General features: G+C 40.5%; 53 protein-coding genes, 1 tRNA gene and 2 rRNA genes (2 of these 56 running past the window's edge). 34 read left to right on the top strand and 22 right to left on the bottom strand.

The window, feature by feature from the left end:
- The 4 genes from TOL2_RS17005 to TOL2_RS25640 form a co-directional block, all read right to left on the bottom strand.
- Window positions 1-547 (bottom strand): 23S ribosomal RNA (locus tag TOL2_RS17005); it reaches 2449 nt to the left of the window's first position.
- A gap of 307 nt (window positions 548-854) precedes the next feature.
- A 16S ribosomal RNA gene (locus tag TOL2_RS17010) occupies window positions 855-2414 on the bottom strand.
- The 16S and 23S rRNA genes sit together here, the layout of an rRNA operon.
- A gap of 481 nt (window positions 2415-2895) precedes the next feature.
- Window positions 2896-3417 carry a hypothetical protein gene (locus TOL2_RS25635; RefSeq protein WP_232507962.1) on the bottom strand — a complete coding sequence of 174 codons (522 nt, stop codon included), beginning with the start codon at window positions 3415-3417 and terminating at the stop codon, window positions 2896-2898.
- 181 nt (window positions 3418-3598) lie between these two features.
- The gene (locus tag TOL2_RS25640; RefSeq protein ID WP_014958530.1) at window positions 3599-4318 is read right to left on the bottom strand and encodes a hypothetical protein; all 720 of its coding nucleotides are present in this window, start codon (window positions 4316-4318) and stop codon (window positions 3599-3601) included.
- A gap of 487 nt (window positions 4319-4805) precedes the next feature.
- On the opposite strand from TOL2_RS25640, the gene TOL2_RS17020 reads away from it, so the two are divergent.
- From TOL2_RS17020 to TOL2_RS17035, 4 genes are all read left to right on the top strand, one after another.
- Window positions 4806-5468 carry a flagellar brake domain-containing protein gene (locus tag TOL2_RS17020; RefSeq protein ID WP_014958531.1) on the top strand — a complete coding sequence of 221 codons (663 nt, stop codon included), beginning with the start codon at window positions 4806-4808 and terminating at the stop codon, window positions 5466-5468.
- Between the two features lie 422 nt (window positions 5469-5890).
- On the top strand, window positions 5891-6160 hold the full coding sequence (locus tag TOL2_RS17025; protein WP_014958532.1) for a ComEA family DNA-binding protein: 270 nt from the start codon (window positions 5891-5893) through the stop codon (window positions 6158-6160).
- A gap of 488 nt (window positions 6161-6648) precedes the next feature.
- Window positions 6649-7494 (top strand): DUF2760 domain-containing protein, encoded by an 846-nt coding sequence (locus TOL2_RS17030; RefSeq protein WP_232507963.1) that lies wholly within the window; start codon window positions 6649-6651, stop codon window positions 7492-7494.
- A gap of 169 nt (window positions 7495-7663) precedes the next feature.
- Complete coding sequence (locus TOL2_RS17035; RefSeq protein ID WP_014958534.1) at window positions 7664-7858, top strand: hypothetical protein; 195 nt, start codon at window positions 7664-7666, stop codon at window positions 7856-7858.
- Window positions 7859-8137: 279 nt separating this feature from the next.
- Here TOL2_RS17035 and TOL2_RS17045 read toward each other — a convergent pair whose 3' ends face one another.
- On the bottom strand, window positions 8138-9964 hold the full coding sequence (locus TOL2_RS17045) for a GGDEF domain-containing protein (RefSeq protein WP_014958535.1): 1827 nt from the start codon (window positions 9962-9964) through the stop codon (window positions 8138-8140).
- 318 nt (window positions 9965-10282) lie between these two features.
- On the opposite strand from TOL2_RS17045, the gene phnG reads away from it, so the two are divergent.
- The 11 genes from phnG to TOL2_RS17100 all read left to right on the top strand — a co-directional run bounded on the left by phnG (window position 10283) and on the right by TOL2_RS17100 (window position 20474).
- Window positions 10283-10729, top strand: coding sequence for a phosphonate C-P lyase system protein PhnG (gene phnG, locus TOL2_RS17050; protein WP_014958536.1), 447 nt, complete (start codon window positions 10283-10285; stop codon window positions 10727-10729).
- Between the two features lie 12 nt (window positions 10730-10741).
- Entirely contained in the window at window positions 10742-11320 is a 579-nt protein-coding gene (gene phnH / locus TOL2_RS17055; RefSeq protein ID WP_014958537.1) for a phosphonate C-P lyase system protein PhnH, read from the top strand.
- On the top strand, window positions 11320-12471 hold the full coding sequence (locus TOL2_RS17060; RefSeq protein ID WP_014958538.1) for a carbon-phosphorus lyase complex subunit PhnI: 1152 nt from the start codon (window positions 11320-11322) through the stop codon (window positions 12469-12471). The genes phnH and TOL2_RS17060 overlap by 1 nt, the downstream gene beginning before the upstream one ends.
- Window positions 12468-13307, top strand: coding sequence for an alpha-D-ribose 1-methylphosphonate 5-phosphate C-P-lyase PhnJ (locus tag TOL2_RS17065; RefSeq protein WP_014958539.1), 840 nt, complete (start codon window positions 12468-12470; stop codon window positions 13305-13307). The genes TOL2_RS17060 and TOL2_RS17065 overlap by 4 nt, the downstream gene beginning before the upstream one ends.
- Entirely contained in the window at window positions 13304-14095 is a 792-nt protein-coding gene (gene phnK / locus TOL2_RS17070; protein WP_014958540.1) for a phosphonate C-P lyase system protein PhnK, read from the top strand. Before TOL2_RS17065 ends, phnK begins: the two co-directional genes overlap by 4 nt.
- A 156-nt stretch (window positions 14096-14251) precedes the next feature.
- Complete coding sequence (gene phnL, locus TOL2_RS17075) at window positions 14252-14953, top strand: phosphonate C-P lyase system protein PhnL (protein ID WP_014958541.1); 702 nt, start codon at window positions 14252-14254, stop codon at window positions 14951-14953.
- 5 nt (window positions 14954-14958) lie between these two features.
- On the top strand, window positions 14959-16116 hold the full coding sequence (locus TOL2_RS17080; RefSeq protein ID WP_014958542.1) for an alpha-D-ribose 1-methylphosphonate 5-triphosphate diphosphatase: 1158 nt from the start codon (window positions 14959-14961) through the stop codon (window positions 16114-16116).
- A 25-nt stretch (window positions 16117-16141) separates the two neighbouring features.
- Window positions 16142-16960: a phosphonate ABC transporter ATP-binding protein gene (gene phnC / locus TOL2_RS17085; RefSeq protein WP_014958543.1), complete on the top strand. Its 819-nt coding sequence runs from the start codon at window positions 16142-16144 to the stop codon at window positions 16958-16960.
- A 31-nt stretch (window positions 16961-16991) separates the two neighbouring features.
- Window positions 16992-17879: a phosphonate ABC transporter substrate-binding protein gene (phnD, locus tag TOL2_RS17090; RefSeq protein ID WP_014958544.1), complete on the top strand. Its 888-nt coding sequence runs from the start codon at window positions 16992-16994 to the stop codon at window positions 17877-17879.
- A 1-nt stretch (window position 17880) separates the two neighbouring features.
- Window positions 17881-19449, top strand: a complete 1569-nt coding sequence (gene phnE / locus TOL2_RS17095; RefSeq protein ID WP_014958545.1) for a phosphonate ABC transporter, permease protein PhnE — start codon at window positions 17881-17883, stop codon at window positions 19447-19449.
- A gap of 107 nt (window positions 19450-19556) precedes the next feature.
- Window positions 19557-20474 (top strand): sugar phosphate isomerase/epimerase family protein, encoded by a 918-nt coding sequence (locus tag TOL2_RS17100; protein ID WP_014958546.1) that lies wholly within the window; start codon window positions 19557-19559, stop codon window positions 20472-20474.
- Window positions 20475-20532: 58 nt separating this feature from the next.
- Here the strand turns inward: TOL2_RS17100 and TOL2_RS17105 are convergent, their stop codons facing one another.
- Genes TOL2_RS17105 through TOL2_RS17120 form a run of 4 tightly spaced genes read right to left on the bottom strand, consistent with a single transcriptional unit; the run spans window position 20533 to window position 26438 of the window.
- On the bottom strand, window positions 20533-22434 hold the full coding sequence (locus TOL2_RS17105) for a methyl-accepting chemotaxis protein (RefSeq protein WP_014958547.1): 1902 nt from the start codon (window positions 22432-22434) through the stop codon (window positions 20533-20535).
- Window positions 22435-22470: 36 nt separating this feature from the next.
- The gene (locus TOL2_RS17110) at window positions 22471-22884 is read right to left on the bottom strand and encodes a TraR/DksA family transcriptional regulator (protein ID WP_014958548.1); all 414 of its coding nucleotides are present in this window, start codon (window positions 22882-22884) and stop codon (window positions 22471-22473) included.
- A gap of 35 nt (window positions 22885-22919) precedes the next feature.
- Window positions 22920-23942, bottom strand: a complete 1023-nt coding sequence (locus TOL2_RS17115; RefSeq protein ID WP_014958549.1) for an MJ1255/VC2487 family glycosyltransferase — start codon at window positions 23940-23942, stop codon at window positions 22920-22922.
- 12 nt (window positions 23943-23954) lie between these two features.
- Window positions 23955-26438, bottom strand: a complete 2484-nt coding sequence (locus TOL2_RS17120) for a glycosyltransferase (RefSeq protein ID WP_014958550.1) — start codon at window positions 26436-26438, stop codon at window positions 23955-23957.
- A 261-nt stretch (window positions 26439-26699) separates the two neighbouring features.
- Between TOL2_RS17120 and TOL2_RS17125 the strand changes: the two genes are divergently transcribed.
- The 3 genes from TOL2_RS17125 (at window position 26700) to TOL2_RS17135 (ending at window position 31666) form a co-directional block, all read left to right on the top strand.
- Window positions 26700-29018 (top strand): bifunctional diguanylate cyclase/phosphodiesterase, encoded by a 2319-nt coding sequence (locus tag TOL2_RS17125; protein ID WP_014958551.1) that lies wholly within the window; start codon window positions 26700-26702, stop codon window positions 29016-29018.
- Window positions 29015-29923 carry a phosphate/phosphite/phosphonate ABC transporter substrate-binding protein gene (locus TOL2_RS17130; protein WP_014958552.1) on the top strand — a complete coding sequence of 303 codons (909 nt, stop codon included), beginning with the start codon at window positions 29015-29017 and terminating at the stop codon, window positions 29921-29923. The genes TOL2_RS17125 and TOL2_RS17130 overlap by 4 nt, the downstream gene beginning before the upstream one ends.
- 192 nt (window positions 29924-30115) lie before the next feature.
- Window positions 30116-31666, top strand: coding sequence for an ATP-binding protein (locus TOL2_RS17135; RefSeq protein WP_014958553.1), 1551 nt, complete (start codon window positions 30116-30118; stop codon window positions 31664-31666).
- Window positions 31667-31739: 73 nt separating this feature from the next.
- On the opposite strand, the gene TOL2_RS17140 is transcribed toward TOL2_RS17135, so the two are convergent.
- The 6 genes from TOL2_RS17140 to pstC all read right to left on the bottom strand — a co-directional run bounded on the left by TOL2_RS17140 (window position 31740) and on the right by pstC (window position 39095).
- A complete protein-coding gene (locus TOL2_RS17140; RefSeq protein ID WP_014958554.1) occupies window positions 31740-33050 on the bottom strand; it encodes an ATP-binding protein in 1311 nt (436 codons plus the stop codon).
- 294 nt (window positions 33051-33344) lie between these two features.
- A complete protein-coding gene (gene phoU, locus TOL2_RS17145; RefSeq protein ID WP_014958555.1) occupies window positions 33345-34016 on the bottom strand; it encodes a phosphate signaling complex protein PhoU in 672 nt (223 codons plus the stop codon).
- Between the two features lie 14 nt (window positions 34017-34030).
- Window positions 34031-34852, bottom strand: coding sequence for a phosphate ABC transporter ATP-binding protein PstB (gene pstB, locus TOL2_RS17150; RefSeq protein ID WP_051012576.1), 822 nt, complete (start codon window positions 34850-34852; stop codon window positions 34031-34033).
- A gap of 250 nt (window positions 34853-35102) precedes the next feature.
- Complete coding sequence (locus TOL2_RS17155) at window positions 35103-36158, bottom strand: PstS family phosphate ABC transporter substrate-binding protein (protein WP_014958557.1); 1056 nt, start codon at window positions 36156-36158, stop codon at window positions 35103-35105.
- A gap of 149 nt (window positions 36159-36307) precedes the next feature.
- Entirely contained in the window at window positions 36308-37603 is a 1296-nt protein-coding gene (gene pstA / locus TOL2_RS17160; protein ID WP_014958558.1) for a phosphate ABC transporter permease PstA, read from the bottom strand.
- Between the two features lie 103 nt (window positions 37604-37706).
- Complete coding sequence (gene pstC / locus TOL2_RS17165) at window positions 37707-39095, bottom strand: phosphate ABC transporter permease subunit PstC (RefSeq protein WP_014958559.1); 1389 nt, start codon at window positions 39093-39095, stop codon at window positions 37707-37709.
- Between the two features lie 297 nt (window positions 39096-39392).
- On the opposite strand from pstC, the gene TOL2_RS17170 reads away from it, so the two are divergent.
- On the top strand, window positions 39393-39770 hold the full coding sequence (locus TOL2_RS17170; protein ID WP_041279594.1) for a PH domain-containing protein: 378 nt from the start codon (window positions 39393-39395) through the stop codon (window positions 39768-39770).
- Window positions 39771-40136: 366 nt separating this feature from the next.
- Here TOL2_RS17170 and TOL2_RS17175 read toward each other — a convergent pair.
- The 4 genes from TOL2_RS17175 to TOL2_RS25650 all read right to left on the bottom strand — a co-directional run bounded on the left by TOL2_RS17175 (window position 40137) and on the right by TOL2_RS25650 (window position 41432).
- Window positions 40137-40213: transfer RNA gene (locus TOL2_RS17175), tRNA-Arg, on the bottom strand.
- An 81-nt stretch (window positions 40214-40294) separates the two neighbouring features.
- Window positions 40295-40705 (bottom strand): hypothetical protein, encoded by a 411-nt coding sequence (locus TOL2_RS17180; protein WP_014958560.1) that lies wholly within the window; start codon window positions 40703-40705, stop codon window positions 40295-40297.
- 8 nt (window positions 40706-40713) lie between these two features.
- Complete coding sequence (locus TOL2_RS25645; RefSeq protein WP_014958561.1) at window positions 40714-41001, bottom strand: NAD(P)-dependent oxidoreductase; 288 nt, start codon at window positions 40999-41001, stop codon at window positions 40714-40716.
- Window positions 41001-41432: a Rossmann-fold NAD(P)-binding domain-containing protein gene (locus tag TOL2_RS25650; protein WP_014958562.1), complete on the bottom strand. Its 432-nt coding sequence runs from the start codon at window positions 41430-41432 to the stop codon at window positions 41001-41003. The genes TOL2_RS25645 and TOL2_RS25650 overlap by 1 nt, the downstream gene beginning before the upstream one ends.
- Before the next feature lie 298 nt (window positions 41433-41730).
- On the opposite strand from TOL2_RS25650, the gene TOL2_RS17190 reads away from it, so the two are divergent.
- The 5 genes from TOL2_RS17190 (at window position 41731) to TOL2_RS17210 (ending at window position 46184) form a co-directional block, all read left to right on the top strand.
- A complete protein-coding gene (locus TOL2_RS17190; protein WP_014958563.1) occupies window positions 41731-42327 on the top strand; it encodes a helix-turn-helix domain-containing protein in 597 nt (198 codons plus the stop codon).
- A gap of 72 nt (window positions 42328-42399) precedes the next feature.
- Window positions 42400-43263: an isocitrate lyase/PEP mutase family protein gene (locus tag TOL2_RS17195; RefSeq protein ID WP_014958564.1), complete on the top strand. Its 864-nt coding sequence runs from the start codon at window positions 42400-42402 to the stop codon at window positions 43261-43263.
- Between the two features lie 32 nt (window positions 43264-43295).
- A complete protein-coding gene (locus TOL2_RS17200; RefSeq protein ID WP_014958565.1) occupies window positions 43296-44408 on the top strand; it encodes a 2-methylaconitate cis-trans isomerase PrpF family protein in 1113 nt (370 codons plus the stop codon).
- Window positions 44409-44428: 20 nt separating this feature from the next.
- Window positions 44429-45694: a 3-isopropylmalate dehydratase large subunit gene (leuC, locus tag TOL2_RS17205; protein ID WP_014958566.1), complete on the top strand. Its 1266-nt coding sequence runs from the start codon at window positions 44429-44431 to the stop codon at window positions 45692-45694.
- Window positions 45687-46184 carry a 3-isopropylmalate dehydratase small subunit gene (locus TOL2_RS17210; protein ID WP_014958567.1) on the top strand — a complete coding sequence of 166 codons (498 nt, stop codon included), beginning with the start codon at window positions 45687-45689 and terminating at the stop codon, window positions 46182-46184. The genes leuC and TOL2_RS17210 overlap by 8 nt, the downstream gene beginning before the upstream one ends.
- A 128-nt stretch (window positions 46185-46312) precedes the next feature.
- On the opposite strand, the gene TOL2_RS17215 is transcribed toward TOL2_RS17210, so the two are convergent.
- Entirely contained in the window at window positions 46313-46735 is a 423-nt protein-coding gene (locus tag TOL2_RS17215) for a VOC family protein (protein WP_014958568.1), read from the bottom strand.
- A gap of 582 nt (window positions 46736-47317) precedes the next feature.
- On the opposite strand from TOL2_RS17215, the gene TOL2_RS25020 reads away from it, so the two are divergent.
- From TOL2_RS25020 to TOL2_RS17230, 3 genes are all read left to right on the top strand, one after another.
- Window positions 47318-48202 carry a hypothetical protein gene (locus TOL2_RS25020; protein WP_014958569.1) on the top strand — a complete coding sequence of 295 codons (885 nt, stop codon included), beginning with the start codon at window positions 47318-47320 and terminating at the stop codon, window positions 48200-48202.
- Window positions 48203-48301: 99 nt separating this feature from the next.
- The gene (locus TOL2_RS17225; protein ID WP_014958570.1) at window positions 48302-48529 is read left to right on the top strand and encodes a sigma factor; all 228 of its coding nucleotides are present in this window, start codon (window positions 48302-48304) and stop codon (window positions 48527-48529) included.
- Window positions 48530-48567: 38 nt separating this feature from the next.
- Complete coding sequence (locus TOL2_RS17230; protein WP_232507964.1) at window positions 48568-48870, top strand: glycogen-binding domain-containing protein; 303 nt, start codon at window positions 48568-48570, stop codon at window positions 48868-48870.
- A 14-nt stretch (window positions 48871-48884) separates the two neighbouring features.
- Here the strand turns inward: TOL2_RS17230 and TOL2_RS17235 are convergent, their stop codons facing one another.
- Both TOL2_RS17235 and TOL2_RS17240 read right to left on the bottom strand, forming a co-directional pair.
- The gene (locus TOL2_RS17235) at window positions 48885-49073 is read right to left on the bottom strand and encodes a hypothetical protein (RefSeq protein WP_014958572.1); all 189 of its coding nucleotides are present in this window, start codon (window positions 49071-49073) and stop codon (window positions 48885-48887) included.
- 12 nt (window positions 49074-49085) lie between these two features.
- Complete coding sequence (locus TOL2_RS17240) at window positions 49086-49751, bottom strand: DUF3047 domain-containing protein (RefSeq protein WP_014958573.1); 666 nt, start codon at window positions 49749-49751, stop codon at window positions 49086-49088.
- A 157-nt stretch (window positions 49752-49908) separates the two neighbouring features.
- Here TOL2_RS17240 and TOL2_RS17245 point away from each other — a divergent pair, with 157 nt between their 5' ends.
- From TOL2_RS17245 to TOL2_RS17275, 7 genes are all read left to right on the top strand, one after another.
- Window positions 49909-50301, top strand: coding sequence for a NifB/NifX family molybdenum-iron cluster-binding protein (locus TOL2_RS17245; RefSeq protein WP_014958574.1), 393 nt, complete (start codon window positions 49909-49911; stop codon window positions 50299-50301).
- Between the two features lie 12 nt (window positions 50302-50313).
- A complete protein-coding gene (locus TOL2_RS17250) occupies window positions 50314-50871 on the top strand; it encodes a 1-acyl-sn-glycerol-3-phosphate acyltransferase (RefSeq protein ID WP_014958575.1) in 558 nt (185 codons plus the stop codon).
- 185 nt (window positions 50872-51056) lie between these two features.
- Window positions 51057-52187 (top strand): class II glutamine amidotransferase domain-containing protein, encoded by a 1131-nt coding sequence (locus TOL2_RS17255; protein ID WP_014958576.1) that lies wholly within the window; start codon window positions 51057-51059, stop codon window positions 52185-52187.
- Complete coding sequence (locus tag TOL2_RS17260) at window positions 52151-53785, top strand: glutamate synthase-related protein (protein ID WP_014958577.1); 1635 nt, start codon at window positions 52151-52153, stop codon at window positions 53783-53785. Before TOL2_RS17255 ends, TOL2_RS17260 begins: the two co-directional genes overlap by 37 nt.
- A gap of 13 nt (window positions 53786-53798) precedes the next feature.
- Window positions 53799-56129 (top strand): FAD-dependent oxidoreductase, encoded by a 2331-nt coding sequence (locus TOL2_RS17265; protein ID WP_014958578.1) that lies wholly within the window; start codon window positions 53799-53801, stop codon window positions 56127-56129.
- 67 nt (window positions 56130-56196) lie between these two features.
- On the top strand, window positions 56197-56925 hold the full coding sequence (locus TOL2_RS17270) for a GAF and ANTAR domain-containing protein (RefSeq protein ID WP_014958579.1): 729 nt from the start codon (window positions 56197-56199) through the stop codon (window positions 56923-56925).
- Between the two features lie 519 nt (window positions 56926-57444).
- Window positions 57445-57671, top strand: partial view of a hydrogenase iron-sulfur subunit gene (locus TOL2_RS17275; protein ID WP_014958580.1) — the 5' portion only. It continues 178 nt past the right edge of the window; 227 of the gene's 405 nt are visible here — the first part of the coding sequence; its start codon is at window positions 57445-57447; its stop codon lies beyond the right edge, outside the window.

Here is a 57671-nt window from a genome sequence, read left to right on the forward strand (position 1 = left end):
GGTACTGGTACGCTATCGGTTGTCAAGTCGTATTTAGCCTTACGAGATGGTCCTCGCAAATTCCCACAGAATTCCTCGTGTTCCGCAGTACTTGGGAATAAAATAAGAGAGATCGATCGGTTTCGCTTACAGGACTGTCACCTGCTATGGTCAAGCTTTCCAGCTTGTTCAACTACCAATTGATTTTTTGACTCTCCGAACCTTCCGAAACAGATTCAAATTATATCCCACGACCCCGTGCATGCAACGCTTTCGGGCTTGACACATACACGGTTTGGGCTGGTTCCCGTTCGCTCGCCGCTACTTGGGAAATCGTTATTACTTTCTTTTCCTGGGGGTACTAAGATGTTTCAGTTCTCCCCGTTACCCTCCTTACACTATGTATTCATGCAAGGATGACACAATATTAATCGTGCCGGGTTGCCCCATTCAGAAATCTCCGGATCAAAGGGTGTTTAGCCCCTCCCCGAAGCTTATCGCAGCTTTCCACGTCTTTCTTCTTCACTTGACACCAAGGCATCCACCGTTTGCTCTTAGTAGCTTAGCCACTATTTAATACCACAAATAAGTTTAAACGCTTTGATGCGAACATATTAACTTGCGTTAATATCAGCTCGACTTGATTCAACAATCAAGTTCCGCTGTTTATATAATCAGTTAATAAAGTGTCTTGTAAAACACCTGATTTATTAACTGCGCATTTTTGATATTTACTACAACAAATTGTCAAAGATCATTGAACGATCACGGCTACTTTATATTCACCGTCTTGATCCCTCAAAATTGGCCAGTGATGTCTCTTAAAGCTATAAGGTATCCTTGTGAGATGCCCTATATATAATTTCTTTCCTTTGAAAGGAGGTGATCCAGCCGCTGATTCCTCAACGGCTACCTTGTTACGACTTCACCCCAATTATCAACCATACCTTAGGCGCCTGCTTCTATAAATAGTTAGCCCAACGACGTCGGGTATAATCAACTCTCATGGTGTGACGGGCGGTGTGTACAAGGCCCGGGAACATATTCACCGCGGCATGCTGATCCGCGATTACTAGCGATTCCAACTTCATGGAGTCGAGTTGCAGACTCCAATCCGGACTGAGATAAACTTTAGGGATTCGCTTACCGTTGCCGGCTTGCTGCCCTCTGTATTTACCATTGTAGCACGTGTGTAGCCCTGGACATAAGGGCCATGAGGACTTGACGTCATCCCCGCCTTCCTCCCGGTTAACCCGGGCAGTCTCGCTAGAGTTCCCACCATTATGTGCTGGCAACTAACGATAAGGGTTGCGCTCGTTGCTGGACTTAACCAAACATCTCACGACACGAGCTGACGACAGCCATGCAGCACCTGTCTCTGTGCTCCCGAAGGCACTATCTAATCTCTTAGATATTCACAGGATGTCAAACCCAGGTAAGGTTCTTCGCGTTGCGTCGAATTAAACCACATGCTCCACCGCTTGTGCGGGCCCCCGTCAATTCCTTTGAGTTTTAGTCTTGCGACCGTACTCCCCAGGCGGTACACTTAATGCGTTAGCTTGGGCACAGCAGATTTTAATATCCGCCACACCTAGTGTACATCGTTTACTGCGTGGACTACCAGGGTATCTAATCCTGTTCGCTACCCACGCCTTCGCGCCTCAGCGTCAGTATCGGTCCAGAAAGCTGCCTTCGCCATCGGTGTTCCTCCTGATATCTACGAATTTCACCTCTACACCAGGAATTCCGCTTTCCTCTCCCGTACTCAAGTCTTGCTGTTTCAAATGCACGTCCAGGGTTGAGCCCTGGGCTTTCACATCTGACCGACAAGACCGCCTACGCGCCCTTTACGCCCAATAATTCCGAATAACGCTTGCACCCCCCGTATTACCGCGGCTGCTGGCACGGAGTTAGCCGGTGCTTCCTCTACAGGTACCGTCAATAGAATCTCCTATTAGAAAACTCTAATTTCTTCCCTGTCGACAGAGCTTTACGACCCAAGGGCCTTCTTCACTCACGCGGCGTTGCTGCGTCAGGGTTTCCCCCATTGCGCAAAATTCCTCACTGCTGCCTCCCGTAGGAGTCTGGACCGTGTACCAGTTCCAGTGTGGCTGATCATCCTCTCAGACCAGCTAACCATCGCAGTCTTGGTAGGCCTTTACCCCACCAACAAACTAATGGTCCGCAAACTCATCTCCAAACAATTGCTTTCAAGAAGAGGCAATCTTTCATTAATTAACTTATGTCAATCAACTTCATCCGGTATTAGCTGTCCTTTCGGGCAGTTATCCCGGGCTTGAAGGTAGATTATCTACGTGTTACTCACCCGTGCGCCACTCTACTCAGGATTGCAAGCAATCCCTTTCTCGTTCGACTTGCATGTGTTAAGCACGCCGCCAGCGTTCATTCTGAGCCAGGATCAAACTCTCCAGTTATAATCCTTGATACTTCTAAACTCTTTAAGGTCTTGTTTTAAGACCCGCTTTAAAATTTCTCACTGACCAATTTTCAAAGATCAAAAAAAACTTCCCTCACAAACAACTGAAACAGACTACATGATTCTTTGATTGGTGTCAACTATTTTTTTAAAAAAAGCATCTTTTTTTTAGAGAATCATTTAACATTTACAAACTGTTTTTTTAAAAATACCAAAATCTGTTTGAGATGAGATTATGGGTCGTAACTATGACTATAAATAATTTGTGTAAAAAATTACAACAGACTGTCTATTTTTAATGGTTTCACATAGTCTGCCAACAAGCTCTACAGGCAGTTTGTTGTTAATCAAGACCACTTAATGACAACATGCGCATCTATTATATATAACTCGATGATCCAGTTTTTAAAAATTGACATAGAATTGCAATGTCAGTTATTATCTCCATATTAACGACAAGCCTTATATTTGAGAGATGGTTATGGTTCATGTCTCCCCCATGGCCTTAGATTCATATGTTTGGTTGAATCGTTTGATTTGACAAAATGCTCTTTTAAAAATACCGAGATTTTTTTAAAGTAAGATTCTGGGTTGTCGCTATATATAATTTCTTCAACAAAGGATAAGATGCTGTCAATCTTGATGATTTCACATAGGCTGCCAACAGTCTTTGCGGGCAGTTTGTTGTTTATTGAGGCCATCTGGTCAGGATGAAGCAGGAGACAGTGATCAACCAGCAGGCTCAAGGTCAAACTTCTGTAAGACCCATCTTCACCCGGTTGTTTGGTCAGCTTTCCCCATCCTTCATTCTCCTTATGGTCTTGAATAAAAACCTCTACTAACCATCGGAGAGTATAGACTTCTGTTATATCAATATTTTGCCATGTTAAATCCGTAGCAACAAGATATCGATATTCCTTTTCTCCTTTATATTTCAACGCAATAACAAATCTTCTTTTGTCGTGGGCACAGACATACATTCTGGCACAGCTAATATACACTTTAACCTCCTTACCACCGCGTACACATAATGTTTGTTCAACCGGCTGACAATGTTCAAAATATTCTTTCACTGATTTTTTTTTTATTTTTGATCAAGATGTTTTGATTGTTTCTTAATTGGCTGACTATTTGAGATGTCCCTGTAATTTCTGATGCCTTGTCCATAAAAATGGCATTGCCCTATAGGGCATCAGCAACAACTGCTTCTATCTTTATAGCCGGATGTTTTTTTACAAATGTCTCCAGCAGTTCATTGGCAATCATCGTAATGGTAGGGTATGCTTCGGATCTTGCAGGTTCTTTGGGACGTTCTGATTTTGGGACTCCAGCTTTTTTTAGCCTTTTATCCTCTTTGGACCACTTACTTATCTCAGGATCAGGAATATGAAAAGCGTAGCCTATTGGAACCGTTATTTTGGGGGTTATCAAAGTCAAAAACACCAGACCTTGGCCCATGCAAAATCCACCTGTCGATTTGTCTTTTATTTTATGGACACCAAAGATTTTAGTCGTACATTTGCTGCGTTTTTTGTCTGAATCATCAATACTTATAACCCCTTTCGTAATGCCATAAGTTTGAAAAACAATACTGAGGCTGAAATGGAATAGATGTTCCCAAGCAATTTTAGAATTCCGAAACATCCAGGAAAGAGCATTCTTTTTATACTGTCCCACACTAATACGAGAGAAGGCCGACCAATTAATGCTGTTTGTCAAAATTATTCCGGTAATGCAGAAGCCCAGCCAAAGCTTTTGAGTTCTACTTAACGACATTCCAGGAGAATGTTGGATTAATGCAGCATTTAATAAATCGGTATAATTCTCAACAAATGGCAACATCTTTTTTATTAACATTTCCGCCTCATCATACATAATCAGTGAAGCGGTTGCATATATCAAATCATCTCTTGTGTTTAAATGATTTTTATTTTATTTTGTCCATTGAGGCTGGCCATCCGATGGGTGAGATACTTCCTGTAAGGTTGTATTATAACATCGACTTGACCAGCCTTTTCATTTTTAATCTGGATTTACCATTCCAAATAAAAAAACTGGATCATCGAGTATAAGCATGTTGCCAAGTCATATCCGAAATAACAAGATACCTATATTTTTTTTCACCTGCACATTTCAATGCAATTATAAATCTTTTTTTCTTGTGGGACATAGATAAAACAGATGCTCGCAGGCTATTTGGAATGCTTGAATATCCAGGAAAGTGAATTCTTTTTATACTGCCCGCACTGATACGGGAAAAGCTTTCCAGTTGATGCGGTTGGTTAAAATTATTGAAGTTTTAGGGCTTGACAAAAACAATATGAATCAATACTTAATTTTATTGCAATATGCATTGCAATTATTTTATACGCACTTGGAGGAGCATTAGATGCGGGAATTGGAAGGGATCTTAGAACTAAACAAATCTCAAGGTTTTTATATTGGTATCGGCACGGAAATTTACCTTGAAATAGAAGGTGTTACTTTTTCTGTCACAAGCATCTTTATTGGTTTGCTTAAAGATGAATTCATGATCGTTACCCTTCCTAAAAGATATAAAAGTGTTAAAAACAAATTATTTCCTACTAATAAAATGGTTGTTAAATATCTATATGACGGGTCAGTATATGCATTTCAAACCAGCATAATAGAGGTGTTCACCAACCCCATCAGAATGTTAGCCATTGAATACCCCAAAGTGGTTCAACAAAGAGAACTAAGGCTTGTTAAACGAAATAAAGTTGTAATTCCCGGCAGAATTGAAGCAAAAAAAACTGAATTTTCCATGGTTGTGTATGATATTACCAAAAAAGGCTGCAGTTTTAAATACCTTGACCAAAAAAGCCATATTAATTCATTAAGAGGGGGTGATCTTTTAAGAATTTACTGTCAATTTCCAGGAGTCGCCAAAGAAGTCGGTGTTATGGCAAGTGTTAGAAATATTAGAAGGGATAAGGATATTCTTTCCGTAGGAGTCGAGTTTCAGAATATTACTAAAACATTTTTAACGTCCTTAAGAAACCTTTTATATTCCATTGAAGACTTCTCTTGAATTTGTGTAAACTCTATGAAAGTATTTTGGAATATGGGTAATAATTTCAGCATATTTTAAATTTTTTTGTAAAAAAATTGCCAAAATTGAAATAAATTATAGTTATCGTGAATTGAGATAAACAACATAACGATAACTTACTCTATGTGTCAGGCATATCACAAAAGAGCAGCGCCCCAATAAAATTGTTTGTTTTTTTTTAAATTGTTTGTTTTTTTTTGCAAAACTAGGGGTTTTCCCCAATTGATTCTTTGCCTTTGATTTAATATAGTTCTGTCCATTGTATGGAATGTGCAATTTCCAATCATGTAGATAGATATTTGATCATTGTGTTTTTTCCAAAATTTTATGGTGCAACAAGATTTTTATTGGAATCAGGGGATCCGGTTTTTTAAAAAAACATTTAAACGAGGATGTCAAAAATGAAAAAAACTTCCATTATACTATTGATAAGTCTATTGTTTATCAGTTTCTGTCAACCTGTTTTTGCCGCTTCTGAAAAGATAAATATAAATGAAGCAACCAAAAGTGAGCTTGTCGTACTCAAATATGTTGGTGATAAAATTGCAGATAGGATTATTGACTATCGCAAAGCACACCCATTTGAAAAGTCTGAGGATATTATGAAGGTAAAAGGGATAGGTCTAAAAATTTTTGATGCCAATAAGGATCTGATCATAGTAAAAGATTAATATGGATAAAAATTTAATACGGTTTTAAGGACTTAATAAGGTTCCCCTGATCTTTAATCTTTCAAAACCCCAATCCACCATCAAAGAAACAAAAACCTCTTTTCGCCTGACAAATCAAGCAGATAGAGTATTTTGTACAAAAGAAAACCATCATATACGAAGTCAAAATATACTATGGCACAAGGCCCAATGCCTTTCAAGTCTGAAGAAAAAAAACACCAGCGAAATGACAGTTAGAAGGTTTTCTGAGCTCCTTCAGAATAAATTCATGCTCAAGATATCCACCCCAAATTTATGTAGATATCAAACACCACAGAATAGTTGCGCCCCCAAAATGGCATTCCTTGAGTGTTTGATACAAGGAAAAACAAATTCTATTGAAACAGTTGCCTAACTTAAAAAAAAATCCCCAATTTGCTCTGGACAGGTCTATTAAAAGATAGACAGTGAATTCGGGAAAAAGCATTTGCTTGATATAGTCTATTTTTGTGTTATTATCTGAATCATCTTGTAGAGTACAGAGTGTTTTTTTTTGTATTAATGGATTTTTTGGAAGGGAGACCTTGGATTTGGAAGTTTCTAAAGTATATTCAAAAAGATTATTTGGTGTTATTACCCTGTTGGCTTTATTGATCAGTGCAGGCATAAATATCGGATTATATTTCGGCATGAGATGGCTGACCCTTAAATTTTCTCAAAATACAGAAAATGAAATTATTACCAAGACTATATCCGAGATTGTTAATAATGTAGAATTTATATTCCATAATTTTTATTTGTGGGTAATACCGACCGTAATAGGGTTTTTTTTGCTGCTGGGTTGTGTGCTATGGCTCATTTTAAGAAATTCAGTGTCAAAGGCGTTTAATGGATTTTATATTACAAAGGATGAAATACCCTCTAAAGGAAAATCCAAAAAAGATTTTGTTGATCAGAAGACAGCTGTGGAGAGGAAGCAGCGTCTGTTTTTACACAGCCTGTCTGTTCTTCAAAAAGATGGGCGACTTTTGGATTTTTTTGACGAAGATTTAAGCTTATATGATGATGAACAAATTGGTGCAGCGGTAAGAAGTATTCAGGAGGACTGTAAAAAGACAATCAAAAAATATATTGATCCAAAGCCGGTAATAGACAATGAAGAAGGTAGTAAGGTATCTATTGAACCTGGATTTGATATTGATTCAATTAAGTTAGTTGGGAATGTGGCAGGCGACCCTCCCTTTGAAGGGGTGTTAAAACATCGTGGATGGAAAGCTGGGAAAAAAGAGATCCCCAAACTTTCAGATATTCAGGATTCAACCATTATTATTCCCGCTGAAGTTGAAATAAAATAAACTTATTTCATTGTACAGACCGCATCAAAATCAAGCCTTTTAAGCATAACTTTTTTGACAGTTTTTAAATTGATGATGGATCGGATCAACTTCAATTTGCAATATTTTTCCTAATCCATTAGTAACAGCGTCTCAAAAGGAATGTTTGGTTTTCAACGGTGATCAAAAGATGGCTGGAAGAATCCAAAGAAAAAACATGCTGAAACCAGGACTTGATTTGAATGAAACAGCACAATTTATTGTTGTGACAATTAGCGGTTGCTCAGCTTTATATGCTTCAACCCATGATCCAAGAATCTGGAACTTTATATTAGCACAACTTAATTGGTTTATGAATGGACTAAAAAAAACAAGAAAAGATTAAAGCCATGAAAACAAACCCGGATTTCATTTCGCCTTGTGGTCTTTATTAATGCGATGAATTTCCCTGCCAATATATTGATAATTTTTCAATGGCTGTTGGAAAAAAAGTAATTTTACGATCTGTCCCTTATAGACGAAAATTCGGCACTAAAAAATGGGTTCACGATGAAGAGGCCCGCTATTTTTGTCCTGATTGCGGCAATAAAGTTTTCCGGGGAGTTGTAAAATGCAATCAATGCAAATCTAAACTGGATCTGGATTAATACTTTGCATATTGATGTTATTTGACAAGAATGGATGATATGACTTCAAAGGGAGCGGTCTGATTTTGAGGATAAGGCATCCCCATTGTTGAGTTGCAAATGCCTGTTTCGGATTGTTTTGCCTCTTTTTTCAAACGGGCAATCATATTACCGGCCGCTTCAATTGAACAGGTTCTATCTACTCCTCCCGGAAGTTCAAGCACGGCAATACTAACTGTCATCAATGGTATCTGTCTTATTTTATCTTCCCTGTCCCTGGCAACCATGAATCCTTGTTCAACAGTTTCACGATCATAAAAACTTTCTGCATTTTTCTTAAACTGGCTGGCCAGCCTCTCCATTTCAAGCAATATATCCTTATTTTCAGAATGTTTTACCCCAAGAAAAAAATCATCACCGCCCACATGACCGACAAAACGATTTTCAGAAAACCCTGCTTTTTTTAACATATCCGCGAACATTAAAATCATGCGATCACCATTTCTAAATCCATACCTGTCATTAAATGGCTTGAAATTATCAAAATCAAAATAAATCAAATGATAGGTAGCTGAAAAATCGGCCAGGGTTTTACTGAAATATTCATGAATCATGGTGTTACCCGGCAATTTAGTCAAAGGATTCTGGTTTCTTGCAAGGGTAAGATTTTTTTCATTGATAATCTTTAACAATGAATTTGTACTCAAAATTCCAATATATTTCATATTTTCAACCATAATCAAGCCTTCATTATTGTTGAAGTGCGAATAGGTTTCAATAAGATTTTCAACAGATGAGTGAACGTCTGAAATGGGAATTTTTTTAACAAACCTTGAGATATCTTTTCCAAAAGATGGATTTTCCAGAAGCTGCCGTCCGAATTTTGAAAAAATATACTCTTTAAAAGCAGTCTCCCTTATAATGCCCACAGGCTCATCATGCTGATTTATAACGGGAAAAAAACTGATTTTATCTTCATTCCTGAATTTTTCAAAGATACTGATGATACTGCAATCCGAATATACCGGTGTTGCATGGGTGATCTGATTTGAAATAAGAGACTGGTCCTTAACCACGCCATTTCGCCGCTCATTTTGGGTTATGTGCCCTATTTTCATATACCTTTTTTTTAGTTGATTCAGATCCAGCTGAGGTTTCTGGACAAAATACCCCTGCACCATATCACATCCTATTTCCTTGCACAAAAGGTACTCATCAAGAGTTTCAACACCCTCTGCGAGAACAAGGCTGCCCATAAAATGGGCCAGATTTACTATGGTGGACACAACCAGTCTTTTTTTGGGATCATTTTCCAGATTCTGAATAAAAAACCGGTCGATTTTGATATAATCCGGCTCTGTATAATAAAGAAGCTGCATCCCTGAAAATCCAGTACCACAGTCATCCACGGCGATTTTATACCCCTGGGAACGATATACATCCAAGATCTTTGAAACATGCTTATTACAGGCAAGCTGATGTTTTTCCGATATTTCAAAACATATATCATCCAGTGAATAACCATACTCTCCAAGCATTTGAGCTGTATTACCCGGGGAATAATCATTTGTGTCAAACAGACGATTGTCAAGATTATAAAACAGTTTGATATGACTTTGCCCTTTAAACTTTGCAAATTTGGCAAAGGCCTTTTCACGCAAAAAAAGATCAACCGGGTGAAGCATTTCATGCGTGTAGGCCTGGTTAAAAACATCATCGATGGATGAAAAACCAGCTTCTTTATGAAACCTTAATAATGCTTCAAATCCAAAGGCATTGCCAGTATGGATATTTACAATAGGCTGATAGGCAAAATCTATTTTTGATAATCTTTCAATCCATTTTTCATGCTTTAATGTTCTCATATCGTTACCATATTTTTTTTACATGAAAGAACTTTTAACATGCTGAAATTAAAGTCTTTCATTATTTGTTGTGGACAAACCAAGATAAAAGACCAAGTTTGTCCGTGGCAGTTATTATCGATTAATCTCAACACAATTCCTGCCTTCCATTAAAAGTGTTTAACCCTAAACCAGAATTGTAAGAAAAGAATTAGCGGCAAATTAAACTAAGATGAATATTTTTATATTTTAACAATAAATTAATAGATTTTTAATCATCTACTTATTGAATAAAGGTTAAATGATGACATCAGAATAAACATAAAAGATTGGAAATTAATGGAAATCAAAAAAACAACTCGAAAAAAATGGATGGAACTTTTGGCAACCGCTTCCTTGAAGGATTTAAAAACTGCACAAAAAAATTTAAACGCTGAAATAGACTACGAATATATTGTAAAGCCTGAAACAGGCATGCTCATGGTACAGGCCAGGGCAGACGGATCACACTCCAGGTTCCATTTAGGCGAAATGAGCGTTTCAAAATGTGTTCTTAAAGTACAAGAACAATATATCGGATATGCCATGACCGCAGGATCAGATCCGGCACATTCAGAACTGGCAGCACTATTTGATGGTCTGCTGCAGACCCCTGAGTATCATGATGTCATAAAAACAAACTTAATCAACAAGCTGGCTGAAAAACAGATCAAAAAAGATATAAAACTTGAACAAGAAGTGGCAGAAACACGGGTTGAATTTTTCACATTAAAAAGAGGGGAATAGGTTACAAGTATTATGCTAAAAGGTTTTCAATCAGAAACGTATGACACTCAATATGTTTTTCGAGAATTGCTTTCTGCTATGGCAAAGCCAGGAATTATCAAAGATATGGAACTTGATATGGCCTGCCCGGGCAATCTTCATATGGCATCCGGAGCAATTTTGCTTGCATTACTGGATTTTGAAACCCCATTATGCTCGGATCTTAAAAATACTGATCAAGCAATTCAGTGGATCCGCTTTCACACTGGTGCGCCCATTATCCGCATGCCAAACCGATCTTTGTTTGCACTTTACACAAACCTGGAACAACTCAAAGACCCTGCTGAGTTTAACCAGGGGACCATTGAGTCTCCTGATCAATCCACAACCCTTTTGATTCAAACAAGCGGGCTGGAAAATAATGGCAGGATAAAGCTTACGGGACCGGGCATTCAATGCAAAACCTATCTTAACCTCAAAGGGGTAAAAGACATTTTCCTGCATAAGCGTGCAGATATGATTAATAACTATCCACTGGGAATTGATATGATTTTTATTTACAACAACCGTTTTGTTGCTATTCCGCGCACAACAAAACTGGAGATCTTCTGATGTATGTTGCAGTAAAGGGAGGCGAAAAAGCTGTCAAACAATCCAGAAAGATGATTGCAAAAAAACGGCGGGGACCGGACAGCATTCCACAAATCACCACAGACCAGATAGAAAACCAGATGGGACTTGCTGTTGACAGAGTGATGGCAGAAGGCTCTTTATATGATAAAAAAGCTGCGGCTACAGCTCTAAGACAGGCCCAGGGAGACACTGTGGAGGCCATCTTTCTGGTCCGGTCATTTCGATCTACTCTTAAACGATTTGGCACATCAAAACCCATTGACACGGAAAACATGCAAATTCTTCGCCGCATATCAGGTGTGTTCAAAGATATTCCCGGCGGACAGATTTTAGGTCCCACCTATGATTACACCCATCGGCTCATTGATTTTAAAACTGATGACAAAAAAGGACAAGAAACCAGGCCGCTGATAAAGGAAACGGCTTCAGATCAGAATAATTATTCCAAACCGCAACATTATTCCAAACCATCAAAGCCTTCCGACCCACCACAAAAATTTGCTCGCGTTGTTGATCTGTTAAAGAAACAAGAACTCATGGAAGAAGAGCCTGAAGAACTAATCGGTGACAAGGTAGAAGACCTTACACGAGAACCACTTAAATTACCTGCTTCCAGAAGTATTCGACTTCAAAACCTTGCCCGGGGAGATGAAGGCTTCCTGCTGGGATCGGCATACTCGCTGCAAAGAGGATTTGGTCTTGATCGACATCCTTTTTTAGGTGAACTTCGTGTCGGGTATGTAAGTGTAAAATACACACCGCCTGAATTGGGATTTGAAATAAATATCGGCAGGATCAAGATTACAGAATGTTTTATGCTGAACCGGTTTGACGGTTCAGAAAATCAATCGCCCGGATTTAAAAATGGCTACGGGCTTGTTTTTGGCCAGAATGAAAGAAAAGCCATGTCAATGTCTTTACTGGACAGGTCTTTACAATCAAGTGAAATAGACAAAAACGTCACATATCCCGGGCAAGATCAGGAATTTATTTTGTCCCACAGCGATAATGTTGAGTCATCCGGATTTGTGCAGCATCTAAAGCTGCCCCATTATGTTGATTTCCAATCAGAACTGATCCTGATCCGAAACCTTAAAACAACAATATCCAAAAAGGAGTCCAATCGTTGAGTCATCAATATAATTTTGCTTATCTGGATGAACAATCAAAAAAAATGATCCGGCGTATAATGTTAAAAGCCGTTGCCATACCAGGGTTTCAAGTGCCTTTCGGTGGAAGGGAAATGCCGCTGCCCTACGGATGGGGAACAGGAGGAATCCAGCTGACCGCCTCACTTTTGGGAAAAAATGACACCCTCAAAGTCATTGATCAGGGATCAGATGATACTGTGAATGCCATCAGCATTAAAGATTTTTTTAAAACCACCGCCAACATAACCATTACGGAAAAAACCGAAGAAGCAACACTTATTCAAACCCGGCACAGAATCCCGGAAACACCACTAAAGGAAGGTCAAATAATGATTTTCCAGGTGCCGATTCCGGAACCGCTGCAATTTATCGAACCCAAACACACACAAACAGTAAAAATGCATGCGTATCAAGAATACGGCACCATGTATGTTAAATTATACGAAGATATAGCAAAATATAATAAAATTGCCACGGCTTTTGATTATCCTGTACAGGTAAATCACCGGTATATAATGAGTCCGTCCCCCATTCCAAAATATGACACTCCAAAACTGCATCAATCTCCGGCCATGCATTTTTTTGGTGCGGGCAGGGAAAAACGCATTTATGCCGTACCGCCTTATACAGATGTAAAAACCCTTGATTTTGAAGATTATCCCTTTGAGTTGGAAACATGGCAGGAACCATGTGCCATTTGTGGTTCAAAAAATAGTTTTTTAGATGAAATAATCATGGATGACAACGGCAAAAAACTTTTTATATGCTCGGATACCGAATACTGCCAAAGAGTATCAAAAGGAAAGGAATCATGACAACCATGCCTTCAAAAAATATTTTACCATTACTGAAAGTGAAAAATCTTTCTAAATTTTTCGGCAAACGTGTTGGATGTTATGACATCAATTTTGAACTCTCAAAAGGTGAAGTCATAGGTATTGTAGGAGAATCAGGATCAGGCAAATCAACTTTGCTCAACTGTATTGCAGGCAAGATGCCTCCGACAAATGGAGCTGTATTTTTCAATTCTTCTCATGGAATTATTGACCTTTGCCAGTCTGATGAAGCCTTGTTAAGAAAAATTTCAAGAACCCAGACAGGCTTTGTTACACAAAATTCCAGGGACGGTCTTCGAATGGGCATCAGTGCAGGGGGAAACATAGGTGAACGACTCATGGCAAACGGTATGAGAAATTATAAACAGATCAGAAATATTGCCCTTGAATGGCTTAAAAAAGTTGAAATCGACCCTGAAAGGATTGATGACACACCTGAAACATTTTCCGGCGGCATGAGGCAACGTTTGCAGATCGCTGCAAATCTTGTCACGGAACCCAAAATAATGCTCATGGATGAACCCACATCAGGCCTGGATGTCTCTGTACAGGCAAGACTTATAGATGTGTTGCGCAAACTTGTTACCCGGCTTAACCTGTCCATGGTTCTGGTCACACATGATCTGGCAGTGGCAAGATTGATGTGCCACAGGCTGTTTGTCATGAAAAACGGAAAAATTATTGAATCAGGTTTAAGTGACCAGATTCTCGATGATCCGAGAAAGCCCTACACCCAACTGCTGGTCTCATCTGTATTAACCCCCTGAAAATCATCAGGCTTGATTAAAAGAACTGCTGCGGACAGATCTGCTCTTCTTTCAACTTGGTTTGCCCCACAACTGATCATGAAAACCGCAATTTTATTTGCAAAGAGTTGAACAAAAAACACTGATTTAAACAAACAAATGAAAAGGACACTATTATTGGAATGGGCACTTAAATTAATCGATATTGGAAAAGATTTTGTTTTTCACCATCAGCATGGAACAAGACTGGTTGTGCTGGACAACTTTTCCATGGACTTTTTCCCGGGGGAAACTGCAATTCTTTCAGGCCCGTCAGGGTCAGGAAAAAGCACTCTTCTTAGAATGATTTATGCCGGTTACAAAACAGGCAAAGGCAAAATTTTAATAAAGCATAATAATCAACAGGTGGATATTGCAGCTGCTTCTCCATCCATTATTTACAGCATACGGCAAAACACCATAGGATATGTAAGCCAGTTTTTAAGAATAGTCCCAAGGGTATCTGCCTTAGATACCGTCATAGAACCCCTCATTGCCAGAAATATCAGTGAATCCATTGCCCGAAAAACAGGAAAGCAGATGCTGGACAGGCTAAATATTCCACAAAATCTCTGGCACCTTTCCGCCGCTACTTTTTCAGGTGGAGAACAGCAGCGGATCAATATTGCCAGAGGTTTTATTGCACCCTACCCCATCTTGCTACTGGATGAGCCAACTGCATCTTTAGATGCAAGAAACCGTCAAGTGGTAATTGAATTGATTCAAGAAGCCATTGGCAACAGCACTTGTGTTCTTGCCATTTTTCACGACAAGTCTGATCAAAAAACCATTGCAGACCGGATTATTGATATGTCTGCAAAGTCTTTTCAGGAGATTTAAAAGAAATGAACAATAAACGACTTATTACCAATGGTCCTTTATTTGACGGATTTAATTTGTATGACCAGGGATCAGTTTTAATTGAAGGCCAGAAGATAGCAGGAGTTTTTAACGGAGCTGTCTGTATTGACGATGCAACCGATATTGATGCCCAAGGAGACCTGATCATGCCGGGACTCGTGGATCTGCATTCAGACAGTCTTGAACGAAGCATTGAAAAGCGAAAAGGAGTCTTTTTTGACATTGACTTTGCCCTTTTAAACCTTGACCGACAGCTTGCAGCCTGCGGTATAACAACTTTTTGCCATGCCATAAGCTTTGCCGATGATGAACTGGGGTTAAGATCCCCCAAAGAAGCTCGAAATTGTGTACAAAAAATCAAAAACTTTAATAAATCCGAACAGTCACTGGTCAAGCACAACACACATATCCGCTATGAAGTTGGATCACAAAAAAGCTTTCACATAATAAAAGAGCTGTTAAACCAAGGCATGATTGATATCATGTCCGTCATGGATCATACACCGGGCCAGGGTCAGTTCAGATCCATGGAATCTTATATCAAATTCCACACCACCGAATATTATCTTTCCCAACATGAAATTCTTGAAAAGGCAGCTGAAAAACAGGCTGAAAATCAAAAATCATGGCAAATGGTGACAGAACTTATAAATATGGTCAATGCAGCCGGTATTCCAATCTTAAGCCATGATGATGATACTCGGCAAAAAATTGATCTGATAAAAAAATTAGGTATCAGTGCAAGTGAATTCCCTGTTACATTGGAGGCTGCAACCCTGGCATACAAATCCGGAATGGACATTTTCATGGGCGCTCCAAACCTGATCCGCAATCAATCCACAAACGGCAACCTGAAAGCCTCGGATGTTCTCAAGCACGGATTTTGCACAGGGCTTGTATCAGACTATTATCCTGAATCCCTGTTTCAGGCCGCATTTATTGCATCAAATTTCACAACCAGCCGGGAGAAAGCTCTTCAAACAGTCACCTCTGGGCCGGGAAGTTTCTTGAAACCCACAAAAAATGTAGGCGTTCTTGAAAAAGGTTCGGATGCAGACATCATTATTGTCAACCAAGATCATTCATGGGCACACATTACCCGGTCGTTTGTCAGAGGAAAAAGCATTTTTCAAATCCAGTGATACTAATTTTTTTAAAGGAATAACAATGGAACAAGAATCCCAGCCTGTTTTACAAGTAAACAATCTTACAAAAATTTATCCCGGCAATATAAAAGCAGTTAACGATGTATCTTTCCAGGTAAAAAAAGGAGAGATGGTGGCTGTTTTAGGCCCTTCCGGTGCAGGCAAATCCACCCTGCTTCGGTGCATGAACCGTTTGATCAATAAAAATACCGGGCAAGTTCTGGTCAATGGAAAAGATATCACTCAATGCAGAGGCCAGGCATTAAGGCGGCTTAGAAGTGATGTTGGTATGATATTCCAGCAATTCAACCTTATCCCGAGATTAACGGTATTTGAAAATGTTCTGGCCGGACGTCTTAGTCATACAAGCAATCCTTTCTGGTGTACTGCATCAATTTTCCGGTTTTTCAATGAAACAAACAAACAAAAAGCCTTTGATGCATTAAAACGGGTTGGAATTGAACACCTTGCACCCAAAAGGTCGGACAGTCTTTCAGGAGGGCAGCAGCAAAGAGTAGCCATTGCAAGAACACTTGCCCAGGAACCTGAAGTGATTCTTGCGGACGAACCCGTTGCCAGCCTTGACCCGGCCAGTTCGCAAAGGGTTTTAGGCATTTTAAAGCAGATCAGTGAATCCAAAAATATTCCGGTCATTGTCAATCTTCATCAGGTTGACCTTGCCCGGCAATTTGCCACACGGATTATTGGTATTCAGGAAGGAAATCTTATGTTCAATGGACAAGTGGATGATTTCAGCCTGGACATTGCAAGAACCATTTACGGCACCCAGTTTGAATCAGCGGTTTGTACCAATGAACTAAAACAGGTTGCAGCAGCTTAGTAATTTATCAATTATTTTAAGGAGAAAAACCATGAAAAGCATTTTAAAAATTATTATTACCGTATTTTTTTTTACTCTGATTGCAGGCGGAAACGGACTTGCCAGCCAAAACTGGCCTGATAAAATCAAGCTTGGGTTAATACCAACTGAAGGAGGTGCGGACATAAAAACGCGTTTCAAGCCACTGATTGATCATCTTGAAAACTGCCTGGGCCTGAAAGTAGAACCATTTTCAGCGTCCGATTATGCCGGCATCATAACTGCCATGGCCCATAAGCACATTGATTTTGCATACTTTGGACCTAAAAGCTATGTTGAAGCATCAGCACGCGCCAATGCCCAGGCCCTTGCATTAGAGCTAAATAAAAATGGGGCCAAAGGCTACTATGGTGTGATCATAACAAATAAAAAATCAAATATCACAACCATGGACCAGGCCACAGACAAAACCAAAACCTTTGCGTTTACAGACCCCAATTCAACCTCCGGCTGCCTTGTTCCAAGCGTTCTTTTCTATAGAGACCTTGAAACACCGCCTGAAAAACTTTTCAGGGAAGTCTCTTTTTCAGGTTCTCATGGTGCCAGTATTCTGGCTGTTAAAAACAATAAAATTCAGGTTGCAGCCACCAACAACATTGATCTGGACCGAATGACGGAAAAAGGGGCGGTTTCCCAAGATGATTTTAATATTATCTGGAAGTCCGAACTGATCCCAGGTTCCCCCATGTGCGGAAGAAAAGATCTGCCGGAAAGCTTGAAAGCCGCATTTACAGGTGCTTTAATGTCATTTAATTTTAATAAAAGCGGGCTTGACAAACTCCAGACAGGCGGCTATGCCCCTGTGGATGATACAACCTATGATGTTGTCCGCTATATGAAACGTCTGAAAGCCAAACTTCAGGAAAAGAAAGGCAATTAACATGACAAAAGGATACAGAATATGGGTTGCCATTGCTGGATCAATGCTTGTGGCAGGTTTTTTTTTGCCCTGGCTGGGTAAGACACCTTTTTTTTTCTCAGGTCTTTTTTTTGCCACGCTCGGACATGCCTTTTTATTTATTCTCCCCATATCAGGAATTGCAGCCGTTGTGCCGGTTCTGATAAACAAAAGACCAAGGCCGTATCAAATTCTTTATCCTGGTATGGCAGGAATCCTGATTTTGGAGATATTGATATCCGTCTTGATATTCAAGGATTCAGGGGTACTAATGATAAGCTTATCATCTCCGGCCATGGAGATCATAAAACTGAACATGGATACGAGCATGATTTTTTTCCATCCTCTCAAAGACCTGGGGCCGGGATTGATTCTAAATTTTGCCGGTATCTGTATCCTTTGCCTGCTACCTTTTTTTTATAAAAACCAATACCAGACAATTGAAAAAAATCAGAATTTTTACAGACACATTATTCAGGAACCTGCTGTCAGCATTGAATATAAACGTTTTGGCATGATACTGTCTTTGTTTACCGTTCTTATCATCACCTATGCATGGTGCGATGTCAGTCCGACAAAACTCTGGGAAAACAGGGGCAATGCCAAAGAGTATCTGTTTGGCAGGCAATTATCCCAAAGTGATATGGAATACATAAACAACCAGGAAAAACGTGCCCTGGAAATTGAGGCTGCAGGCCTGGCAAGAGAATTCATGTCCAATAAATACCGGGATGTTGTATTTTCACAACAGCCGAATGCTGAACAAAAAGCAAAAGAAAGAGATGCTGTTAAACAAAAACTGCTTGCACAAATGGAGGAACAAGAAAAACAACTCATTAAAAACGAGGCCAGAAAAAACGCATTAATTGACAAGCGTGGGGGATATTTTCCGCCTGAAACATCTTTGCCCAAAATAAGGGGTTATATCATTGCTTTGATTGAAACAGTTGCCATTGCAATATGGGGAACATTGCTGGCAGTTATCTGTGCCATTCCGATCTCTTTTTTTGCAGCCAAAAACACACTGAAATTAATCATTTCATCAGAAGATCTCAAATCCAGATCAATACGCAGCAGCATCACCTTTTTTGTCCGGCGGTTTCTGGATTCATGCCGGGGATTCAACGAATTTGTCATGGCCCTTATTTTTGTCGCCGTTATAGGACTTGGGCCCTATGCCGGTATTCTGGCACTATGGATTCATACATTTGGAATTTTAGGAAAAGTCTTTTCCGAACAGATTGAAGCAATTGAATCCGGTCAGGTGGAAGCCCTCACATCTACGGGAGCCGGTGCTTTCCAGATCATTGCATTTTCCGTTATGCCACAGATCATGCCGGTTTTAGTCTCTTATACCCTGCTAAGATTTGAATCCAATGTTCGAAGTGCTGCTATTCTGGGATTTGTCGGTGCAGGAGGCATTGGATTTTTGATTTTTGATAAGCTGAACGGTTATTTATTCAGAGAAGTTTGCACCATGATGATCATCATTATTATGACGGTTGGGATTATTGACCATTTTTGCGGAAAAATCAGAATGAAATTCATATAACTGCCACGGGCAGACCTGGTCTTTCGCTCAGATTTGCCCACAAAAAAACATGAAAGTCACTATTTGGATTTTTGAAGACTTTCATATAAAAAAAAAGGAACCTTTTTATGAACCGGATCGGCTCAAAAATTGATGAAGTGAGAATTGACGGCTGTATGGATAAATTTCAAACAGACCTTGAAGAGATAAAAACAATGGGGATTCATGCGATAGAACTGCCTGTTCACGGGCTTGATGCAATCATAAACGGAAAGCTTCACCAAAGGCGGGTACAAGAGATATTGGGAATTTTAAAAGAGTTTGACTTTCAATATTCTGTTCACGCCCCCAATCCATTGAACCTTATGGACAAAGAAAATCCTGATCTCCATTCAGATGTTCTGCTGGCATCTCTTGAATTTGCACAACAAGCTGGTGCTACCGTTGTTGTTGTTCATCCGGGTCGATTCATACCCGAAGAATGGTTTGGCCTTTCTTCTGTACCAAGCATTTCGCAAAAACAAAAAAATGATCTTCTTGAGCAAGAAGCTTTGCTGCTGCAGACCATTGCAGATCAATACCCTGATATCATCATTGCCATGGAAAATGCACGGCCCTATCTGAATCAAAGCCCTTATACTTATGCTGAATTTATCCTGGATTTAAAACATCAAGTTCTGTGCATCAACAAAGAAAATGTAAAAATCAATCTTGATTTGGGGCATCTTTACATGACCTCCACATTCTACAACTATGACCCTGTAAAAGCCGTCTTAAACATCAAGGATTTAATCGCACACACCCATATCCATGATAACTTTGGAGGTGTGGTAAACCATTATGAAAAACAGCAGACCCATCAGATTCCTTTTGGCAAAGGAGACTCCCACATGCCGGTTGGTTGGGGAAAAATTCCCATTGCACATATTATGGAAATAATTTTACCGGAATACAAAGGCTTATTGATGATGGAACTGCGCAGCCGATATTTTAACCATATAAAAGAATCAGCAGAAAATCTATCTGCAATGCTTGAACACATCTGAAATATTTTTCACAGTGTGTTCAAGCTTAATTAGGCAGACGTTTTTTTTGTATCAAAAACTATGATTGAGTTATCATATTGTTGAAACCAAGGGAAAAATCTTTAAACTCGTCCTTTGCATCAAAGGTTATAACCTGATCGGCACTTACTTCATTTTGCCGGTTTACAAGCGCCTTTTTTTGTTCTAATGATGATTTTATGTGTTTTTGAGAGTTTGCCGCCATCGCCTTATCCTGCCCCGGCATATTTTTTCCCGAAATCAGCAGAGCAAGATCGTTCATATATTCTCTCAAATGTTCAGCCTGGGCATTCATTTGTTCGGCTGCAAAAGCAGATTCATCAGCATCAGTGGCAGTCTGCTGAACCACCTTGTCTATATCAAAAATTGCCGCGGTTACCTGTTCAATACCATGGGATTGCTCATGGGAGGCTTCTGAAATCTCAACAACCAATTGCCCAACCTTGTCTGTACTTTTAGCAACGTCATTAAAAGAATCACAGGTTTTTAAAACAAGGGCTGAGCCGGCATCAACCTTTTTTATTGTATCCTCGATCAAATCTGCCGTATCTTTTGCAGCACCGGCAGCTCTCATGGCAAGATTCCTGACCTCATCTGCAACAACTGCAAAACCGACTCCGGCCTCTCCTGCCCGGGCAGCTTCAACCGCAGCATTCAGGGCAAGAAGATTTGTCTGGAAAGCAATTTCATCAATAGTTTTAATGATTTTAGAAGTTTTGTTACTGGACTTTGAAATATCATCCATGGAATGGGTAAGCTGATCCATAGAGTAATTTGCCGCTGCAACCACTTTATTGGCCTCTTTCATCAAGTGATCGGCATGGCTTGAATTTTCAGCAGTCTTTTTTGTCATAGAAGACATCTCTTCAATTGACGAAGAAGTTTCTTCTATGGAGGCCGCCTGTTGTGATGCCCCCAAAGCAAGGGACCGGCTGGTGGAAGACACCTGGCTCGAAGCAGACGCCACCTGCCTTGCCCCTTCTCCCATTCCCTTGATGATTCTATTAATCGGATTGACAACTGACCTTGTAATCAAAAACATTATGCCGCCAATAATGATCACACAGGCAATTCCCATAATGATATTCATATTGCGAATCTGTGTGACGGGAGCAAAGACTTCAGACTTGTTTGCAGTAGACGCCACAATCCAACGCATGGTTGCTTCTTCTGTAAATGCCGCTATTTTATCAATACCGTCATAGGCATAATGTATCAGACCGCTTCTTTTTTCCATCATATGATAGCCAAAATCATATCGGCGAACATTAAATGTTAAAATTTTTGATTTGTCAGGATGGGCTATCACGTTTCCGGCATTGTCAATGATATATGTATACCTGAGGCCCTCAACCTGTTCTGAATCAACAAATGTTTTGATAAAATGGTTCAAATCAACAGCTTCAAACAAAACACCGGCTATTATATTGTTTTGCTTTACAGGAGAAGCAATGCAAAAAATCGGTTTCCCTGATATTTTACTTTTTATGACTCCTGAAACCGATACGTTTCCGGACATGGATTGCTTAAAATAATTTCGATCCGAAACATTCATGGTTCCGATATGTCTGGAATCAGAGGAGGCAATAATTTCGCCTTGGTTATCTGCCAAAGCAATGAGTTCAAAAAATGCATTATTTTCTATGATCTTTTTCAAACGAAGGCTTGCTGTTTTATGCTCCCCCCCATGGCGTAAAGATTCATATGCTGCATTTTGAAATATATCTTCCCTGCTGAAATTAACCGCATCATTTTTCCGCTCCATTATCCAACTGCTCAATTGCTTTGAGATTGAATCAGACACATACCCCAGTTGATCGGATATGGCATTTTCAAGGGCCTTGCTTGATTTCAAGTATGACATAAAAAATATTGCAGCCAAACAAACAATAACTGCCGCCAAAGTAGGAACTAAAAATTTATTTTTCAAGCTGAATTTCATTGGTATTTTCCTTATGGTTCCAGGTAAAAATCAAGGCTAAAAAACCTTTTGCGGGATCATTTCAATTTGTTCTAGTGCCTGAACTGAAAGATTTGTAAACGGTAATGCTTCAAGCCGCCTCAAACCGATTTTATCGCCGGTGATCTGGCAGTACCCGAAACTGCCGTCTTCAATTCTTCTTAAAGCTGCATCAATTTGTTTGACCAGACTGGTATTGCGTTCCTGAACCCAAAGCTGCTGTTCAATATCAACCAATGAATTACTGCGGTCAAGAATGTCAGGGTGGGCAGATCCCGTTGTTTTGATTTGCCTTTTAGTCTGGTGTATTTTTTCAATCAGTTCCATTTTAAGCCAGCTTAACTTGTTTTTAAAATAGACCAACTGGTTTTCATTCATATAAGATTCATTGCTTAAACAATAATGAATATCCATGGTTTTTGTTGTTTCCATGATTTTTTTCTCCTTACATTGTATGATTTAACGTTTTAATTCCAGGTTTTGCTGATCAATTGTTTTGTATCCGACCAATTTCCATTCAATACCCATTGGGAAATCCGACCGGCCACGTTGGGATACTCTCTTTTTATTTTTGAAGATTGGCTCAGCCATAGGTTCAATTTATTTTTGTCCAATGAGCTCATAACCATTCCTGAATTTAAGATTTCCAGAGCCATGGCATTGGACACCTGTTCAAACTGACCTTTCAAAGGCTTTACCAATATTTTTTTACCCAGAAAAATAGCTTCGGCAGGCAGTTCAAATCCTGCGTTGCAGATCACCCCCGAGCATGTTGCAAGATCGTCATAAAATGTTGTTTTGGAAAACGGATGCCAACTGATGTTATCTTCTTTAATTTTAGGCATTTTTCTGGTACCTCCATATACGGCAAATTCAAATTTTGAAAACGGCTTTAAAAATGCCCGGACATGATCTTTGTCCTCAAAAGGCAAGTAGACAAGAATAAGCTTTTCATCCGTTACGTTGGACGCTTTAAAACAGGTTGGAATAACAGGAGGGACTATGGGCTGATTAAAATGGTGCCAGTGCATACCAATTGTATAATCAGCCGGTGCAAAATGTTTAATAATCATATGGGCGATAAAATTGGACCGATCCATGGGAACATCATGTAAGAAAGCATATTGATGGGCTATGCCGATACTGGGAATTTTATTTTTTTTGGCAATCATTGACGCGACAGGTTCAAAATCAGTTATGACAAGATCATAGCCTGATGCATCAAATGACAGAACATCTCTTGCAAACTGACCTACAGACAAGTTTTTTGCCGTATGAAAAATCTGGATACCTCCCTTTTTAATGGAAAAGGTAAACCCCTTATAAAATCCCACAGGACTGATAATTGATGGATCATAAAATTTATCTTTGCCACAGCCGCTGAAGATAACATCCACTATGACACTTTTTTTTTGTAATTCATCAATGATCTGAGTTGCCCGGGTCATGTGACCATTGCCCGTACCTTGTATGCCGTATAAGATTTTCATATCAAACCGGCCTCAGGCTACATTTTTTTTTAAAATCCGTTCTGATTTCAAACAAACCAAATCATTTTCCAGGGCAATATCCGGTCTGGGACTGACTGGGCTGGAAATGGCTGATTTCATTTTTTTTGTGCCGCCCAAAATATCATTTAAAGCCTCATCCCAGCTGTATTGAGTTTTTATTCGATCCTGACAGGCTGCTCTCATCATAGCAAAATCGTTTGGACACTCAGATTTCATGGTGTGAACGGAACAAATTTGCTCCACCCATGCATCTGCATCAGAAAGACTCAAAACTTTTCCTGTTACGCCGTTGTCTATAATTTCCCTGGGACCGCCCACATCCGTTACAAGAGCAAAAAGACCTTTGGCCTGGGCTTCTAAAATGACCATCCCAAAGGTATCCGTGGTGCTTGGAAAAACAAAAATATCCGATATTTCATAGTATTGCTGAAGTTCTTTGTTTTCCACATACCCTTTCAAATGAATTCTATCAAAAGGTTGGCAAAGTGATTTGAAAAATTCAAAATCAGGGCCATTGCCGCACAAAACAAGATTTAAATCAGGAATTTTTTCACATGCTTTTTGATAAGTATCAATCAAAAACTCAAGGTTTTTATCTTTACTGACTCTGCCGGCCCACATCAATATTGTACCGCTTTTAATGCCTTTTTCTTTTTTAAAGGCTTTTTTCCAGGATAAAGACGGCTTAAAATCTTCAACAGTAAACCCGCGTTTAAAAATACTCATTTTATCCATTGCATAATTTTGTTGTGACAAGATTTTAATATACTCGTTTGTCGGCACTTTTATCCGGTTTGAAAAAGAATAAAACCGGTTGATGCAAACCTGGATCAATCCGACCAGGGCTTCATCTTCAAAAAGATACTCTGCCTGGGCGGCAAAATCGGTATGGTAAATTGAAACACAGTCGATTCCCAGAAGCCCGGCCATAATCATGCCTAATATGCCAACCGGCCCGGGTGTTGAAACAATGATTTGATCCGGCCTATACTGATAAATCATTTCCATGGAAGCCAGAAGAGATGGAAAATTCAAAGAACAGGATGCATAAAATTCAGGTGTAACGCTATATATGCACGGCAGGTACATGATATTGGATTCATTTGATTTGTCCGGCCCATGCTTTTTGGAAACACAGGTTACAAAACTAACATTGAGATCTCTTTTTACAATCTGTTCTCTAAAGTTGTTCAAAGTGACTGACACACCGTTGAGATCATTTATCGTATCTGAAAACCATAAAACCTTTTTATCAGATAATGTATCGTTTCCATTGCATTTTTTTTTTAATGAAAGAATCATATCCCTGTCCTGCGACAGGTGACGCAAAGATGAGAAAAAAGGAAAACTTACAAACAAAGCAGGAAGGGCAGACATTAAGTTTTTAAATAATTTTCCAATATCGCCTTTGGAAAAATCATTTACAAATGATTCCAGCAGCATTTTGAAAAATTCGTCCAGCAATTGTCCCATGCTGTGATAGATACTTTCTATTTTGGTTTCCATATCCAAATGTTTATTATGGGACCAATTGTGCAAATCTTCAAAAAATTTTAAAATAATTTTATCTTTTATTTGTTTGCCCTTTTTGATTTTTCTTAACGTGATCCATTTTTTCAAACGGCTTTGCCGGTCTTCAAATACAACGTCATTAAAAAAAGACATTATCCCGCCGGGAGAGTTTTTCCGCCCATTAGAAGAATAATCACAAAAAATTTTATAAATTGAAAAGGCAAAAGATTTATAATCATTGCACCTGCCCTTGAAATATGTTTTTTTGTCTTTAATCTGTGCAATAAAATGTTTTTTTGACACAGCACCATTGCTGACTGTGGCTGTCAGGCCTATAAACAGTCCTGCATGGTCATCTGAACCACCGGTAAATCCTTTTATCCACGGAGTATCACTAATGGGTTTTATCTTGTGCTTTTCAGACAAATCCTTAATCATATCCTGGGTTAAATTTTCTAAAACGCCCTTCCATATTTCATTATAATGTCTGTTTCTGGCACCATTTAACCCTTCAAAAACATCAAACAAAAGAATCAATTTTTCAAGAATCTCAATACTCAATTTTTGATTAACATTATAAAATCCATGAGCAACAGAGTAAGCAATATCCTGAGCCTTTAAATAATCTCTAAAAAAATAAATATTATGGCGTATCGCCTCTATATTTAAAAATTCCTCTGGTGTGATATCAAATACAAGAACATGAATTTTACAATTATTTTCCGGAAAATATGTCGTAACTTCCACGCTTAAAAAAGTATCATCCGGATATTTTTGGATCAGCTCAAGTCCGCCCTCAATGGTGTTATGATCCGTTACTGTAACAAAATCCATTTTGTTTTGTTTTGCAATTTTATACAAAGTGTCAATATCAGTATAAGATTCTCGTGCGTTTACTTTTTTTAAAAACCATTCCGAAGGTCTTTTCGATGCTTTTGAATGGACATGAAGATCTGCTATCATTTTTCCTCCTGAAGCCGCAATTTATTAAATTCAACTACTTTTAAAAAAAACATATGAGAATTGAATTAAGAAATCATTTTAAATTGATAAAACCTGGAATAAACTATTGTTCTTCCTTTTTTCTTACTTTATAAATTATGTCTTGTGATTGAATTGTTCGTAAGTTTTTAACCAAACAGGATTATACCATTGAAGCTGACTTGAATACCCTGACCGGGAAATCAGGTGAGAATAGAAAAGGTATTATTATAGACAAAAAAAATGAAAGACAAAAAACATAGTGAATTGCAATCAGGTCTGATTTTCTTTTGCTGTTTTATCGCTATGCTGATATGGGGGTTGACCTTAAACCAGCTTCATAAAAGTAAAAATTTTCTTTTACATAACCTGAAACGGGAACAAAACAACATAATCGGTATACTTACAGAAAATATGTTTCAGGCTTTGGAGCAAAAGAGGCCCATTGAACTGCTCGCCCAGAAATGGTTTTCCGATCACCAGCAAAAATCCTTGAACGATATTACCAACTTTATTAACGGAGAACGTACCTTCAACAGAGTCGTTCTTTATAGACTATCAGGAGAAACGTTTTATCAATCCTCACCCCTTCAGCTCCCCCCAGAAAATCAGGAGCATATCAAGTACCATATTAATGAGATGGCGATTAATCATAAAGCAATGATCCTTAATTGCCAGATTGATTCCATGAAAACTTCCTGGCAAATGCCAATATTATTTCCACTGAAACAAGGAAAAAACATACAAGGAGCAATGCTTCTTGAGTTGGATATCGGATATATTCTTAATCTTTTCCGGGATATTGATATAGGCAAAAAAGGAAACATTACCATCTTCAACAAGCAGTGCAAAAAGCTTATTCGCTTTGAAAACGGTGGCCTGATCATTGAAAGCTCATTGTCTGAAAAACCGACGGTTGCTTACATGCAAAACGTTTCCGGCTCAAAAATTTTACAATTTCCCGGTCAGGAAGAATACTGTTTATCCTACAAACATGTCAGGAACTATCCTTTCATTATTACCGTCAGCCAGGAATTGAAAGAATTTTTTTCAAGTTTTTATCAAAATACAAAACAACAGATTTGGAGCCTTTCGATTCTCACATGTTTCTGTTTTATCGGCCTTTGGCTTTTATGCAAAATGATAAACAAAAAGCAGCAATATCTGATTGAGCTGAAGGCTTCCAATGCAAAAAACAATGAGCTGATCGTACAACTGGAGCAAAAACATCAGACTGCCGTTAACGAAGCATCTTTCGACCCTTTAACAGGTCTTTATAACAGGCGTCTGTTTATTTCCCTGGCAAAAAAAAACCTGGCCCTGGGCAAGCGTAACTCGTTTGTTTATGCCATCCTTTTCATTGATCTGGATAGATTTAAATCCATAAATGACACCCTGGGACATCTCATCGGGGATTTGCTGCTTAAGGCAGTTGCAGAACGTCTGGTCGATTGCACACGCAAATCGGATATTGTTGCCCGTTTTGGAGGAGATGAGTTTGTTGTCATGCTGGCCAATCTGGAAACAGAACAAAACATTTCTCCTATTGCCGAAAAAATTATCACTGTTGTTTCAGAACCCTTTAAAAATATTGACGGACACCTGGTTACAACCAGTCCAAGCATTGGTATCTCCATATTCCCCAGCGACGGTGAAGATATAGAATCCCTGCTTGAAAATGCAGATGCTGCCATGTACAACTCAAAACGTTCCGGGCGAGGACTCTACAGTTTCTTTGATACAAGTCTCAACACCGTTTCCATCCAGGATCTTGGACTGGAACAGCGCATGCCGTCGGCCATTGCCAATAATGAATTTATACTGCACTATCAGCCGATCATAAGGCTTACAGACTTCCGTGTTGTTGGGCTGGAAGCCTTGATCCGCTGGCAGCACCCTGATTATCATCTTGTATACCCATCCGACTTTATCAAAACCGCAGAAGATACCGATTTAATTACAACACTTGACAACTGGGTACTTGAGGCTGCCTGTCAACAGATAGTCAAATGGCGTTCCGCAGGGTTGAAAGTTGTGCCGGTGGCTGTGAATGTTTCTCCCGTACTGCTGAAAAGCAAAAAATATCCCGATCTTTTTTTCGAAACCCTCAGCCGCAATCAGCTATTACCGGAAAATATTACTATCGAAGTCACACGAACTGCCTTTATTGAGGGAAAAAACAACGTCATTGAAAACCTGGAAATCTTTTTATCCAAAGGCGTAAGAATTTCACTGGATAACTTTGGCAACGGCAATGGCAACGGGATTTCCAATCTAAATCGTATCAGCTCACTTCCCATAAGAACCCTTAAAATAGACCGCCGTTTTATTCAGAAAATTCGAAATAATTTCAATGACAACTCCATTATTTTATCAACAATTGTTCTTGCAAAAAAGCTTAATTTGACTGTTGTTGCTACAGGGATAGAAACCCATGAGCAGCTTGTCAATCTTAAAGTTGCAGGTTGCGATCAGGTGCAAGGCTATTTTTTCAGCCGTCCGGTTCCTGAAAGACAAATCCGTGAATTCCTCATCTCACCATTAAGGAGTATACCAGCATGAAAAACTTTTTTATTATATTCTTAATCTTTTTTGGTTTATTATTTTTTCATAAAACTTCCCCTGCTTTTGAGTCATCTGATGCTGATAACACAACCAAAACACCTCTATCTTTTTCATTGATTCCCAAAAAAAACATAGATCAGCAAATATCAAATCTGGCTCCCCTGTTTCAATTGTTGGAAGAAAAACTTTACAGACCAATTAAAATCATCCGTCCCCATTCCTACCAAGCCGTTATAGAGGGTATTCTTTCACATACCATTGATTTTGCGATTTTAGGACCGGCATCATATGCCAAGGCAAGAGCAAGGGATAACCGTGTGGATGCCTTTGCCTCCTTTACCACTAAAAAAGGTTTTACAACCCCACAGGGAAGCTATTACCATTCTATTCTTTTTACGCTTAGACATACGGGATGTGACACTATTGAAAAACTGAAAGGGAAAAAAATCGCCCTAACTGACCCGGCAAGCACCTCTGGTGCCATAATTCCGAATATGGTATTTTCCAAGCATATTGGACAGCCGCTGCAAACCTTCTTCGGTACACATGTTTACACAGGTTCTCATGACCGCTCCATCAAGGCAATTGCAAACGGATTTGTTGACGCAGCTTTTGTTGCGTCTGTCCGAATAGATGAAGCTGTTCAAAAAAAGCTTATACCCCCCGATCAAATTGTAATTCTGTGGCGTTCCAACCCAATTCATTATGATCCTTTTGTATTTGGCGGCAGCGTCAATGAGCCATTAAGGACTCAACTCAAAAACATTATACTGTCGTCAGCATCACCTCAACTGGAGCAGATGTTAAATAACATGCAACTGACCGGAATTGAGAAAGTCTGCAATGAAGATTATCAGGCCATCCATGATATCATTGCCGTACAGACACAAAAAAACAAATAACCGATTACCTGTGACCGGCAGCGGTGTTCAGATCTTAATTTTCCTCATAGAATCCAAAACAAACATTAAGACAATTCAAACCTGACATTAATCCTATCCTCATTTTTTATCAATATAGTAACATCGGGAGTGCTGGCAAATAACAAATTTGATAAAACTGCATGCAAATTAGGAGAACAATAAGGAAAGGTTATGCACATCAATCAATGCACTGATGAAACAGATGAACTATATGAAATAGATGAAGGCAACATAATTCCGTTGGAGCAGCTTGAACAAATTAGAGAATACTTGTTTTTAAGTACAAATCAATTATCAGAATCAGTCTGCCAAAAATCAGAGTTCAAACAAATTGTATTAAAGCAAAAACAATCTGAAGATCAATTAATATTGTATAAAGATCATCTTGAAGAACAGATAGTTGAATTAAAAAAGGCCAATCAAATCCTTAAAAAAGAAATTGATCATGCAAACAAAATAGAACAAGAATTAAAAAAAAGAATGAGAACCGAGATTAAAGAAAAAAAAACACTTGAAAGCGAATGTCGGGAAATGGAATCAATGCTGCGGCAATCGCAAAAGATGGAGGCCATTGGTACGCTTGCAGGTGGTATTGCCCATGATTTTAATAATATCTTATTTCCAGTCATTGGGTTTGCCCAGATGATTGATCAAGACCTGCCCCATGACAACCCCATGAAAAGTCAAATCAAAGGAATTTTAAACGGAGCATGCCGTGCAAAAGAGCTTGTCCAACAAATTTTAACATTCAGCAGGCAGACAGACAAAGAATATCACCCCCTCAAAGTACAATTAATTATAAAAGAACTTTTAAAATTTTCAAGGGCCACCCTGCCTGCCAGCATCAAAATTTTCACGGATATCCCCAATGATGTGGGTATGGTAATGGCAGATCCGACCCAGGTTCATCAAATTGTAATGAATTTGATCACCAACGCTTTGCATGCAATGGAAGAAAAAGGCGGAGAGCTGACGGTTAAACTCAGAGAAGTTGATTTAAAAAAAAATGCGGTTCCTTCACCGGATCTTGCACCTGGTTCATACATTTGCCTTGAAGTAACCGACACGGGTATCGGGATGGATGAAATCACAGTAAAAAGAATTTTTGAACCTTATTTTACAACCAAGGAAGAAGGCAAGGGAACAGGTTTGGGGCTTGCCTTGATCCACGGCATTGTAAAAGATTATCACGGGAAAATTATGGTTTACAGCTCTCCTGATAAAGGAACCTCTTTTTTTATTTATTTACCCTGCATTAAAAGCCCCAAAAAACAAACAGCTCACCGTATTCAATCAAACTACAAACCCAATGGTAATGAACATATTCTTATCGTTGATGATGAAATCAATATCACCATCATGTTTAAAAACATATTGACCTATTTTGGTTATCAGGTCAGTTCTTACAGCAACAGCATTGAAGCCCTTGAGGCATTTCGCAATTCTCCTGAAATATATGACATGGTGATAACGGATATGACCATGCCCAATCTTGCAGGAGAAAAACTGATCATGGAAATAAAAAAAATACAGCCCGCTATTCCCATAATATTATGTACTGGATTCAGCAAAAAAACAGCAACCAGCAGGACGATTGATTTTAAACCGGATAAAATCCTTATGAAACCGGTATTACAAGACGAACTGTTAACAAGCATCAGGGAAATTTTTGACAGCAGGACAGGCATGGCTATGAAGCATATTCAAAATCATGTATTATGAACACCGTGTATTATGAATTTAAATATATTTTGCATTCAAAATCAAAAATAGTGATCAAAAATCGCACTTGGGATTACTGGGATTTCCTGTTTTCCAACAAACAAACATTCGGAACCAGCTCAAGGGTTCTTTTTTTTGCAGGAAAAAAGATGGTAACAACAGTGCCATTTCCAGGCTTGCTTGACACATCAATGTAACCGCCAAGCTCCTTTACTGTTCCCCATACAACAGCCATACCCAAACCTTGACCGTCCCTGTCTATTTTTTTGTTTGTATAAAAAGGCTCAAATATTTTATCCATATCGTCTTTGGAAATACCAGGGCCATTATCAGAAACAGACAATCCCACATATTCACCCTGACGGACCGAATCATCCCCCGGCAAAGAGTTTAAATGGCTCAATTTGTGATAACGGTTATCAAAACATTGATTAAATGTTTTAATAATAATCTTGCCCGGTCCTTCAATAGCTTCTGCTGAATTATTTACAAGGTTTACAATTAATTTGTTTAAATGAGTACAAGAGCCTTCAATCACCATAAGTTGAGGTTCGAGTTCGTTTTTGATTCTGATTAAGGGAAATTCAAGCTTGAGCCTGAAAAATTCAGGCGAATAAATACATTGCCAGACAATGCTGTTCAAATTCAGCATATCCTTATTTACTCTACCTCTTCTGGAAAACGTCAACAGATCCTGAACCACGGCAGCAGCTCTTTCTCCAGAGGCTTGTATGATTTTCAGAGGTTTGATCAAATTGTTGTTTTCCGGCAGCTCCATCATCATCAGCTCAGGATAATTTATAATGCCGGACAATATATTATTCAAATCATGAGCAACACCACCGGCAAGCCGACCGATGGCTTCCATTTTTGATGCTTTTAATCCCTGGATGGCCTTTTTTTTGTCAGTGTCTTCCCGCTCCAGCATAGTTGCATACCGCTCCAGGATATTGGTGCGTTCTCGTTGGGATTTAACCAGGAAATTTAAAATGGTTTTTACAGAGATAATACCGTTAAGATGTCCGTTTTTAACAACGATAATATGGTCATAAATCCTATTGCTTTCTCTTTTCATGGCTTTGGATGCCACATCCTCAATGCTTTCATCATGGCAGACAATCATTGGGGATTTGTCCATTATGGCGCAAACCGGCTTGTTGATAAACAAGGAAAAGCCATATCTTTGACTTAAACAAAAATTCATATGTATATTCATCACAAGCCCCAGGATTTTTGATCCCTGGACGACAACCACAGCATTTACAGGTTTGTTTTTATCAAAAAATTCTTTTACGCTGCTGACCGGATCATCTTGCAACACTGTATATGCTTTTTTACTGATATAACTTATCCTATTCATTGAATCTGCTGTGAAAGTTTTCATCTTAATTCCTGCACCACAATAGAGATTTTTGATTATATAATTTAATCATCTATTATTATTTCTCACATTAATATTTGGCTTTTATTATAAAATGCCTAAAAATTTGTTTAAAATAACTGCCACAGAACAGATTTGCTCTTGCATCGCCTTTATTTATAAGCCTTTAATCTATTACCGGCTCATGACGACAAAGAAAAAGAGTGCTTGATCACAACAGATGATATCAGAAGGGGTCGTGGTTAAAACTGGTTTATGAACAGGTTGGCATTATGGGCACAGGATGCCAAAAAAAATTTATTCTTCAAGCTGGTCGATATAGTTTTGACCTGTTACGACATAGTATATATTTTCCGCGATATTTGTAATATGATCCCCAATTCTTTCAAAACATCTTCCCATAAAAATCAGCTGGGTACAGTCGTTGATGGCTGTGGTTTCATACTGCATCTGCTCTTGAAGCATTGTCATCATTTCGGAAAAATAACCGTCAATTTCATCGTCTTTTTGCCATACGGCAACAGCTTGTTTAATGTTCAAACTCAAAAAGGCGTCAATGGCATCATGAAGCATTATTTTACAGGTTTGTGCCATTTTCATGATGAGATCTGAGGCGTCTGATAAAGGTTTTTCAGACAAATTAGCAATGCGTTTGGCAATATTGGCAGTATAATCACCGATCCGCTCAAGTTCCGAAGCAATTTTCATGGCAGACAAAATTTGTCGCAAATCCACTGCCAGGGGATGGCGTTTGGCAAGGAACCGGACCGCATTATCTTCAATCTCTCTTTGAAAACGGTTGATATGGCTGTCGCCTTTAATAATATTTTGTGCAAGTTCGGCATCCATATGAACAAACGCCTGTGTAGCCCCATTAATCTGATCTTCACAGCTTTTTGCCATCAATGTGATCTTATCTCTGAGACTTTTGATTTCCTTGTCAAATGATTTTACGATATGCTCTTGCATACTATTTCCTCAAATTATCCAAATCGTCCTGTAATATAATCCTGGGTCAATTGATGTAGCGGATTTAAAAAAATCTGTTCTGTGGGACCGATTTCAATCAAATCACCAAGATGAAAGTAAGCAGTCCTCTGGGATACCCTGGATGCCTGCTGCATGGAATGGGTTACAATGGCAATGGAATACTCTTGTCTGAGTTCATCTATCAAATCTTCTATAATGGCAGTGGCAATGGGGTCCAGCGCGGAGCAGGGTTCATCCATCAATATGACTTCAGGACCCACGGCAATGGTGCGTGCAATGCACAACCGCTGCTGCTGCCCCCCTGACAACCCGGTGCCGGGCTGATCCAGTCTGTCTTTTACTTCTTCCCAGAGCCCGGCCCGTTTCAAGGATGTTTCAACCAGTTCATCAGACTGAGCCTTGTTCTGGACAAGGCCATGGATTCTAGGGCCATAGGCAACGTTATCATAAATTGACTTGGGAAAAGGATTGGGTTTTTGAAACACCATTCCAACCTGTGCCCTTAAAGGCACCACATCAACTTGTTTATCATAAATATTTTTACCGTCAAGAAGGATTTTGCCATCTACGCGACACCCTTCAATGGTATCATTCATCCGGTTCAAACTTCTTAAAAAAGTGGACTTACCGCACCCTGAAGGCCCGATCATTGCAATAACTTCATTACAGCCAATATCAAGGGAAATATTATTAATTGCTTTTTTTTCACCATCATTATAATACACATCAATATTTTCACACCGCATCCTCGGATTTTCCACGGTTGCTTCTCCAACAGTCCGTCGATCATCCTTTGGTACAAGTCCGGATTTCATCTTTTTCACCTTTTCCACCTTTTTCACCTGAGGGTTCCCGGGCATGATTTTATCCATCGCTTCATCATCTGAAATAATCTGTGTGACCATGATCTGTTTGTTTTGTTCAGTCTGTTCAGTCTGTGCAATCTCAATCTGTGCAATCTGTGTTTCCATTAAGCCTTATTCTCTTTATTTTGTAACATGTTTAAAGGTTTAAATACCGGACGCATATTTATTTCAAGCATCCGGTATTTTTTATATTCACAGACTATAAATCGTCTATTGACAACGGTGTTAAATTTGCAACCGCATTTGAATATTTTTTTCTTTCAGCTTCAGGCATGGGAATCAGTCCTTTGTCTGTCAAATACCCTTCATCACCCCAGGCTTTTTCACTTGTAAATTCCTTGAGATATTCACTGATTCCAGGAATTTTATCCACATGGGCTTTTTTTACATAAAAGAATAAAGGACGCGACACAGGATAAGACCCGTCTGCAATGGCATTAAATGTCGGTTGAACACCATCAATAAAAGACCCTTGAATCTTGTCCGTATTCTGGTCAAGAAAACTGAAACCAAAAATCCCCAAAGCATTGGGATTAGAGTCAAGTTTTTGAACGATAAGGTTATCGTTTTCACCGGCTTCAATATATGCACCGTCTTCACGAACAGTATGGCAGACAGATTTATATTTTTTCTTGTCCGTCTTTTTCATTGCCTTGATAAAACCAAACTTTTTTGCTCCGCCTTCCATGGCAAGCTCAACAAATGCATCCCTTGTTCCTGATGTTGGAGGCGGTCCTAAAACTTCAATTTTTGTATTGGGAAGAGAAGAGTTAACATCATTCCAGGTTTTGTATGGATTAGCAATCAATGTGTCACTTCCGTCAGGATTGGGAACTTGCTCTGCAAGGGCAAGAAAAAGATCTTTACGGGTTAATTTTAATGCACCTGCTTTTTTAGAATTGGCAACCACGATGCCGTCATAACCGATCTTGACCTCAATAATAGCAGCAACACCATTTTTACTGGCTTTTTCAAATTCAGATTTTTTAATTCTTCTGGACGAATTGGTAATATCCGGGTGCTGAACGCCGACACCTGCTCCAAACAATTTGTGTCCGCCGCCTGAACCTGTGGATTCAATTTTAGGTGTCTTGTACTTGGTGGATTTGCCAAATTTTTCAGCAACAACAGTTGCAAACGGATAAACCGTTGAAGAGCCGACAATCGAAATATAATCTCTTGAAGAACCGGCCCACACATTACTGATACTAATAACAAACAAGAGGGATAGAGCGGTGAATAACGTTTTTTTCATTTTCATCTCCTAACTGTTCTTAAATGTTCTGGTTGTTTTTTTATAAAAGTCTTGAAAATTAATACAGAGACTTTCAATCTTTGTTGTGGGCAAACCAAGATGAAATATCAGGGTCTGCCCGTGGCAGTTATTTAAACTTAAAATCAAATTTACCATCGTCTTTCAAATTTCTTTCTCAAAACAACTGCCAATGAATTCATGGTAATCAAAAACAACAGCAAAACCATGATTGCAGCAGAAGTTCTTTCTAAAAATGCTCTTTCCGGACTGTCAGCCCATAAAAAGATCTGTACCGGTAAAACAGTTGAAGGATCTGTAACTCCCCCCGGAATATCCACAATAAATGCAACCATGCCGATCATGAGAAGCGGTGCGGTTTCACCAAGGGCCTGAGCCATGCCGATGATGGTTCCGGTCAGCATGCCCGGCAATGCCAGTGGCAAAACATGATGTGTTATCATCTGAGTTTTTGAAGCGCCCACACCCAAAGCTGCTTCTCGTATGGATGGAGGTACGGATTTCAAAGATGCCCTGCCGGCAATAATAATTGTTGGCAAAGTCATCAAGGTCAGAACAAACCCGCCCACCAGGGGTGCAGACCGTGGCAAACCAAAGAAATTAAGAAAAACCGCCAGTCCCAGCAATCCGAAAACAATGGAAGGTACGGCGGCAAGATTGTTGATATTCACTTCAATCAGGTCTGTCCAGCGGTTTGTAGGTGCAAACTCTTCCAAGTAAACAGCAGATGCAACACCAATGGGAAAAGACAGCACCAAGGTGATCAAAAGGGTAAAAAAAGATCCTGTTGCAGCCCCGCAAATACCTGCCAGTTCAGGTTCTCTTGAGTCTCCTGCCGTGAAAAATGTCGTATTAAACTGCTTTCTTATCCTGCCTTGTTGTTCAAATGCATCAATCCAGGATATCTGATTATCTTTCAAACGACGATCAACCTCCGGCCCATCCCTTTTAATATGCCCCTTAAAAAACATATCCACATCATCATCCGCCGGAACCCATACACGCAAGGTTTTGCCGATTATATCAGGATTTTCTTTGACAAGATCCTGCAAATCATATGATGCGCCTGAGCTGACCAGACCATAAAGTTTTTTCTTGTCTTGCCGGGATGTCACTTCAGGAAAAGCGCTTCTAAGGGATGCCTTGACCATCCCATGGAAATCTGATGCCGCCAAATTATTGTTATCAATATATTCCGGATCAATAAAGACTTCTATCTCAATAAAAGTCTGTTGAAACGCCGTATACCCATTGGCAAAGATACTGACAAAAAGCAATGCAAGACAGATCAAACTCAGAACAATGGCCGACAGACCATACAGTTTAAAACGCTTTTCTTTGTTATATCGTTTGCTCAGGCCCTTCTGGACAATATCAATCGACCGTACTGACTCACCTGACTGTGCTGACTTATTTGACCGTACCAATCCAATTGAATCATTGGACACACTTGAATCATTTGAATCATTGTATCCAGTTGACACTTTGGATCTGGACACTTTGGATCTGGACTCTTTGGATCTGTTTTTTTTATTCATACTGCTCCCTGTATTTTCGAACCACAATCAATGCAATGACATTTAAAATCAGAGTTGTTACAAACAGCATCAAGCCCAAAGCAAATGCAGCAAGAGTTTTAGGGCTGTCAAATTCCTGATCACCAACCAGAAGCGTTACAATTTGCACAGTAACCGTTGTAACGGTTTTCAATGGATTCATCGTTAAATTGGCGGACAAACCCGCTGCCATCACAACAATCATGGTCTCGCCAATGGCTCTGGAAACAGCCAGAAGAACACCGCCGACAATTCCTGGAAGGGCTGCAGGCAAAATAACCTGCCGGATGGTTTCCGACTGTGTGGAACCAAGCCCGTATGCACCGTCCCTCAATGACTGTGGAACAGCATTGATCACGTCATCTGAAAGTGATGAAACAAAGGGAATGATCATAACCCCCATGACAAGGCCTGCTGCCAAGGCACTTTCACTTGATACATCAAGCCCTGCAGCAGCACCGGCATTTCGAATGGCGGGCGCCACCACCAGAGCGGCGAAAAAACCATATACAACAGTGGGTATACCTGCCAGTATTTCCAATAAAGGCTTTGCCACTGCCCTGAATTTTTTATTTGCATATTCCGACAGATAAATCGCAGACATAAGCCCTACAGGTACGGCAACAAACATGGCAATAGCCGAAATTAAAAGCGTGCCTGCAAAAACCGGTATGGCACCAAAAGCACCGGATGATCCCACCTGATCCGAACGGATCGCCATCTGGGGACTCCATTCCAGTCCAAACAAAAATTGCGTAATGGGAATTATTTTAAAAAACCGGATGGCCTCATAAAGAACAGACAAAACAATACCAATGGTGGTAAAAATCGCAATGGTTGAGCAGGCGATCAAAACCCATTTAAGAACCTTTTCCACATGATTTCTGGCTCTTAACTCAGGGGTAATTAATTTTTGAACGTATACAAGCCCTGCAATGGCAATGACAATGGCAATAACGGTGAGTGCAGCATGACTGACAAATTGCAGATGCTGATAATGTTCCGAAGCCTTTTGAATGGCGGGATTGACTTCTATTGAAACAATATTCCCGTTTACCAGGTTTTTGATATCGTTCATGGTCAAAGTTAATTGGTCTTTGGGAAGCGATTTTATTTCAACAGGCAAATGAGACAGAACCATTTGTGCGATTAAAGTCGGTTCAAATGCCAGCCAGAATGAAAAAACCAGCACAGCCGGAATACCACACCAAAGCGCTGTTAAAGCACCATAATATCCCGGCCTGGAATGCAAAAATTTTGGCCCGCCGCTTTCTTTCACAACGAAAAAAGAGCGTTTTTTACCCAGATAATAGCCTATCATTGAAAGCAGCAATAATGTTATCAGCAAATGTAACGGTGTCAAAACAACCTCTTTTAATTTGTTTAAAATCAAAACTTACTCTGCAAAGATAACTTAAATTTATTAGTTGATTTTTAATAAACGGTTAGAAGATGATTAGAAAAAATAAAAAAGCATAATAGAATCCTGGGCCGGGCCGGATGATCATTTACGGCAGCTAATAATTGTAGAGAGGCATTCTCTATGCTTCCAGATTGAAATAATTTCTTTTTTATCGTATGTGAACATTTGTGAACATTATTTTTACTGTTATCTTAAATTAAACGCAAATGATAAATCAAATATTTGAAGGGACTTGAAATGGGTATTTTAAACGGTTTATTAGGCAATGCAACCGAAGTTAAAGTGGAGGATCTACAAAAAGAACTAAACCCGATATTGGCTGATGGGGAATCTATAGAAATGGCCTATAAAGTACTGAGAGATATGTACGTTTTCACAAACAAAAGATTATTGCTTATTGATAAACAGGGGCTTACAGGGAAAAAGGTCGATTATCACACTATCCCTTATAAATCGATATCACATTTTGCAGTAGAGACAGCCGGGCATTTTGATATGGATGCAGAATTAAAAATTTGGATATCAAGCTCAAAAGATCCCATTATAAAAACATTGAAAAAGGGTACGGATGTTGTTGGAATTCAAAAAGCAATGGCCAATTTTATGTTCAATTAATATCAGGGATTGCAAAAAGGACTCTGCAAAATAAAGCCGTTTAATAAAAGGAATTTTATTAGAAGAAAAAGAACCCTATATGTAAGCCCCTTTAATGGTAAACTCATGGGGCACATGAGTATGAATCCGATTTAAAATGATCGTATAAGGATTTTGTCAGGGCGTATCAGCCCCATGCGGTAGGAGCCAGGACGGAATCTTGCGAGCTAAAAGGTTAAAAATATTTTTTTGGGGTTGTGGGAATGATCTTTTTTGTTAAAATTTTTAAGTCTGGAATAATCAAGGTAAAACTTGCCCGGTGTCACCTATATGTCACATGGAACAAAAAAAGGTTTTCAGTATTTGCTTAAAAACCCTTGATATCAGTGGCACGCCCGGAGGGATTCGAACCCCCGACCTATGGATTCGAAGTCCAGCGCTCTATCCAGCTGAGCTACGGGCGCACAGGTTTGTGAAGTCGATATTAGATAGCACAATGAAATTTATTGTGCAATGGTATACTTGCTTTTTATATAAAAGAAATTCTAACCTTTTGGAATAATAATTTTTTCATTTTTGGCAGCCCTTTTTTTTTGCATTTCATGGAATTTATTTTTCTCATGATTAATTTTTTTTATCACCATAAACGATGCATCCAGTTGATCAGATGATTTAATCTGTGGATTCTCAAAAACCAATTCAATTCTTTTTAAATCCTTTGATATGATTTCATATTTTTTGTTTTGCAAATCGCTACGAATATTTTTAATAAAATGCTGAAATACCGTTTTGTTGTTTAAAAATTTATCATGGCTGATCATATAATTGATTTCAGGCAATACAACCCCAAAACCAAGCAGAAAAACCAAAAGAAAAACGATACGCAACCAAATTTGTTTTGCAACAATTAATCCAATTATTGTTACGGCTAAAAATAGCAGGATCAATAAGTTCATAATCTTTATTACGCCTTTCCCATCTGGTTTACAGGTGTTTTACCGTTTGCAATAAAATTGATATTTTTTGCTACCAATTTTGCGATTCCCTGCATGGAAACATCTGTTGCACCACCGATATGGGGTGTTGCCATGACATTGTATTGAAACATATCATCTTCAGGGTCAGGGGGTTCTTCCCAGAAGACATCAAGACCTGCACCTGCAATAACTTTTGATTTTAAGGCCGATTTTAAAGCCTTGTAATCCACAAGGCCTCCCCTGGATACATTGATAAGAAATACCCCCGGTTTCATTATTTTAAATGTGTCATGATTGATGAAAGCCCCATGGGGCCTCCCATGATTCGATTTTTCAAGCTGTCTTTCATCATTTCAGTATTTCGTGATAACCCTATCATTAAATAGATAGCAAGTTCTGCAACAGAATCGGCATTTCCTGAGACATCAGTGGGAACATTTGCAACAAAAATTCCACGTTTGCGGGCAGCATTAATATCCACCAGTTCAAGGCCTGCACCGCATTGCTGGATCAGTTGAAGTTTGTCGGCTGTTTTAAGTGTCTCCTCGGTCACTCTTGACATTGTTGGAATTAAAACATCAATACCGGACAAATCTGTAATTTCAAAACGACCCTCTGCAATAAACTCATGACCAGGCAATATTTTTTTCACTCGGTTCAAAAAACCACCCCATGCATCTTCAGACGCTGCAAACAATATTTTCAATCAATGCCTCCTGTATTATTCAATGATGCCCCTTTTGAATTATAACCTCATCAATTATTTTAAAAAATCTATCTTGCCACAATCTGGAAATATAAACGAGCAATAGGTCTTATACAAGAATTCTTTAATCCTTTGATTTTAATTTTGCATAACTGCCACGGCCAGACTTAGTATTTCATTCAAAATTTGCCCGTAATAAAAATTAAAAATCTCTGTATAGTTGTTTTAAGGATAGTTTTTTTAAGGCTTTCATATAAACAAATTGACTTTCGTTTGCTCACAGTGTACAAAAATTTTCATGAAAGATGTAGAACAAGAAACAAAAAAAATGGAAGATGCTATTGCCAAGCGGATTAGAGAGCTTCGCAAGGACAGGGGATGGACTTTGGGAAAACTTGCTGAAATTACAGGCTTGTCCAAAAGTTACCTGTCCCAGATAGAAAATCATGAAAAAACTCCTACAATCGGGACGTTAACCAAAATTGCTTATGCTTTGGGGGAGAATGTACAATCTTTTTGGAATCTTGAAAAAGATGATGATGAAGAAAAAATGACCATGGTTCGTTCTTCCGAAAGACGCCCCATTATCCATCCGGGTGCAACCAGTGGTTATTCTTATGAATCCATAAGTTTTAAAAAACCGGATAGAATTATGGACGGCTATATTGTTACCTTGGAGCCGGGTATGACCAAAGAGCCCATGATACATGAGGGCCAGGAGATGGTTTATATGCTGGAAGGACGCAAGGAATTCATATATGACGGCAAATCCTTTATAGCTCAAAAAGGTGATTGTCTTTATTTTGATTCCGACCGGCCTCATCTGGGACGAAGCCTTGACGATAAGCCTGCACGCATGCTGGTTGTGTTTGTCAACCCCCGCAGGCAGGATTAACAAAAAACATACCTGTTTTGTTCACTATCAGCAAACAGAACGGGTAAAAACGATCACGAGGGCCAAAAAAACATGAAAAAAACGACTCAACTGAAAAATTTAATTCTTGACAATGAAATCTTAGTAATGCCCGGAGCCCATGATGTACTCACTGCAAAAGTTATTCAGGATGTTGGATTTAAAGCAGTTACTCTTGGGGGATATGCAAGTACGGCAGCATTGCTTGGAAGGCCGGACGGTTCATTTTTAACCCTGACGGAGATGGCTGATTATATCGGGAATATGGCAGATGCCGTTGATATACCGCTTCTTGCCGATGGTGATACCGGTCACGGCGGTGTACTCAATGTCCAGAGAACCGTAAAAAAACTGGAGATGCTCGGGGCGGCAGGCATGTTTATTGAAGATCAGCTTTTTCCCAAACGATGCGGCCATATGGAAGGCAAGCAAGTTGTTGAAAAAGAAGAAATGATTGCCAAAATCAAAGCCGCACTTGACGTCAGAAAAGATGATGATTTCATCATGATGGCCAGAACAGATGCCCTGGCGGTTCATGGACTTGACGATGCCATTGAAAGGGTTAACCTTTACCGTGAAGCCGGTGCAGACATGGTTTTTATTGAAGCCCCCACTACAAAAGAAGAAATGATCCGTATCAACCGGGAAGTGGATGCCCCTACCCTGGCCAATAATATCGAAGGAGGCAAAACTCCTCTGTTGTCGGCAAAAGAACTTGAAGAAATCGGATATAATGTAGTGGTTTTTCCGGTGGCATCAACCTATGCCATAAAAAAAGCAGTTACCGGCCTTATGACTGAGATCAAGAACACCGGAAGTTCCAAAGGCTTTCTGGATAATATGGTGACCTTTGATGAGTTTAATAAATTCATGGGCCTTGAAGAAATGCGCGAGCTGGAGCTGAGTTTTTACAAATAATTGTCAACCCTGATTCTTAAGAGAGCATACTCATGAACAAATTACAATGTGTCATCATGCGGGGCGGTACAAGCAAAGGTGTTTTTTTTCATGCAAATGAGTTGCCCCTGGATATTGAAAAAAGAACCCAAACAATTCTTCGGGTTATGGGAAGTCCTGATAAACGGCAGGTTGACGGATTGGGCGGGGCTGATATTTTAAGTTCCAAATCAGTCATCATAGGCCCGTCAAGCCGTCCTGATGCAGATATAGATTATATATTCGGCCAAGTGGGAATTACAAATGCTACAGTGGATTTTAATACTCTTTGTGGCAATCTTACGGCTGCTGTTGCACCATTTGCAATTGATGAAGGGCTTGTCAAGTGCGTTGAACCCTATACGAATGTGAGAATATGGTGCCCCACAGTAGAGCGTTATCTGGGAGCCACCGTGGAAGTAAATAACGGAAAGGCCGTTTACCACGGGGATTATAAAATGGATGGCGTGCCTGGCACGGGTTCTAAAATTCCCATTGACTTTTCAGATACGGCAGGTTTGATAACAGGCAGTTTGCTTCCAACAGGTAATCTCACTGACGTAATATCTGTGGAAGGGGCAGGTGATATCGAAGTCTCTGTTGTTGATGTTTCAACGGTTGTGGCATTTGTACGGGGAAAAGATCTGGGCCTTGACGGCAGTGAAACCCCTGAAATACACGACAGCAATAAAGATCTGATCAACAGGATGGAGGCCATAAGGCTCAAGGTTGCCCAATTAACGGATCTTGCCGGAAGAAGCCCGCTTTTACCCATGCTGGCTGTTGTGCGCTCACCCATGGATTATAAAAATTATGTGTCTGGTGACGATGTTTTTGCTCAAGATTTTGATATTATGGCCAAGGTCTATGCTGCGGGCATGATGCATAAGGCATACCCTGTTACAGGTGCCATTGCAACAGGTACGGCAGCTAAAATTCCCGGCACCATTGCCCATGAATGTGTCCCGGCAGGCAAGGCAACAAATGATGAAGTTGTCATTGGTCATTTCTCCGGCCTGCTTCCCATGAGGGTGGGCGGACAATTTAAAGAGAATGGCTTTGAACTGGAAACTGCCGAAATTTTTCGTACTGCACGCCGTATTATGGAAGGCAGCGTTTATATATAAAAAAAGCCGGAGAAAATTAAATGAATATTTCAGAAAAAATATTAGCCGCTCATTCCGGCCAAAAACGGGTCAGTCCCGGAGAATTTGTTAATGTAAAAGTGGATATGGTTATGGCCCACGACCTCACTGCAACCATGGCGCTTAAACAGTTTGAAAAGATGGGGGCAAAGGCGGTTTTTGATAAAACAAAAGTCGTGATTGTGCCGGATCATTTCGTGCCTGCAAAAGACATTGCTGCAGCAGAAATCAATAAAAATCTGCGAAGCTTTGCCCGCAGCCAGGGCATCCAATATTTTGAATGCGGCCAGGAAAGCGGAATTGAACATGTGATACTGCCGGAAAAAGGCCTGGTATTACCGGGTGAACTGGTGGTGGGAGCAGATTCTCACACCTGCACATACGGGGCATTGGGATCATTTTCAACAGGAATGGGCTCAACAGATATTGCTGTTGCCATGACCACCGGAGAAATCTGGTTTAAAGTGCCGCCCACCATTAAATTTGTTTATACAGGCACTCCCGGCAGATGGATCAGTGGCAAGGATTTGATCCTCTATACTATCGGGCAGATCGGTGTGGATGGTGCCATATACTCGGTAATGGAGTTTACCGGACCGGTTGTTGACAATCTTACTATGGATGATCGCTTTACAATGTCCAATATGGCCATTGAAGCCGGTGCAAAAGCAGGTCTTTTCGGTGTGGATGAAAAAACCATTGAATATGTTGAAAAAAGAGCAAAGCACCCCTATGAAGTTTATGCGTCAGACCCGGACGCTGAATATGAAAAAATTATCACATATGATGTTACCGATATGGAGCCTCAAATATCCATGCCTCATTCGCCTGAAAACACGGTTCCGGTGAGCAAGGCATCGGGAACTAAAATAGACCAGGCCGTCATAGGAAGCTGCACAAACGGCAGACTCAGTGACCTTGCCAATGCAGCGGCAATATTCGAGGGCCGTCATGTTCATCCTTCTATTCGATGCATTGTTGTTCCAGGCTCCCAGGAAGTATATCTTGCCGCCCTTAAACAAGGATATATCGAAACATTCATCAAAGCGGGAGTTGCCGTAAGCACTCCCACCTGCGGGCCTTGTCTGGGGGGACACACCGGAGTGCTGGCATCGGGCGAGCATTGCATATCCACCACAAACCGTAACTTCATCGGCAGAATGGGAAGTCCGGAAGCCAATATTTATCTGGCCGGACCAGCGGTGGCTGCTGCAAGTGCCGTGGCCGGAGAAATTATAGATCCCGAGGAGGTGATGAAACATGATTAAAGGTCTGTTGCATAAATACGGAGCAAACATTGATACGGATGTAATCATTCCTGCAAAATATGCCAATTTACCCACTCCTGAGGATCTTGGCAAGCATTGCCTTGAAAATCTTGATGATCAGTTTGTCCAAAATGTAAAACCAGGTGACATATTGATGGCGTCCACCAATTTCGGATGCGGGTCATCGCGTGAGCAAGCTCCATGGTCCATTAAAGGAGCTGGTGTTTCATGTATTATTGCTAAAAGTTTTGCCAGAATTTTTTTCCGCAATGCCATAAACATTGCCCTTCCACTTATGGAATGTCCCGAGGCTGTAGATGGGTCTGAAAGCGGGGATGTGCTGAAAATTGATCTCAGTGCCGGCATTATTGAAAACATTACCCGTGAAAAAGTGTTCAAAGCTACACCTTATCCTGATTTTATCAGTGAATTGATCAATGCGGGCGGACTTGTTTCATATACTAAAAAAAGAATTTGTTCCGGAGATTGACCCTCTTCATTTATAAGTATTCCCGCGCTTTGCGTGGGAATACCTTTTTGATCAGCTTGAGCTGCTTGTGCTTTTCCTTTGAGCTTGGACCACCTCGAACATATTTAAGGTATCCGGGTTGCCTGCTGCTAATAATTTTTCAACATCTTTGCCTTATCATCAATGAGTTCGAGCATAACATTGTTCATTTTTTTCGGATGAACAAATGCAAATTCACAATCCCTGAACGGACGGGCACCGCCGATAAAAGGATAATCTTTCTGTTTCAGTTCATCCATGGACTCACGGGTATTGTCAACGTTAAAGCTTATCAGCATGACGCCTTCGCCTTTTTTTTCGATAAATCTGGCAACATCCCCATCAGGAGTTGTTGATTCCATCAACTCAAACCCCACTTCCCCCACCCAGTATCTTGCAACCTTGATTTTTTCAGGTTCATCTATGTACTCATCATCCGGCCCGGATTTACCCAGTACAGGCTCCCATATTTTACGAGCTTCATCTATGTTTTTAACCGCAATACAGATGTGATCGACTTTATTTACTTTCATTTTTACCTCCCTTTTTGCCGTTATGGTAAAATGCTGACGTATCAGTGTACCGGATAACAGAAGGTCCGGTAACAAATAAGTATGGATATTTTGTTATGTGATTTTGTGGGCAAATCTTAAATAAAACACCAGGTCTGCCCGTAGCAGCTATATAAAAGAACTTCTAACGTGTTGAAATAAAATCTCTTGCATTTTTTGTGGTGGCAGATCAATTTGCCATGGCCGTTATTCAAAATAATAACGAGCTTGATCATAACATAAACCGGGCTCAATTGGTTCAGCAAATGTAACGGGTTGCAGACATTATAATCAAGCCCAAAACAACTAATCAAATAACAGGCAATCGCTACCAGAAGAATACAGGCATGGCAATCTTTTGTTTGGAGAGTCACATTTGATTACTGGATTTTGATAATGATATTTTTATTGTAACCTTTCATGCCTTACCCCGTTATATAGACAGAAGATCATGTTTTTTTTTACAAGAAAGTCTTGAAAACTCACACATAGACTTTCAATCTTTGTTGTGGACAAACCAAGGTGAAATACCGGGTCTGCCCGTGGCAGTTATAAGGAGGAAGTATGAAAAAAGTTATTTTAATTGTTTTTGTTTTGTTTTATCTTGTATCATCCGCATTGACTGAGGAATCACAGATGCTTTCACAACAAGCCATGGAAAGCGTTCAGCAGCAGGTCCGTGAGATGAGTAACCTTGGCATACCAGAAGCCCAGGCCCGGGAAATGCTGACATTGATGATTCAAAACCGCTTCCGGGAACAGAGCCGAATTCACGTTCAACAGGTGGTCATGGATACTGCCAGGGCAGGATTGCCTACTGAACCGGTAATGAGCAAAGCAATTGAAGGCATGGCCAAGCAGGCCAAGGAACAACAAATCATCTCGGCCATGAAAGCTGTGCAAAGTCGCTATGCATATGCAAACCAATTTGCAAAATCATTGTCCGATGATAAAAAAAATATTAATGCCATTACCCAAGCACTTGCTGACAGTCTGGCAGCCGGAATGAATACCAAGGATCTGGAAACAGTTAGAACCCAGTTGCAGGTTCGCACTCAGTCTCGTCAACAAACGAAAAACAAGGCGGATAACGACCAGTTAGCCATGCAAACCATGCTGACCGTTCGTACCATGTCACGATTGGGTGTCCGGACTTCTGATGTATCCGATATTCTGTGCCAGTCGCTGCAGAATCAATACTCCCATCAGGAAATCAAGCAATTGCGCAGCCAAATCGCTCAGCAGACACATCAGGCATCATCCCGGCAGGTTGCCCGTCAACATGCCAAATCAATTGGCAAAGGCGGTAAAAGTGACAATGATAGCAGTGGCGGTAGCAGTAATGGTGGTAGTGGCGGTAGCAGTAATGGCGGTAGTGGCGGTAGTGGCGGTAGTGGCGGCGGTGGCAATGGTGGCGGTGGTAAAGGCGGCGGCGGTAATGGCAGATAATCCTGATTTTCTTTAGGAGTATAAACCTTGAACCCATCTTGCCTGGCTTGCCCATGATGGAGGGGTGAGCCAGGCACATTTTTAAATTTAAAGGAAAAAGTGGATTCATACGACAGTTTTTACAGGAAAAATAAAGACAGAGTATTTTCCTACCTGCTCCGCCTGACCGGGGACTACCATAGATCCTTTGATTTCATGCAGGAAAGCTTCACCCGGTACTTTTCCAGGTATCGCTGCAAGAACAATAATTGTGCCTTGCTCTACACCATTGCCCGTAATGCAGCCCTGGATTCGATCAGGAAACGCCGGGAGGAAACAATTATTTAAAGTCCTTGGGATTCACGGCTGCCGGATTTTGTGCAGCCGTGCTGATATTTTTTAGCCTTTTTCAGTCTCCGGGGCCCCACTCCTTTAGCAATCGGTTCGTTCTTTTCGAGCCTGCCGCAGACCAGGTGGAATTGACCGGATCTTTCATAGGGTGGCAGCGGATTTCCATGAAAAAAATCGGCAACAGCGGTTACTGGGAGCTCAATCTTCCGGTTGTTTCCGGAGAACACAGATACGCCTATATCCTGAACAATGACAGCCAGATTGCCGACCCTACCCTGCCTGCAAGGGAAAAGGACGATTTTGGTTCGGAAAACTGCATTTTCGAACCTCTTTTATAATATTTGTAACAGTATTATTTATACTTTTTCATATTATACTTTTCAGCCAGTTTGAGTCGTTCCTGGTCTGGAAGAGATTTCATATATTTTTTCCAGCCAGGGCACCAGCCTGCATGCCATTTCCATATCCTGCCTAAAAATGATTTTGGATTGTTGTCATATTTTGATCTAAAACTACAGTTACCGCAATTGTGTGTGGTCATACTTTCTTCCTTTCATCTGGTTGAAAAATAGATATCTCCGTAATATGCCGTCACCGTTTTTTTTGTATTATCCGTATCGCTCATCAGCACGACGGCATCAATAAATCGGATCTTTTTGCCAAAGTATTTTTTAAAATCTTCATGTATATTTCTTTTTTCCGCATGCCATACCGATACCGGAGCTTGAGATGATTGCAGAGCAACCATCACGGCATTTTTTTTAGCAAAAGCATTGGGCCAGACGTCTCCTTTTAAAGAATTTTTAGCCCATACATAATTCATGGCACGGGTATTCCAAACAGCAATACCGCCGGAAACTACTACATAAATCCGGGCAGCATAATCATCACCGGATTTTTGTTTTTCATCAAAAGTGCCTGCCAGCCGGTTTTCAATTCGCCATCGCCAGTTCAATACCGGAAATTTTTCAAGATCGACCCGGATCTTTTTTATCAGCCCTGAGGCAGAGTTTTGACTGCCGGCCTTCAATACCATGTTGCCGTCAACCATGACAAGCGAGTAAGTGGTTTCGTTAACAAACTTTTTAGATTCCCACCCTTCAAGTGTCTGTTGGGAAAACGCGCCCACAAGAATATTGTCCTTTTCATCTGCATGAACATGCAGATTTGAAAGGATGCATAATCCTAAAATAAAAATAAGTATCCGGCATTTTTTCATTTTTGTGGCCTTTCATATTATATATGGTGATTATGAACTGTTTTTAATCTGAATTCAAGAAAAGCACTCTTGTCATTATAAAATAAATTCTTATCTTTTACCTTATTATTTTGGTATGATGGCGTTAAGAATTGATCATTTTTTTTGGAGGGATGCAATGAGGATAGCCTTTCCTGTTAAGGAAAATAACGGACTGGAAAGTATCGTGGATGAACATTTTGGTGTTGCTGAAAATTTTTTAATTGTTGACATGGAAACCCGGGAAATTGAGCTTAAAAAAAATCAAAAGCTTTCAGCTGAAGGCTCCAGATGTAAAACCGGCCTGTTTGAAAAAAAAGACAATGTGGATGCGGTTGTAACCAAATGCATGGGGGATGGGTCTCAAAGGAACCTTGCGTCATCAGGCATTAAGGTTTATCAGGCTGTAGAAGATACCATACTCAAAAACCTGGACCTTCTTGAAAAAGATGAACTCAAGCCGTTCCATATATTTGATTTTTGCCAGACAAAAAAGAATAAAAAGGAAGGCGGCTGCGGACACCATCATTAGGAACAAACCAAATTGAAATCTATATTGAGCCTGATAGGCAAATTATTATATCGGTTCATGGGATGGACCTATGATGAACTGCCGGGTTATTGGACCGGCAAATGTGTTGTGATCGGCTTTCCTCATACAGCGAACATGGATACAGTCCGGGCATTGACCTATATTAGAATTGCAAAGATCAATGCCCGGCTTCTGGTTAAAGCGGAGTGGTTTTTTTTCCCCATGTCCATTATCCTTAAAAGCCTTGGCGGTATGCCGATAAAAAGGGATAAAACCCATGGATTTGTTAAAACCGTAGTCAGGGAATTTAATAAAAGAGAAAAACTTATCCTGGCAATGGTGCCGGAAGGCACAAGAAAAAATGTAGCATCCATAAAAACAGGTTTCTGGTATATTGCAAAAGGGGCTAATGTGCCTATTCTCTGCTGGTATCTTGATAATCAGGCAAAAAAAACCCGCTGGATCGGTAAAATCAACCCTGGAAAAACCCTGGAAGGTGATTTGCTGAAAATTCAAGAATTATATCAAAATGTTGGATTTTCAATTCCTTTGAATAATCTTGTTTTATAACTGTATTATAACCATCGTGTTGACGTAACCCCAGTTTATGTAACCTATTGAAAAACAAATAAAATTATTGACATATAAAGGCTCGTTCTTTACACTGAAGTCTTTGAAAGATTTACCTTAAAGTACTTTTTTTAAAAAAATCAAGCCAATGCTTTGATATTTTAAAGACAAGGAGAGTAGATATAATGTGTCGTCTGTTTGCACTTACCAGCAAGGATCCTGTGAGTCCCATGCTTGCCGTCAAAGCCCTTGATGTGATGAAAGAGGGTCATGACGGATCTGGCGTGGGATTGCTGCTTCAGGATCTGGGTGGCCCTTTTGAAGAGATGAAAGATGCACCGATTTTATCCGGTATATTCAGCGAAGAAGGTATCCGGCGTCTGGATCTTTTCATGATGGACCAGGGGTTTCTTACCAAATATAAGATTTCTTTAAAGGTTCCCAAAAAACCGGTTAAGGGCATTCCCAAGCGAGATCTTTACCTGATCAGAGCCTACGAACTGCCCGAAGACTGGGACAATCTCGAACCGGATGAAATTTCCAGACGGCTGATGATGATCCTGTTGAAAATCCGTGAAATGGGTGAAGAAAAAAAAGATATGATGGTCTTCTCCTTTTGGCCGGATACCATAATGATCAAGGAGATCGGTGATCCCATGCAGTTGGCCGAACATCTGGGCCTGGATAGAAAAGAACTCAATGCCAGAATTATTATGGCCCAGGGCCGTCAAAATACAAATTATGCAATCAATCTTTATGCCTGCCACCCGTTTTTTATCAATGGCTACTGCACCATGACAAATGGAGAAAATACAGCTTTTATTCCTATCAAAGATTTTTTGTCATCAAGGAAATTTCCAGGTTATATGGGGTATCATTCCGATTCCGAGGTGTTTGCTCATATCCTTCACTATTCAATGGTTGGCCTTGAACTGGGAATTGATGCTTATAAACATGTGATTACCCCTTTACAGGAAGATGATCTTCAGCAACACCCGGACGCCCTGTTCCTTTCACACTTGAAACGAACCTGCAGGCCACTTATTATTGATGGTCCCAATTGTGTTATCGGGACCCTGCCGGACCATTCCATGTTCATGGTTCAGGACAGAAAAAAACTTCGCCCCGGTGTGGTGGGTGGAAAACCCGGTCTGTTTGGACTTTCCTCTGAAATCTGCGGTCTTGATGCCGTGATCCCGGATAGGGATAAATCAAAAGATATACAACCCATGCACATTGATACAGCAATTGTCAGCCCTGACCGCCAGGAGGTAAGCATATGTCGTCAAACAGAAGCCTTGAACCTTCCTCTTTAAGCCTGAATGATCTGCCCTGGCAGATCCGGTACAGCAACGACCGGTGTACCCTGTGTGGGCAGTGTACTGCGGTATGTCCCGTCAAGGCTATTGAACTGAATGTGTTTCAAAAACGAATCATTAAAACCTCGATTCAAAAAGATAAAGACCATTCCAACCAGTATGACACTTTTTACGGTATTCGCCAGACAACCCGGGTGGAAAATGCCTGTATAGGATGCGCCATGTGTACCATGGCCTGTCCAAATGATGCCATTGCCCCGGTGAAAAACCCAGGACTGGACAGGCTCAAGTTTCATGTTAACCAACAAGGTGTCCCCAGAAGACGCGGAGGCCGAAGAAATTCGTCCCAATCCGTACTGGACAGGATCAAGTTCACCCGTATCTCCATGCTCACCGACCCTGCCCTTGATGCGGGCCGCCATGAGTTTGAAATGAGAACTCTTCTGGGGCGGGTACTTTCCCCCAGGGAAAACATGAAGCGGTTGAGGGAAAACGGATGGATTCCGCCGGTCAGAGAAATTTATCCTTTGATCATCGGCGGCATGTCCTTTGGCGCTCTTTCTCCCACCATGTGGGAGGGTCTCCAAATGGGGGTTGCCTACCTGAACGAGGAACTTGGCATGCCGGTCCGGATCTGCACAGGGGAAGGAGGATGCCCGCCAAGGCTGCTGCGATCCAGGTTTTTAAAATATGTGATTCTCCAGATTGCATCCGGATATTTTGGATGGGATGAGATTATTCATGCCATTCCCCACATGAAAGAAGACCCCTGTGCCATTGAGATCAAATACGGCCAGGGAGCCAAGCCAGGGGACGGGGGGCTGTTGATGTGGCATAAAGTCAATAAGCTCATTGCCGCCATTCGCGGGGTGCCCCAGGGCGTAAGCCTGCCAAGCCCGCCAACCCATCAGACCCAGTATTCCATAGAAGAATCTGTGGCAAAAATGATTTTGTCCATGTCCATGGCATGGGGATTCAGGGTGCCGGTTTATCCGAAAATTTCCGCATCTTCGACATCCCTTGCCGTATTGAACAACCTGACCCGGAACGACTATGCCTCAGGGCTTGCCATTGACGGTGAAGACGGTGGGACCGGTGCTGCGTATACGGTTTCCATGGATCATATGGGCCATCCTATTGCTTCTTGTATCCGGGACAATTATCTGAACCTGACCAAAATCGGAAAGCAAAATGAAATTCCCATCTTTGCCGGTGGAGGTATTGGAAAAAACGGAAACCTTGCAGCCAATGCAGCTGCATTGATAATGCTGGGGGCAAGTGGAGTTCAGATAGGAAAATATGTGATGCAGGCGGCTGCCGGTTGCGTTGGAACCGAAGAAGACCGATGCAATGTGTGCAATGTTGGAATTTGCCCCAAAGGCATCACTTCCCAGGACCCAAGGCTTTACAGAAGGCTTGATCCTGAAGACGTGGCAGAAAGAATCGTCGATCTTTTTGTCTGCTTTGATACCGAGCTTAAAAAGATCGTTGCCCCGCTTGGGCGTTCAACATCGTTGCCCATCGGGATGTCGGATGCCCTTGGAATTGATGATCATGCGGCAGCTCAACGCCTCAATATAAAGTATGTGGTCTAAGGATGTGTGATTTATGAAAAAAGATGCATTTATTAAATTATCCGGCAAAAAAGATGAAAAAAGAATTCCTTCCAGGGTTTTGGAAGAGATCATTCATCAGCATATTAAAAACGGCCGCAGAAATATTGAAGTTGAAGGATACGGCCAACATGGTATCGGCGGAAGGCTCTGGGATGGGGGAAGCGATAATATCCACATTCGTATTACGGGTCAGTCCGGCCAGAGAACAGGATCTATGGGCAATGCAAACACCCGGATTGAAGTCATGGGACCGGCTTCTGACGATGTTGGCTGGCTCAATGCAGGTGCTGAAATCATTGTCCACGGACATGCTTCCAATGGCGTGATGAACGGAGCTGCCCAGGGCAAAGTCTATATCGGCGGTTCCATTGGTGCCCGTGGCATGACCATGACCAAAAGAAACCCGAGATTTGAACCGCCCGAACTCTGGGTACTGGGTTCGGCAGGCGATTATTTTGGTGAATTCATGGCAGGTGGTATTGCCGTTATCTGCGGTTACAATGCAGATCCACAGGATCAAATTTTAGGGTACAGGCCCCTTGTGGGTATGGTTGGGGGCAAAGTTTTTGTCCGGGGCAGTGTAAATGGCTTTTCACAAAAAGATGCCAAACTATCCACCTTGTCGGATGAACAGTGGCAATGGCTGGTGATCAACCTGGATGCTTTCTTGAAAAAAATCAATAAAAGCGATCTGTTAAAATCATATTCAGAACGTTCCCAATGGCAGCTTATTGAAGCAAAATCCGCCAGGGAAAAAGCTCAGGTACCTGAAAAGCCATCCATGTCATGGTTCAGGGAACAGGTGTGGGACAAGGAACTGGGCAAAGGCGGCCTTATCGGCGATCTTCAGGAAACTGAAAAAGGAACCATTCCCTTAATTACCCGGGGGGATTTAAGACGATACATTCCGGTATGGGAACAGGGAAAATATATGGCGCCATGTCAGGCTGCCTGCCCCACAGGTATTCCGGTTCAGCAAAGATGGAATATGGTCCGGCTGGACAATATTGACGAGGCCGTCAGCATGGGTCTTGAATACACTCCGTTCCCGTCAACCGTCTGCGGATATCTTTGCCCCAGCCCATGTATGGCCTCCTGCACAAGGCATCAGAATTATTTGTCTCCAATTGATGTACGGCTTTTGGGAAAGGCCGGGGAAAACGTCAAATTGCCGACACCCGCTAAAAAAAGCAAAAAAAAGATTGCCGTTATCGGTGCAGGCCCGGGCGGCATTTCAGCTGCATGGCAACTAACTTTAAAGGGGCATACAGCAACATTATTTGATACAAGCGATACCATTGGCGGGAAAATTTCTTCTATTATTCCCGGTTCAAGACTCCCCCAAGAGACCCTTGCAACAGAACTTGCCAGGGTTAAAAAAATGGTTCCCGACATAAAATTAAACCAGACCATAGACAGCAAAAAATTTTCAAAAATCAAATATGACTATGACTTCACCATTGTCGCTACGGGCGCTAAAAAACCAAGATCTCTGCCGATTAAAGGCATTGAACAAGCCGTGTTTGCCAATGATTTTCTTGCAAGTGCCAAACAAGACAAGGCTGCACCCGGAAAAAAAGTGGTCATCATTGGTGCCGGAAATGTGGGGTGTGATGTGGCAACCGAAGCCCATCGCCTGGGGGCCGAAGAAATCACCTTGATTGACGTTCAAAAGCCTGCTGCGTTTGGCAAGGAAAAAGAGGATGCAAAGGCAATAGGTGCTGTTTTCAAGTGGCCCTGCTTTACTCAAAAAATTACGTCAAAAGGCCTGTTCATCCAGGATGGTGAGTTTTTAAAGGCAGATACTGTGGTAATCTCCATCGGGGATGTTCCGGATCTTGATTTTCTTGATGATACCATTAAAATTGAAAACGGATTTGTTACAGTTGATGAATTCAACCAGACCTCCGACCCCAGAATATTTGCCATTGGAGATATTGTAGGGCCCGGTTTGATAACGGATGCCATTGGGGCAGGAAAAAGAGTTGCCCGTAACATCGACCGGATCATCAGCGGAAAAAGTCCGAATCATGGAGATCGTTTGCCCCGGGTGGACAAGCAACGGATCAGTCTTGAATATTATAACCCCAGAACTATTGCCGACAATTTGAGTGATTGCGGTACGGATTGTGCCTCCTGCGGAAATTGCAGGGATTGCGGAATCTGCGTGGCAATCTGTCCTGAAGCTGCCATTAAAAGAATTGAAACAGACAACGGTGCATTTGAATATACAGTGGATGCAAATCTTTGTATTGGCTGCGGTTTCTGCAAAGGAGCCTGTCCGTGCGGGATATGGGATTTAATCCCCAATTCTGCCCTGTAAAAAAACAAAATGAATTATTTTTCCGATTGAAAATGAATTGTGATTTTTGATTATCATAGAGGATATTATGGAAAAACCGGAACAGACATATGACGACTACATAAAGGCTTTGACCGATATCAGTCGTGCCATTACATCGGATCTGTTTATCGAAGACCTTTTAAAACTGATTGTTATGGTAACCGCAAAGGTTACCGGAGTTGAGATCTGTTCTTTATGGATTGTCAACGAAGATGAAAAACCACCGAAAATTCGCCTCAAGGCCACCCAGTCCATTTCACCGGAGTATATCAAGGATAGGGCTTTGAACCTGGATGAAGGTGTTGTGGGGTATGTGGCGACACACAAAAAACCATTGGTTTTGAATGATGTGTTGGAAAGCGACCGGTTCAAAGAAAAAGAGATGGCTAAAAAACTGGGCCTTGTCTCAATGGTTGGTATCCCTTTGATAACAAAAGATGAAAAAGTCATTGGGGTCTTAAACTGTTTTACAGCAACTCCCCATGAATTTTCCGAAACGGAAATAAATCTTTTAAGTGTGGTTGCCAATCAATCGGCTGTTGCCATTGTCAATACGGAACTGATGGTAAAAACCCGTGTTATCCAGGAGGAACTGGAAGCCCGCAAAAAAATTGAACAAGCCAAGGAGGTTCTCATGCATAATCGAAAGATGACCGGGGATGAAGCCTATGGGTGGATAAGAAAGCGAAGCATGGATTCAAGAAAATCCATCCGTGAAGTGGCCGAAGCTGTGATTCTCTCCAATGAGATTTTTAATAATGAGTCGTCCTCTTAACTGTTTTCAAAAAATGTTTATTTTGCCTGTTGATATCCCATTGAAACGCCACTCACAATATATGCCCCCGGATAAACAGTTCTTCAAAAACCGTAACAATCAATTAGGCAATTCCCACATATGCAAAATAGGGTATCCCCATATGGTAGCAGCAGATCCCTGTTGGCAATTTTTTTGAGTTTCGTTTTTTTTAATTGCTTGAATAAAGACGATATACAATCAAATAGCAAAAAACAATTCGTAATAATAGAAAAAAGTTGCAATTCAATCAAAAAACGCAGAACAATTGTGCTGTGAGTGATATACTTCAGGAATGATTCTGCCAGTCAGTGTGCATTTGGACATCCCATACAAATTTTATTTTTTTTCAAACCCTTGACATTTTAAACAATAGCATTTAAGCTAACTAATCTGGCTAAATACAAAGGCGTATTAGCGAAGTTAAAAGAAAACAAAGGCGTTTTCCCAAATTATAACCTGGGCAAATGCCTTTTTTTATTTTGATTTTGGGAAGAAAAAATGAAAATTCATAGCACACCAAAAATTACGCTGTTTCACTGTTTACACTCTTTTGAAGAAACCGCTTCACTGTTGGACGGTTGTGAAATTAAAACCGTTAAAATGGCCTGCTCCTCAATGACAAAGGATATCCATCTTTTAAAGGCATTTGAAGCAGGAGCGGATGCCGTTCTGGTACTGGTTTGCCCTGAAAAAGGCTGCCGGTATGCCCAGGGCAGCATACGGGC

Source organism: Desulfobacula toluolica Tol2, assembly GCF_000307105.1.
GTDB lineage: Bacteria > Desulfobacterota > Desulfobacteria > Desulfobacterales > Desulfobacteraceae > Desulfobacula > Desulfobacula toluolica.

Bases quoted from the DNA above. Each gene is read 5' to 3' on its own strand.
- TOL2_RS25020 (WP_014958569.1), top strand. From the start codon at position 47,318: ATGAAAAAAGTTATTTTAATTGTTTTTGTTTTGTTTTATCTTGTATCA.
- TOL2_RS17045 (WP_014958535.1), bottom strand. From the start codon at position 9,964: ATGAGAACATTAAAGCATGAAAAATGGATTGAAAGATTATCAAAAATA.
- phnC (WP_014958543.1), top strand. From the start codon at position 16,142: ATGGAACAAGAATCCCAGCCTGTTTTACAAGTAAACAATCTTACAAAA.
- TOL2_RS17035 (WP_014958534.1), top strand. From the start codon at position 7,664: ATGGCTGGAAGAATCCAAAGAAAAAACATGCTGAAACCAGGACTTGAT.
- phnH (WP_014958537.1), top strand. From the start codon at position 10,742: ATGCTAAAAGGTTTTCAATCAGAAACGTATGACACTCAATATGTTTTT.
- TOL2_RS17120 (WP_014958550.1), bottom strand. From the start codon at position 26,438: ATGATAGCAGATCTTCATGTCCATTCAAAAGCATCGAAAAGACCTTCG.
- pstB (WP_051012576.1), bottom strand. From the start codon at position 34,852: ATGAAATCCGGACTTGTACCAAAGGATGATCGACGGACTGTTGGAGAA.
- TOL2_RS17255 (WP_014958576.1), top strand. From the start codon at position 51,057: ATGTGTCGTCTGTTTGCACTTACCAGCAAGGATCCTGTGAGTCCCATG.
- TOL2_RS17260 (WP_014958577.1), top strand. From the start codon at position 52,151: ATGTCGTCAAACAGAAGCCTTGAACCTTCCTCTTTAAGCCTGAATGAT.
- TOL2_RS17180 (WP_014958560.1), bottom strand. From the start codon at position 40,705: ATGAACTTATTGATCCTGCTATTTTTAGCCGTAACAATAATTGGATTA.
- TOL2_RS17025 (WP_014958532.1), top strand. From the start codon at position 5,891: ATGAAAAAAACTTCCATTATACTATTGATAAGTCTATTGTTTATCAGT.
- TOL2_RS17270 (WP_014958579.1), top strand. From the start codon at position 56,197: ATGGAAAAACCGGAACAGACATATGACGACTACATAAAGGCTTTGACC.
- TOL2_RS17130 (WP_014958552.1), top strand. From the start codon at position 29,015: ATGAAAAACTTTTTTATTATATTCTTAATCTTTTTTGGTTTATTATTT.
- TOL2_RS17265 (WP_014958578.1), top strand. From the start codon at position 53,799: ATGAAAAAAGATGCATTTATTAAATTATCCGGCAAAAAAGATGAAAAA.
- TOL2_RS17115 (WP_014958549.1), bottom strand. From the start codon at position 23,942: ATGAAAATCTTATACGGCATACAAGGTACGGGCAATGGTCACATGACC.
- phoU (WP_014958555.1), bottom strand. From the start codon at position 34,016: ATGCAAGAGCATATCGTAAAATCATTTGACAAGGAAATCAAAAGTCTC.
- TOL2_RS17080 (WP_014958542.1), top strand. From the start codon at position 14,959: ATGAACAATAAACGACTTATTACCAATGGTCCTTTATTTGACGGATTT.
- phnG (WP_014958536.1), top strand. From the start codon at position 10,283: ATGGAAATCAAAAAAACAACTCGAAAAAAATGGATGGAACTTTTGGCA.
- TOL2_RS17170 (WP_041279594.1), top strand. From the start codon at position 39,393: ATGGGTATTTTAAACGGTTTATTAGGCAATGCAACCGAAGTTAAAGTG.
- TOL2_RS17215 (WP_014958568.1), bottom strand. From the start codon at position 46,735: ATGAAAGTAAATAAAGTCGATCACATCTGTATTGCGGTTAAAAACATA.
- TOL2_RS17190 (WP_014958563.1), top strand. From the start codon at position 41,731: ATGAAAGATGTAGAACAAGAAACAAAAAAAATGGAAGATGCTATTGCC.
- TOL2_RS17125 (WP_014958551.1), top strand. From the start codon at position 26,700: ATGAAAGACAAAAAACATAGTGAATTGCAATCAGGTCTGATTTTCTTT.
- TOL2_RS17235 (WP_014958572.1), bottom strand. From the start codon at position 49,073: ATGACCACACACAATTGCGGTAACTGTAGTTTTAGATCAAAATATGAC.
- TOL2_RS17140 (WP_014958554.1), bottom strand. From the start codon at position 33,050: ATGAAAACTTTCACAGCAGATTCAATGAATAGGATAAGTTATATCAGT.
- TOL2_RS25645 (WP_014958561.1), bottom strand. From the start codon at position 41,001: ATGAAACCGGGGGTATTTCTTATCAATGTATCCAGGGGAGGCCTTGTG.
- phnD (WP_014958544.1), top strand. From the start codon at position 16,992: ATGAAAAGCATTTTAAAAATTATTATTACCGTATTTTTTTTTACTCTG.
- TOL2_RS17105 (WP_014958547.1), bottom strand. From the start codon at position 22,434: ATGAAATTCAGCTTGAAAAATAAATTTTTAGTTCCTACTTTGGCGGCA.
- phnE (WP_014958545.1), top strand. From the start codon at position 17,881: ATGACAAAAGGATACAGAATATGGGTTGCCATTGCTGGATCAATGCTT.
- phnK (WP_014958540.1), top strand. From the start codon at position 13,304: ATGACAACCATGCCTTCAAAAAATATTTTACCATTACTGAAAGTGAAA.
- TOL2_RS17100 (WP_014958546.1), top strand. From the start codon at position 19,557: ATGAACCGGATCGGCTCAAAAATTGATGAAGTGAGAATTGACGGCTGT.
- TOL2_RS17155 (WP_014958557.1), bottom strand. From the start codon at position 36,158: ATGAAAAAAACGTTATTCACCGCTCTATCCCTCTTGTTTGTTATTAGT.
- TOL2_RS17110 (WP_014958548.1), bottom strand. From the start codon at position 22,884: ATGGAAACAACAAAAACCATGGATATTCATTATTGTTTAAGCAATGAA.
- TOL2_RS17195 (WP_014958564.1), top strand. From the start codon at position 42,400: ATGAAAAAAACGACTCAACTGAAAAATTTAATTCTTGACAATGAAATC.
- TOL2_RS17200 (WP_014958565.1), top strand. From the start codon at position 43,296: ATGAACAAATTACAATGTGTCATCATGCGGGGCGGTACAAGCAAAGGT.
- TOL2_RS17135 (WP_014958553.1), top strand. From the start codon at position 30,116: ATGCACATCAATCAATGCACTGATGAAACAGATGAACTATATGAAATA.
- TOL2_RS17060 (WP_014958538.1), top strand. From the start codon at position 11,320: ATGTATGTTGCAGTAAAGGGAGGCGAAAAAGCTGTCAAACAATCCAGA.
- TOL2_RS17245 (WP_014958574.1), top strand. From the start codon at position 49,909: ATGAGGATAGCCTTTCCTGTTAAGGAAAATAACGGACTGGAAAGTATC.
- TOL2_RS17020 (WP_014958531.1), top strand. From the start codon at position 4,806: ATGCGGGAATTGGAAGGGATCTTAGAACTAAACAAATCTCAAGGTTTT.
- TOL2_RS17210 (WP_014958567.1), top strand. From the start codon at position 45,687: ATGATTAAAGGTCTGTTGCATAAATACGGAGCAAACATTGATACGGAT.
- leuC (WP_014958566.1), top strand. From the start codon at position 44,429: ATGAATATTTCAGAAAAAATATTAGCCGCTCATTCCGGCCAAAAACGG.
- TOL2_RS17240 (WP_014958573.1), bottom strand. From the start codon at position 49,751: ATGAAAAAATGCCGGATACTTATTTTTATTTTAGGATTATGCATCCTT.